Consider the following 55,885-nt stretch of genomic DNA (forward strand, 5'->3'; position numbering starts at 1 on the left):
CTCCGGTGCCAGCTCGGTGACGGGGTGAACGTCCACGTCCGCTTCGTTGATGAGATCCCCCGTACCGAAGGCGGCAAGTTCCGGTACCTCATCCAGAAACTCCCCATCTCGATCGGCGATCTCTGAGCGTTCAGTCGATGTAGGGGACGACCCTGCGCTTCAGCCGGGGATTGTTAAAGACAGAGGTGTACGCCCATTCCGCCAGAGTCCCGACCATATCCTTCCGGCAGACCTCCATATACATGCCGAGAACCGAACAGAACTTGGACTTGAAGAAGTTCAGGTCGGGCGTGTTCGCCCCGATGTTCTCCAGGTACGAGTAGCCTTCAGCCCGTGCACGCCGAACCAGGAGCCACTGGAGATACTCGTTCCCTGCGTGAACACTCTCGAACCGCGGCGTGCCCATCCAGAGCAGGAACCGCTTGTACTCCTGGGTGGCAACGGCCCCCGTGAGCGCACCTTCCCGGTCGTAGAGGTAGTATGCCGCGAGATGATCCGGGTACGCCCGGAAGAGGTCCTCAAAGTAACGCCTGCTGATCATCGGGATGTTCATATCCGGCTGGCTGAACCGCCCGGCAAGCGCCGTATAAAGATCCGAGATATCGGTGCTCCGCACGAGATCCATCCCGGCCTTCTCGGCTTTTCTGATCTTATTCCGGAGTTTGTAGTGGAAATCCCCCCAGATCGTCTCGAGCGGCCGCGTAAGATCGATCACGTAGGTGTAGTGGACCTTCGGCGTATACCCCCTCCAGATGAACTGCCTGACATCGGTGAGGCCGGGGACGAAGGTCAGAGAGAAGTAATGCGGCGATATCGCGTCGATCTCTGCAGAGAGATCCGTCGCAACGAGATCCATGATCGCCTCCTGTTTGCCCAGTTTCAACGCGGTAAAATCCTTCGCCGGGATAAGGCCCAGGTAGGGGATGACCGCCTGCATGGGCGGGGGCGAGAAGAGCGTCTTGACCCCGTGCACGCTCCTGAAGAAGAGCGGGGCGAGGCAGACGAGTTCTTCCCCCTTGTAGATGCCGTACGGGAGGAGCTGGTACCCCGTATGCCGGGCTGTGACCGTCATGTAGTCCCACCCGTGGAAAAGCAGCCCGTACGGACTTGCATCGACAAATGAATCCCACACGCCCCTGTCTTTAACAAGTTCGAGCACCATAGAGTCTGACTTCCAGCCGAACGGTCATGCCTGACCGGGGCTGACACAGGATACCTCAGGAGTTATATTTATATCTTTCCCGGCAACACCGGGGAGCGCGGGGCTGCACCGATTTAAGCGGATCCGGGAGATGCCGGACCCCGGCAGACCCCTCCCGATCACCTTATGTAGGGGACAAACCTCTTCTTGATCAGCGGCCTGTTGACGATGTTGCTGTACGCCCACTCCGCAACCCTGCCCACGCCGTCTTTTCTGCTCACCTCAAAGAAGATAGCAAGATCCGGGTTGTACTTCGCCTTATGCACGTTCAGGTTCGGGTTGTTCGCCCCGGTATTCTCGAACTCCAAGAAACCCTTCTCTTTCGCGTTCCGGATAAGGCACCACTGGAGATACTCGTTCGCCGACGTGCCGTCGATCTTCGGCCCGCCGACCCAGAGGATATAACGCCTGTATTCCAGGGTCGTGCCGACCCCTTTGAGGTCGCCGGCCCGGTCGTAGAGATGGTAGACATGGGCGTGATCCGGATACGCCCGGAAGATATCCTCGAAGTAGTCGCGGTTGATCATCGGGATGTTCATATCCGGGCGGCTGAACCGCCGGCGCACCGTCTCGTAGAACAGGGTGAGACCGTCGCCCTCCTCCAGGTGGTACCCCTCCTTCTCGAACCGCCGGAGGCTCGTGCGCAGCTTCGCGTTCACGTTCCCCCAGAGGGTCTCGATCGACGGTGCGAGGTCGATCGTATACGAGTAGTTGATCCCGGTCCGGTAGCCGTCCCAGATGAACCGGCGGATGTCGTGAAAGCCCGGGACGAACGTCATCGAGAGATAGTTCGGCGCAATATCGCGGAGGGCTTCCTTGAGCCCGTCGGCCACCGCCTGCAGCATCGACTCCTTTTTGCTCTGCTTCGCCGCTGCATAATTCCTGCCCATGACCACCCCGAGATACGGTATGACCGCCTGCATGGGCGGCGGCGAGAGCACAACGGTGACGCCGTTCATCCGCCTGCAGAAGAGGGGGCAGATTGCGAGCAGTTCTTCGCCCCGGTAGATGCCGTAAGGGAGAAACGTATACCCGGTATGCCGCTCTGTGATCGTTAAGAAGTCCCACTTATGAAAGAGGAGACCTGAAGGGCTCTCGTCGATGAAGGTATCCCAGATATCTCTGTCAGCGATGATCTCGACCGGCAAGCCGTTTTTCCTCCGCTCTGCCGGAGATCTCCGGCAGGTCTTTAACTCCTGCAATCGGCCATATAAAACTAACGGATCGCGGGCCCATGCCGGGGCATACAGCGCGACCGGGCGCACAAACACGATACCCATCCCGGTGTTTCCGGACATCAGGGATCCTGAACCGGGAGTATCGGGATACTATGCTGCACGGTACCGCGAACCCGAACCCTAAATCCTGCCGGTCGCCATCATCAACCGTTTCACAAAAGAACGGTATGCCCACTCGGATAACGTGCCGAGGGCATCCTTCTTCTCGACCTCAAAGTACATCGTAAGATCGGGGTTGAACTTCGACTTGAAGAGGGCCGGACCGGGGTTGTTCGCACCCATATTCTCGAACGTCCGGTAGCCTTCGGCGTGTGCACGCTCAATCAGGAGCCACTGGAGATACTCGTTCCCTGCATGAGGGTTCTCGATCCTCGGGGTCCCCAACCAGAACAGGAACCGCTTGTACTCCTGGGCGGCCACCACGGCCGCGACCTCGTCCTCTGCATCGTAGAGGATGTAGATCCCGATCTCCGGGTAGGCACGCACGAGATCCTCGAGGTAGTCGCGCTTGATCGCCGGTATGTCGAGCGACGGGTCACGGTAACGATCAGAGATGAACGCATAAAGCGTGGAGACATCGCCGGATCTCTCCAGCCGAAGACCCGCCTTCGACTCCTTCCTCAGTGTGGTGCGGAGCTTGGCGTTGAGGTTGTTCCAGATCTCCTCGATCGGCTGCGTAAGATCGATGGTGTAGGTATACCGGACCCGTGCATCGCACCGGTCCCAGAGGTAGTGTCGTATATCTTCGAATCCCGGGACGAAGGCTACCGAGAGGTAGTTCGGCGAAATCTCCAGGAGTTCCCCGCGGATCTCTTCTGCGATCAGCCTGAGAAGGGATTCTTTCTTGCTCCGCTTGAGCGACCCGAACTTCCCGCTCGTCACGCACCCGAGGTGGGGAATCACCGTGAGAGGCGGGGGTGAAAAAACGGCGTTGATACCGTGTATCCGCTTCCAGAAGAGCGGAAACACGCAGAGCGGCTCGTCGCCATTATAGATCGCGTATGGAAGAAGCGTGCTCTTCGTATGGTTTGCCGTCAGGTGCAGGTAGTCCCACTTATGAAAGAGGAGGCCCGAAGGGCTCTCTTCGATGAAGGTATCCCATGTATCTCTGTCCTCGACTCTGATCGCTGCCATTCCTTCCGTCACTCCGGTGTTGTCATGCAGTCTGAGGCCCCGCGACCTCTAATCACCTCCCGGATTCATATACCTTTCTTTGGTTCCGGCGGATCGCGCAACCGGTCGCCGCGGGGCCGGGCGCAGCCACCCAGCCCGGGCAGCGAGCCCGGACTCGCAGGCAGGAATCATTATATACCGGAGCACGTGAGGTAGGGGCATGGTCGCACTCCGCCTCCTTGCCATGGACGACGTTTCGTTCCGTTCGTGGGAGGGCAACGGTTCGGATGCATACGGCGACATCTGGGTGCTCATACCGGAGAATAGCCTCTTTCCTGAGTTCCTGAAACATTTTTCCCGCACATCCGGCCGGGATCTGACTTCGATACCATACTCCGAGAACTTCTTCTGAACGCACCCGGTCTCCAGGGAAGCCGGTCGTCTTCATCGCGCCGCTGATGCCATTCAGCCGTACCGGGAGCAAAACGTTTAATGCAGAGTATCGATATGAGCACCTCGATGGGTGTGCGGATGAATCATCGGGGATTGAAGCCTCTCCGGCTCGAGAATTCTGTGACGGCGAGGGCGCTTTGCATCCTCCCCGCATACTCTGCGTACCAAAAGACCTACGCCCTTCTCCAGGAGTCCCAGAGGTGGAACCGGGAAGAACTCGCGGCCCACCAGGCCCGGGCGCTCTTGTGCCTGCTCGACCACGCTTACGAGAATGTCCCTTACTACCGCCGGGTCTTTCAGGAGCAGAGCCTCGTCCCGGAGGACATCCAGACTCCCGACGACCTGGTGCTCCTCCCGTTCCTGACCCGGGAAGACCTCCAGACCAACCTCCCCGACTTAAAAGCCCAAAACTACCCGGAGTCCGCCTTCGAGTACGTCACCACCGGCGGCTCCACCGGTATCCCGGTCGGGTTCTACTACGAGAAAGGGGTCTCCCGCGCCCGGGAATGGGCGTTCATGAAGACCCAGTGGGACCGCGTCGGCTACCGGTTCACCGACCGTTGCGTCGTCCTCCGGGGCTACATCGTCGAGTCGGCAAAAGAAGGTGTCTACTGGAAGAAGACCCTCTGCGGCCGGTGGCTGCTGATGTCTTCCCATCACATGACCGAGGAGACGCTGCCCGCCTACATCGACCGGATCAAGAGGTTCAAACCCCGCTTCATCCAGGCGTATCCCTCGGTGGCGACGATCCTGGCAAGGTACATGCGGGAGCACGGGATCGAGCCGTTCCCGACCGTCAAGGCCGTCCTCTGCGGGTCGGAGAACCTCTACCCCTGGCAGCGCGACCTCCTCACCGAGGCCTTCGGCTGCCGCGTCTTCTCCTGGTACGGCAACTCCGAACAGACGGTGCTTGCCGGCGAGTGCGAGGAGAGCAGCCATTACCACATCTTCCCCGAATACGGGATCGTCGAACTGATCGGGCGAGATGGACAGCCCGTCCAGGGGCCGGGGGCGATGGGCGAGGTGGTCACGACCAACCTCACCAACTTCGTCTGCCCCCTCATCCGCTACCGCACCATGGACGTCGCGGTTCGCGGGCGAGACTCCTGCACCTGCGGCCGTGCCTACCCGATGCTCGAACGGGTCGAGGGGAGGCTCCAGGAATTCATCGTGACGAAGAACCGCCGGTTCATATCGATGACCGCGGTAAACATGCACTCCGACATCTTCGACAACGTCGCACAGTTCCAGTTTCACCAGGAGAAGGAAGGAGAGACTCTGCTACGGATCGTAAAAAAACCCGGATACGGCGACCGCGACACGGAACGCATCCTCCGGGAACTCGACAGAAAATTCGACGGCGACGTGGACGTGACCATCCGCTTCGTCGATGAGATCCCCCGCACCCGGCGCGGCAAATACCAGTTCCTGATACAGGAACTCCCGCTGGGCCAGTGGGGCATTTCGGTGTGAGAACCATGCAAAAACTCAGATTAACGGCAGTAGGAGACATATGGGTTCGGACGGCGAACCACCAGTACCCGTTTGGGCAGGTCGCCCATCTCCTCCAGGATAAAGACATCCTCTTCGGGAACCTGGAGACCACCCTCTCGGATACGGGCGAACCGGCAGAGAAACACCACGTGATCTTCACATGCCCGGATGCGGCCCGGTATCTGAAAGAGGCCGGGTTCGACGTCATGAGTGTCGCAAACAACCACTCAGGCGACCTCGGGGTCGAAGGTTTCAAGAACACCCTGAACGCACTCGAGCGACGGGGCATCGTCGCCATCGGCGGCTCGGTAACCGAAGAACGCCAGGAGCCGGTCATCCTCGAGAAGAACGGTGTCTCAATCGGGTTCGCGGGTTACACGATCGGCAAACTCGCAATCTCACGCGAAGTCTCGGTCAACCGGCTGGTCGAGGAGGATGTCCTCAAAGATATCGCATCCCTCAAGGGTCGGTGTGACCATATCGCCGTCTCGTTGCACTGGGGGACGGAGATGGCCTACTACCCATCTCCTGAGCAGATCGACCTCGCCCACCGGCTCATCGATGCAGGAGCCACCCTGATCCTTGGACACCACTCCCATACCATGCAGGCGATCGAACGCTACCACGGAGGGCTCATTGCCTACTCGCTCGGCATGTTCCAGTTCGAGCCGCGCTGGCCCCACAACATCTCGCGGGAGGCGATCATGCTCTCGGTCGATCTGCAGAAGAACGGTGTCGTCGGGTCGTATGAGGCGGTGCCGCTCATCATCGGCAACGATTTCATACCCTATCCCGCAGAGGGGGCGATGGGTGAGGAGATCCTGAACTTCCTTTCCGAGATCTCGCGACCGGTCGCCGAGGGCAGGCTCACCAGGACACGATGGTTCGAGGAGATCGCGCCAGTCTATATGAAGATGAACCTCGAGAGTTACCGTTACCGGATACGCCGCAAAGGTCTCTTCCCCCTCATGGAAATGGGAGCCTGGTTCTTCACGCCGTTCTGCCTGAAATGCTGTGCCGGCCTCGTACGGCGGCTTTTTCGCCCGGAACTGGCACGCAGGAGGCGCGCCCCGGGACAGAACGCCGGGGACTGAACAGGGGTACGTACGGGAGCACGCAGGAACCCGGTTTGGCCGGATGCCCTCTCCGGCCCTTTTTTCGCCGCATTCATCATGAAGGCCGGCCATTCCCCGGAAAATCCATCAGGTGCCCGGGGACCGGATCGCAAAACCCTCATTACAATTGATGACAAATATAAACGCGAGGAGTGTAACCAATTTGTCAGCGATTCCAAAGGAGGAGTATCTCTATAAGTGCACATCCGCCTGCGCGGGGTGCAGCTCTTCCCTATGTCTGCGTTACGTGCTCAAAGCCGCCGGATCTGACTCCGTCCTGGTCATACCCGCCTGCTGCACCAGCGTCATCCAGGGGATTTATCCCGGCACGGCGATGAACGTGCCCGTCTACAACGTGGCGTTCGCCGCATCCGCGGCCTGCGCCTCCGGCATGAGCGAGGCGTTTGCGGCCGCAGGAAAGGAGACCAACGTCATCGTCTATGCGGGCGACGGCGGAACGGTCGACATCGGAATTCAGGCGCTCTCCGGTGCCTTCGAGCGCGGCACCAATTTCCTGTACATCTGCTACGACAACGAGGCATACGGCAACACAGGCATGCAGCGGTCGGGTGCAACACCGCTCGGGGCGCGCACCACCACGACCCCCGGCGGCAAGCCCACGACCAAGAAAGACCTCGACCGGATCATCGAGGCGCACAACCCGCCCTACATGGCGACCGCCTGTAGCGCCTACCCCCTCGACCTCTACAAGAAGGTCAAGAAGGCGCTCTCGATCGAGGGGCCCAAGTTCATCCACATCCTCGCACCGTGCCCGCCGGGGTGGCGTTACCCCACGGAGAAGACGGTCGAGATGGGGAAACTCGCCGTGAAGACGGGGACGTGGATTCTCTACGAGCGCGAGTTCGGGAAACTCTCGATCAGCGGCCCGTCGAAGGCGGCGATGAAGCGGCCCGCGCCGCTCGAGGACTATATCAGGGGCCAGGGCCGGTTCAAGAACCTGAGTCCCGAGACCCTCGACCTGATGCGCCAGCAGGTGCAGCAGAACATCCAGCGGCTCTCCCGTGAGGAGGCAGGCGTATGCTGACGATAGCGACCGGCAACAGAGCGGTGGCCGACGCGGTGAAGGCCGCAAAACCGGGCGTCATCGCCGCATACCCGATCACCCCCCAGACCGAGATCGTCGAGCAGATCGCCGAATACGTCACCGGCGGCAACCTTGAAAGCCGCTATATCCCGGTGGAGAGCGAGCACTCGGCGATGGCGGCCTGCATCGGGGCGAGCGCCGGCGGCGTCCGGACGTTCACGGCGACGAGTTCCCACGGCCTCCTCTACATGCACGAGATGGTTCACTGGGCCGCGGGCGCGCGTCTCCCCATCGTCATGGCGAACGTCAACCGCGCCCTCGGGCCCGGGTGGAACACCTGGGCGGAGCATACCGACGCCTTCTCCCAGCGCGACACGGGTTGGCTGCAGGTCTTCGTGGGCACCGTCCAGGAGGCCTACGACGCCACCCTGATGGCGTTCAAGATCGCCGAGGACGAGAGGGTTCTCCTCCCGGTGATGGTCAACCTGGACGGGTTCGCATTGAGCCACATCACGCAGTCGCTCGATACGGTGGAGATCGGCGACTTCCTGCCGCCCTTCCACCTCCCGCACGCCATCGACACGGAAAACCCCCTTGGCTACGGGCCCATGACCGGGCCGGCCGACTACTTCCGGTTCCGGTGGGACATCGAGCGTTCGATGCGCGACTCCCGGGGCGTGATTACGGAGGTCGAGCGCGAGTTTGCCGAACGTTTCGGCCGCTCTTACGGCCCCACGGAGGACTACCGGTGCGAGGACGCCGATGTTGTTGTCGTCGCGATCGGAACCCTCGGCAAGGAGGCGGAGGTGGCGATCGACCGGCTCCGCGACGAAGGGATCAAGGCCGGCTCCATGCGCCTGCGCTGGTTCCGTCCCTTCCCGGACCTCGATCTTGCCGGCCGGGACGTGGTGGTCATCGACCGCGACTACTCCTTCGGCTTCGGCGGCGTGGTGGCGCATTCCCTCAAGTCGAAGACCGGGATCGAGCCCTACAGCGTGATCGCCGGCCTCGGCGGTCAGGAGGTCACCTACAACGATATCGCGGACTTCGTCAAGAACCGTCGTCCCGGCACCGAGACCTGGTTCGGGGTGAGCGATCATGTATGAGATACGGATCCATTCCCGGGGTGGGCAGGGCGGTGTCACTGCCGCGAAGCTCCTCGCCCTCGCGGCGTTCAGGGACGGAAAGCACGCGACCGCCTGCCCGTTTTACGGGGCGGAGCGGCGCGGGGCTCCGGTCGTCTCGTTCGTCAGGATTGACGACGAACCGATCAAGGTGTACAGCCAGATCCACGAACCGGATCTCGTGATCGTGCTTGACACGAGCATCATGGACGTGGTGAACGTTCTGGACGGCCTCAAGGCCGACGGCACGGTTCTCTTAAACAGCGCCCATCCGGTTGCCGGGTGCAACGGAACCTGCCGTCACGTCGACCTGACCGGGATCGCGCTCGCACAGAACCTGGTGGTTTCGGGAAGCCCGATCCTGAACACCCCGGTGCTCGGGGCGCTCGCGAAGATGGGCATCGTCACCCTCCCCTCGGTGGAGCAGGCGATCCGGGAGATGTTCTCTGACGAGCGGAACGTGAAGGTCGCCAGGGCGGCGTATGAGGAGCTGAAGATATGAGAGAGAGACTTGCGCTCAGCAGGCCGAAGGAGGCTGCGTCGGGAAAGACCGGGACGTGGCGGACGTTCCGGCCCGTGGTGGACAAGGAGACGTGCAACGCCTGCGGCCTCTGCGCCCAGTACTGCCCCGACGGAGTCATCGACGAGGAACTGAATATCGATCTCGACTACTGCAAGGGATGCGGCATCTGCGCGAACGAGTGCCCGAAAGAGGCGATCGCTATGGTGCGGGAGGAGCGCTGACCTCCTCGCGCGCCACATACTCCAGGTTGAACCGGTAAAAGTGCGCATAACCGCAGTTGCGGCACCGGGTCGTGAAGTGGTTGGATCCAATCGCGAGGTCGTGCGGCCCTGTAACCCCACAATTTTTGCATCGCCCTTCGGCCTCGAGGGTCCAGAGATCGTAGCGTCCGATCGGCGTGCAGGCCCCGGGCACCCTGCTGTTCTCGAACCGCGGGATGAATATCCGGGTCGCCCCGCAGGCAGAGCAGCTCACCTGCGCCTGCGCGGAGACCGCTTTTATGATCTGGTCGGCATCCTCGCCGCAGTGGTAGCAGCGGGTACGGTGCCGGGTGAAGATGAACCGCTCGCTCATGCATGATACTTGAGGAGCACAAGATAAAACCTCCGTTCCGGAGTATGGCCGCACGCACCCCGGGACGGCAGGTTGGTGCCGCCCCCGGGCCGGGTCACGACAGGAGGCAAACGTTAAATAGCACCCCCGCACCTCTGTTGCCGTCGAGGAGGTTATGAGATGGCAGCATTGAGAGTTGCACCCTATGTCTGTGCTTACTCGGATGAGAACGAAGAGAACCTGCACATCGAGATCGAGCTACCCGGGGTCGATAAGAAGGACATCACGTTCAAGATGCAGGAGACCAGTTTTTCCATCGATGCGACCCGGGGTGACGTCCGCTACGTCGGCACCTATGCGATCGGCTGTCCGGTCGACACCAGTGAAGCGAAGGCGACATTCCGAAACGGCCTGCTGGCGGTGGATGTCCCCTACCTGCAACCGGCCGCGGAGGAGACAAAACAGATCCCCATCGCGGAGTGAGGGGCGCACTTCCTTTTTTTTAACCGCCGGGAGCCCTTCACGCCGATAGCGGAAGATAGGCATTCGCACTCCCGGGCCGCTCCCCCACCGGTAGGAGTCACCTTTATTAGCCTGCATCCGCACGTCAGGGATATGAACCCGGCACGCGGATACGACCCGGAAGCGCCAGTGCAAAAGGAATCACCACCGAACCGGCTGGCGAGCGAACAGAGCCCCTACCTGCTCCAGCACGCCCGTAACCCTGTCGACTGGTACCCCTGGGGTGAGGAAGCGTTTTCCCGGGCGCGGGAGGAGGGAAAACCGATATTCCTCTCCATCGGCTACTCGGCCTGCCATTGGTGCCACGTCATGGAGGAGGAGTCGTTTGCCGACCTGCAGGTCGCGAAACTCCTAAACAATGTCTTCGTCTGCATCAAGGTGGATCGTGAGGAGCGTCCGGACGTCGACCAGGTCTACATGGCGGCTGCCCACGCACTGACCGGGGCCGGGGGCTGGCCGCTCACCATCATCATGACCGCCGATAAAAAACCCTTTTTTGCAGCGAGTTACATCCCGAAAGAGAGCCGCTACGGGATGACCGGCCTGCTGGATCTCATCCCCAGGATCAGCAAGGTCTGGCAGACCCAGCGGCAGGAACTCGAGAACGCTGGCGACCAGGTGATCCAGGCACTGCAGGGCGCGGCGAAAACCCCTCCCGAAGAGGGCGAACTCGGCGAGAAGGTTCTCGACGAGGCCTATAACACCTTCTTCCGGGTCTTCGACGGGGAGAACGGAGGGTTCGGGGATGCGCCCAAGTTCCCCGCCCCGCACAACCTCATATTCCTGCTCCGGTACGGGAACCGGACCGGGAAGGAACCGGCATACACGATGGTCGGGAAGACGCTGCATGCCATGCGGCGGGGCGGGATCTTCGACCAGGTCGGCCACGGGTTCCACCGCTACTCGACGGACGCGGAGTGGTTCGTCCCGCACTTCGAGAAGATGCTCTACGACCAGGCGCTCCTCGTCATGGCATACACGGAGGCCTACCTTGCAACGGGGAGAGAGGAGTTCGCGAGAACCGCCCGGGAGACGATCGCCTACGTCCTGCGCGACATGACCGACCCGGGCGGAGGCTTCTACTCGGCGGAGGACGCCGACAGCGAAGGAGAGGAGGGGAAGTTCTACCTCTGGACGAAGGACGAGATCCTCGGCGTTCTCGGGGAAGAGGACGGCGAGCGGTTTTCCCGGATATTCAACGTCACGGAACCCGGGAACTACCGGGAGCAGCCCGGCGGGGAGAGGACGGGCAAGAACATCCTCCGCCTGCGCCGCCCCCTCGCATCCTGGGCGCACGAGTTCGCAACACCGGAAGACGATCTGGCGTGGTTCGTGGAAGAGGGACGCCAGAAACTTCTTGCGGCCCGTGAGCGGCGCGTCCGCCCGGGCAAGGACGACAAGATCCTCACCGACTGGAACGCCCTCATGATCGCCGCCCTCGCAAAAGCGGCCCGCGCCTTCGACGAACCGGACTACCTGGCGGCGGCGGAGAGGGCGACTGCGTTCGTCCTCACCAAACTTCGCCGGCAGGACGGACGGCTCCTCCACCGCTACCGGGGCGGCGAGGCCGGCCTTGCGGCAACCCTCGACGACTACGCGTTCATGATCTGGGCGCTCATCGAGGTCTACGAAGCGTCGTTTGTCCCCGACCACCTCAAGACCGCCGTCGACCTCTCCCGGGATCTCATCGCGCACTACCGGGACTGCAACCAGGGAGGGTTTTTCTTCGTGCCGGACGACGCGGACGTCCCCGTCAGACAGAAACCGGTCTATGACGGGGCGATTCCTTCCGGCAACAGCGTGGCCATGTACGCCCTCTTCGTCCTCGGCCGGATGACGGCGAACCTCGAACTCGAGGAGACGGCAGAGCGTATACGGCGTGTCTTTGCCGGAACCGTCAGCCAGTCTCCGACCGCCTGCTCCTACTTCCTCACCGGCCTGGAGTTCATGCTGGGGCCGAACTTCGAGGTGATCATATCCGGCGTTCCGGAATCGGAGGATACGAGAGCGATGATCGGCGCTATCCGGTCGAACTACGCACCCGATGCCGTCGTCATCTTCCGTCCTTCCGACGAAGAGGAACCGGAGATCGTGGAGGTGGCCGGGTTTACCCGGGATATCGTGATGATGGAGGAGAAGGCCACGGCATATGTCTGCACCAACTACGCCTGCGACATCCCGACGACCGATCCCGACGAGATGGTGCACCTCGTGCGATCGACGGGACGGCCGTCGGAACCGATCGTCTGATGTAGGGGAGAGACCATGAACGGGCGAAACGGAGTCAATATCGAGCAGGTGAATGTCCTCAAGGAGGCGATGCAGAAAGAGCCGAGGATCGGGCGAAGAACCCTCTCCTGCATCACGAGCTGGAACGGCGGCGCCCACTCCACCACGATCGTCCGCAACTTCGTCGTCCCGGCCGACGAACCGACCGTCCTCGGCGGGAAGAACCAGGGCCCAAGCCCGACGGAGCTGGTGCTGACGGGACTTGCTGCCTGCATCGCGATCGGTATCGCCTACAGCGCGGCGGAAGACGGGATCGAGGTCGATTCGATCGAGATCGATGTTGCGGGCGACCTCGATCTCGGCGGATTCCTTGAAATCGGCGATCTTCGACCGGGACTGGCGGAGATCCGCCTGACCGTCCGGGTGGATGCCGATGCGCCGCAGGAGTTGATCGAGGAACTCGTGGACCACGGCTACCGGCGCTCGCCGGTCGCGGCCTCGCTCGAGGGGAAGGTGCCGGTCAGGGTCTGTATCGGGCGAGAGGAGACGGGAGCGGGCGGGACCCAGTGATGAACCGCAACGAACCGGCGGCGATGCCCATCATCACCCGGGTGGGACGGGGGACGTTCACCGTCTGAATACTACACGCAAAGGGGCTATCTTGCCACCCGGCTCCGGGAGAAGAGGGGCGTATGCAGGTTGAAACAACCTGCACCGCCATCACGCCCCCTACGGTGTCGGAGAGGCGGAAACAGTTCTCTCCTCTTCCTTGACCAGCGGATAATTTGCCGCGTTCCACCCGATCGTGCCGCCGAGCAGGTTTACGACGTTTCTGAACCCATGTTTTTCCAGGATGCTCGCCGCAAGGCTCCCCTTGTACCCGGCGTCACAGTGGACGACGATCCGCTTATCCTCCGGGATCTCCTCGATATGCTCCTCGAGGTGCCCGACATAGATGTGGTGCGACCCCTGGATGTAGCCGTCCTCTTCGCGGTGATTGATGTTCCTGACGTCGAGCACCCAGACCGCAGGGTCGTCCAGGTTCTCGGCGAGGTCGGGTGGGGACCAGGTGCCGGAGCGCTCGATGATCTCGCCCTGCTTGAACCAGGCCGCAAACCCGCCGGCAAGGTATCCGGCGATGTTGTCGTAGCCGAGCCGGACGAAGTGGCGCACCGCGTGATCCAGGTCCAGGTTGAAGTCGTCCACGAGGACGATCGGGTCCTCGTAGTTTAAGTAGTAGCCCATGTAGAGGGGCAGGCCGTTCCGCCAGATGCTGAGGACTCCGGGGATGTGACCGCCGGCAAAACTCGTCGGCGACCGGATGTCGACGATCTGCACCCTCTGATCCATGAGCGAGCGAATCTCCCTTGGCGAATACGCCCGAAGGTGCGGCAGGTTGTAGATCAGGGGCGGTCCTTCCCGGTTGAGCTTGCGCATCATCGTAAAGTACGGCGGTTCGTAGAGTCGCTCACTTACCTTGCGCTCGACGAACTCATCCTTCGAGAGGGAGAGCAGCCCGTTCGTCACCTTCTCAAAACCGATGGTCGTGTACTCCCGGTCGCTGATGTTCCCTCCGCAGACGGATCCCGCGCCGTGGGCGGGGCAGACGATCGTGCTGTCGGGGAGCGGGAGGATCTTCTGGTGCAGGCTCTCATACAGCATCTCTGAGGCCTCCCGCCGCATATCCTCGCCGGCGAGATCGGTTCTCCCCACATCCCCGGCAAAGAGTGCGTCACCGGTAAAGACCATCAGGGGATCGTCGGAGACCGACCGGTCGCGGAGCAGGAGCGATATGCTCTCTATGGTATGGCCGGGCGTCTCCAGGACTTCGAGTTCGAGCGGACCGACCGAGAACGTCTCCCCTTCACGGACGCCGGTGCCGAACCCGAACTCCTCCCGGGCACCGTGCAGGATCTCCGCCCCGGTCGGGCGGGCGAGATCCCGGGAACCGATGACATAATCCTCGTTTTTGTGCGTCTCAAAGATCCTCGTGATTTTCATACTCTCGCGTTCGGCGATGTTCGTGTAGACCTGGCAGTCGCGCCTTGGATCGATGACCGTCGCCTCCCCGCCCGCCCCGATGATGTATGAGTTGTGAGCGAGGAGATCGGACTTAATCTTCTCAAACAGCATCCGTATCCATCTCCCGGGTGGTGGAACCCGTTCCGATGAGCCGGGATACGGGACATTTATATAAAAGGTTTCCGGGAGATACGAAGAGATGAAGGCCGCTGTCCAGCCGGTGTGCGGGAGTGAAAAACTCTCACTCCTGCCGGACGGCCCTGACCTCGAGGATGCTGCCCACCGCTTTGAACGCATCCTCAAGCTCCTCGAAGTTCGGGATCCGGGACCCCCGGAGAATGCGCAGTCCGCTCCTGATGCTGTCGCCGCCGAGCATGCAGCCCACCACCATCTTCTCTGTGTTCCGGGACAACCGGACAATCTCGTTTGCGACGTGCGCCGGATCGACGACCGTGGTCGGCACGGCGATCACGAACGCGATGTCCCAGAAGTCCTGGTGGCGTATCAGCACGTCGAAGAGGGCGGCGAACCGGGTAGCGTCGGCGTCCCCGAGGATGTCCATGGGGTTTGCGTGGTTCCAGAACGGCGGGAGAAATGCGTTGAGTTCGCGGAGCACGTCGTCGGGGAGGTCGACCATATTGACCCCGTAGGCCTCGGCGTAGTCGGAGGCGAGGACAGCGAATCCTCCCGCACTGGTGACGGCGATCGCACGGTTCCGCTGCGGGTAGCCCTCGGAGGCCAGGAGTTCCGCGAGGTTGAACGCGTCCCGCAGGCTCCGGGCCGGAATCACCCCCGCCGCACGGAGGGCCGCGACGTAGACGTCGTAACTCCCGGCAAGCGATCCGGTGTGGGACGACGCCGCGGCCTTGCCCTTCCGGGACGAACCGGACTTCACCGCCACCACCGGCTTTCTTCTGGCGACTTCGCCGACGATCTCCATAAATTCGCGCCCGTCCTGGATCTCCTCGATGTAGAGGGTGACCGACCGGGTCATGGTGTCCTGCTCGGCGAACCGGAGAAAGTGCTCGAACCCGAGATCCGCCTGGTTGCCGACGCTGATGACGGTCGAGAACCCGAACTCTTCAGGGAGGCTCCAGTCGACGACGGTAGTGATGATCGCACCGCTCTGGGAGATGAAGGCGACATCTCCCGCTCTCGGCGAGACGGGATCGAACGTGGCGTTGATCCCCATGTGAGGCATCATGATCCCGAGACAGTTCGGGCCGATGATCCGGATCCCGTGTCTTCGGGCGATCGCCGTGACCTTCTCTTCGAGCGCTGTGCCTTCCCCGCCGATCTCGCGGAACCCGGCGGTGACGATGACCGCGAGACGGACACCTTTCTCCCCGCACTCCTCCATCACCTCCGGGACGATGCGGGCGGGCACGGCGACGATCGCCCAGTCGACCGGGCCCGGGATGTCCAGAACGGATGAGTAGGTCTTTCTCCCGAAGAGTTCCGTTCGGGACGGGTTGACCGGGTAGAGGCTGCCGGAGAACGAGAGCAGGTTCCGGAGCACCGAGTAACCCACCTTGTTCGGGCTTGCAGAAGCGCCGATCACGGCGATGGATTCCGGATAGAAGATGTCCGGAGGCGCCCGGACGCTGAGCCGGGCGGCCGTGCCTCCGGTGGTATCCCCGACGATGATCCGCGCATCGACGACGCTTACTCCCTTCTCGTAGACGATCACCGGGTTCAGGTCGAACTCCCGGATCCGGGGGTCTTCGATGAAGGTTTGCGCCATCGCGGCGATGACGCGGACGAGCGTCTCCTCGTCCTTCGGGGCCTCTCCCCGGTATCCCTGGATGAGCCGGTAACCCTCTATCTCGCGGATCATGGCGCGGATCTCGTCCTCGGTCACGGGCAGCACCCGGATGGAGACGTCCTCCAGGAGCTCCACGAGTTTCCCCCCGAGACCGAACGTGATCACCTTCCCAAACGACGGATCGGTCTTTCCACCGATCAGCACCTCGAGCCCCGCGGACATCTGTTTTTCGACGATGATGCCGGTGACCGTCGCTTCCGGGGCACGGGCAGCGGCGTTCTGTATTATTGTCCGGAACGCCTCTTCTGCCTCTCCAGGAGTCTCGATTTCGGTGATGACCCCGCCGACGTCGCTTTTATGGATGATTTCGGGGGAGATGACCTTCATGACGACGGGGTAGCCGATCCGCCCGGCGGCCGCCCGTGCATCGGAGGCGCTGGTGGCGAGGTGGTGAGGGGGCACCGGTATCCCGCACGATTCGAGCAGGCGGTACCCCTCAGATTCAGTTAACATCCTCTCCGGCATGTGCATTCCTCACGATACGCCGATCCTGTCGGGATGCATGACCGGCATCCCATTGCATGGGTAGGTCGGGTCTTCCATAATAAGTATCCGTCCCGGGAGAGCGAGACGGGGTTTCACCGGAGAATACGGCAGAAGAGGCACTTTGGCACGAGGGTGACTGCCAACCGGATCCGGTGCCGCAAACTCACCGGGATCCGCGACCAACTATTCTGATCAATTGCAAAATTGTTCCCACCCAATAAACTGAATTTAGAAAGACATAATAATAGGTGCTACGATAATCCCCGATCGTATGCACATCACACGATACACCGGATTGCTCACGACCGCAGTGCTTGCGGCCCTCGTTTTTGCCATGCTTGCCACCGGATGCACCGGCACCGGAACCGTCCAGGGCGGCGCCACCGAGACCGACACGGTCACCGATGGGTTCGGCCGGGCGGTCGCCGTCCCCTCGCCGCCCGAGAGCGTCGTCTGTTCGGGCTCAGGGTGCCTGCGCTACCTCGTCTACCTCCAGAACCAGGACCTCGCCGTCGGCGTCGACGACATCGAGAAAGATGGACGGGAGATTGAAGGCCGCCCTTACGCCCTTGCTTACGGGGCGCAGTTCAAAGACCTCCCCCTGATCGGCGAGTTCCGCGGCAAGGACGACCCGGAGAAGATCCTCGGAATCGGCCCCGCGGTCATCTTCAAGACCGGCTCCACCGGAACGGCATACGGCACCAGTGCCGCCGAGGCCGACAAACTTCAGGAGAAGACCGGGATCCCGGTCGTGGCCTTCCCTTACGGATCGCTCAGGAACGACGCCGAGCAGGCCGAGATGTATACCGGGCTCCGCACGATGGGCGAGGTTCTCGGGAAACAGGAGCGTGCTGAAGAGGTGATCGCCTACATCGAGGCGACGATCGCCGACCTTGAAGCCCGGACCGCCGACATCCCCGAGAGCGAACAGAAGACAGTCTACATCGGCGGCGTCTCCTCGGCGGGCGCTCACGGTATCATATCCACAGAGCCCGCTTACCCCCCCTTTGCCTGGGTCAACGCAAAGAACGCCGCGACCGGACTCGGCACGGCCCACGCCGACGTCGCGAAAGAGGCGCTCGTCGACTGGAACCCCGGGTACATCTTCATCGACGTTGGCACGATCCAGATGGAGAGCGACGGGGCGATCGGGGAACTGAAGTCCGATCCCGCACTCCAGGGCCTCTCCGCCGCGAAGGAAGGCCGCGTTTACGGTGTCCTCCCGTACAACTTCTACAGTACGAACTATGAGACAGTTCTCGCCGACGCCTACTTCATCGGCAAGACCCTCTACCCCGACCGGTTCGCCGACATCGACCCCGAAGAGAAAGCGGACGAGATCTACACCTTCTTCATCGGGAAACCGGTCTTTTCCGACCTGAACAGTCAGTACAGGAACCTTGGATTCGCAGAGATTCCGCTGTAACCAGGGGGCAGGGCGACGGGGGTGGGAGAGAATCGTGCATGCAGCAGGTAGGAACCCACTCCTTCTCCCTTCCCGACCGGAACCCAGGCATGGGATCACGCTCCGGGCATGCGAACAGGAGGAGTCTGCCAAACCCGGGAGAGCTGCCTCGATTCGGCCGATCACCGCTGCAGGTATTACGAATCCGAATTGAGTCACACTCGATAGAGGGTATTTCGATAACTATAATAAACAGTGTTACTATTACTGGTATTAGTATGCCCCCGTTCCGATACAGAAGGGCCCTCACGGCCGCGGTGTTTGCAGCCCTCGTTCTTGCCATGCTCGGTGCCGGGTGCACCGGCACCGGGACCGTCCAGGGCGGCACCGGCGAGACCGACACGATCACCGACGGGTTCGGCCGGACGGTTGCCGTCCCGTCGCCCCCGGAGAGCGTCGTCTGCTCGGGTTCCGGGTGCCTCCGCTACCTCGTCTACCTGCAGAGCCAGGAACTCGCCGTAGGCGTCGACGACCAGGAGAAGAAGAATCAACCCATGGAAGGCCGTCCGTACGCCCTCGCTTACGGGGCACAGTTCAAGGACCTCCCCCTGATCGGCGAGTTCCGCGGCAAGGACGACCCCGAGAAGATCCTCGGGATCGGCCCCGCAGTCATCTTCAAGACCGGCTCCACCGGAACGGCGTACAGCACCAGCGGCCCCGAGGCCGACAAACTCGAGGCAAGGACCGGGATCCCTGTCGTGGCGTTCCCCTACGGCTCGCTCAGAAACGACGCCGAGAAGGCCGAGATGTATGCCGGGCTCCGCACGATGGGCGAGGTCCTCAGAAAAAAGGACCGGGCCGAAGAGGTGATCGCCTACATCGAGGCGACGATCGCCGACCTCGAAGCCCGGACCGCCGACATCCCTGATGCCGAACAGAAGATGGTCTACATCGGCGGCGTCTCCTCGGCGGGCGCTCACGGTATCATATCCACAGAGCCCGCTTACCCCCCCTTTGCCTGGGTCAATGCAAAGAACGTCGCGACCGGACTCGGCACGGCCCACGCCGACGTCGCGAAAGAGGCGCTCGTCGACTGGGATCCTGAGTATATCTTCGTCGACCTCGGGACGACCCAGCTCGAGAACGACGGCGCAATCGGGGAACTGAAGACCGACCCCGCGCTCCAGGGGCTCTCCGCCGCGAAGGAAGGCCGCGTTTACGGTGTCCTCCCGTACAACTTCTACAGTGTGAACTACGAGACCATCCTTGCCGACGCCTACTTCATCGGCAAGACCCTCTACCCCGACCGGTTCGCCGACATCGATCCGGAGGAGAAAGCGAACGAGATCTACACCTTCTTCGTCGGAAAGCCGGTCTTTGACGAGCACAACAACGAGTACCGGAACCTCGGCTTTCAGGAGAACCCGCTCTGATGCCGGACTCTGATAGGAGATAACGAGATGCACTTCGAAGACGGGGCAATCCCCACCGACTACATGGGCTACGTGCGGCAAAAGCACCTCTGGATACTCGGGGGCGTGGTCATCCTCTTCCTCCTCCTGATCGTATCCATATCGGTCGGTGCGGTAAGCATCCCCCCGTACGAGGTCTTCCTCTCCATCGTGAACGGTATCGTCGACCGGATACACCTGCTGCTCAACCCCGGCACCGTCCTCAACCCCACCAGCACCGACCGGATCGTCTGGAACATCCGTCTCCCGCAGGCGCTCGCCGCGATCGTCGCCGGGATCGGGCTCTCGGTGGCCGGGGTCGCCATGCAGTCGATCCTCCGAAACCCGCTCGGCTCGCCGTTCACGCTCGGCATCTCGAACGCCGGCGCGTTCGGGGCGGCCGTCTCGGTGATCGTCCTCGGCACCGGCCAGATGCAGTCGACGATCGCCGACGCCGTCGTCCTCAACAATCCCTACGTAACGACGCTGGTGGCGTTCATCTTCTGTCTCCTTGCGACGGCCGTGATCCTGCTCATATCCCGGATACGCGGGGCTTCCCCCGAGGTGATGGTGCTCGCCGGCGTCGCCCTCTCCTCGCTCTTCACGGCGGGGACGATGTTTCTCCAGTACTTCGCCGACGACACGCAGCTCGCCGCCGTCGTCTTCTGGACGTTCGGCGACGTCGGCCGGGCCAGCTGGCAAGAACTCGGGATCATGGCCTTCGTGACGGTAGCGGCCTCGCTCTACTTCATCGCGAACCGCTGGAACTACAACGCGATCGACGCCGGCGACGAGACCGCGAAAGGCCTCGGCGTCAGCGTCGAGGCGATCCGGGATATCGGGATGGTCGTCGCGGCACTCGTCTCCGCCGTGATCGTCTCGTTCCTGGGGGTCATCGGCTTTGTGGGGCTTGTCTGCCCGCACATGGTGAGAAGGCTCATCGGCGACGACCAGCGCTTCCTGATCCCGGGCTCCTGCGTGATGGGCGGGATCCTCCTCCTCGCCTCGGACACGGTCGCCCGGGTCATCGTGGCCCCCTACATTCTCCCGGTCGCCGTTCTCACGGCATTCCTGGGCGCACCGGTCTTCATCTACCTGCTGTTACGGGGGTACCGGCGATGATCCTCGACGTCGACGGCGTGGCGTTCAATTACCGGAGCGCTTCGGTCATCCGGGATATCACGTTCGAACTCTCGCCCCACCAGGTTCTCGCGATCCTGGGCCCGAACGGTGTCGGGAAGACGACGCTTTTGAAGTGCATGAACGCGATCCTGCGGCCGAAGTCCGGATCCGTCCTCATCGAGGGGGCCGATCTCCTCACGGCAGACAGGATGGAGATCGCCCGGAAGGTCGGCTACGTTCCGCAACGATGCGAGGCAGGCCGGGTGACCGTCTTCGACGCCGTCCTCCTCGGCCGCCGGCCGCATATCGGGTGGGACATGACGGATAAGGATATCCGGATCGTCGAGGCGGCGATCCGGATGCTCCACCTCGAAGACCTGGCGTTGCGCTACATCGACGAGATGAGCGGCGGAGAACTGCAGAAAGTGAGTATCGCGAGAGCCCTCGTGCAGGAGCCCCGGGTGCTGCTCCTCGACGAGCCGACGAGCAGCCTCGATCTCAGAAACCAGCTCGAGATCCTCGGGATCGTCCGGCGCGTGACGACGGAACACGACGTTGCCGCGGTGATGACGATGCACGACCTGAACATGGCGCTCCGCTACGCCGACCGGTTCATTCTCTTAAAAGACGGCGTCATCCACGCTGCAGGGGGGCCTGACGTGGTGACGCCGGAGATCATCGAAGCGGTCTACGGTGTTCCGGTGACAGTCGAACGCTACAACGGGTTCCGCTTCGTCGTGCCCCTGGACCCGGAGACCGCCTGAGAGCCCGCGAAGCCTTCCGAGGGAACATATAAGTCCACCGTCGCCGATACGCCCGGCGGGGGGCATATAGTGCTCGAGACATTTGTTGGGATCACCGGGATGGTTCTTGGGGTGTTCGGAGCGCTCTTCATCGTCTACGGGGCGACGATCGCGATCGCCGAACTCCTGGCGCGCGAGATGCGCATCCGAAAGCTGAGTTACCGCGACATCCGATGGGTCTTCACGACGCGCATCCTGATCGGTCTGGAGTTCTTCGTTGCCGCAGACGTTATCAAGACCATCCTCGAACCGACGTTCCAGGACCTGATCATCCTCGGGTCGGTCGTCACGATCAGGACGGTCGTGAGTTACTTCCTCGGGAAAGAGGTGAGCGAACTCCCGGAGGCACGAAAAACGTAGCGATAGGCGGGCTCACGCGCTCTCCGGGTTCCGGCGCACCTTCAGGTGCTCGTGCGCCCCCTCGACGACCCGTCTTGAGTTCCCGAAGGTGATCGTCTGCAGCGCCTCGTTGTAGGAGAGCCACCGGTAGTCGATATGCTCGTCCGAGATCGTCACCTCCTCCTCCGGCGTCTCGATCAGGTAGTAGACGACCTCCTTGTAGACCGTATGTGCCTGACGCTGGAAGAAGTAGTGAACCTCCTCGCGGAACCCGGGAACGAACTCCGCGCGGGTGATCCCGGTCTCCTCCTCAAGTTCGCGAAGCACCGTCTCTTCCTCGCTCTCGCCGCGTATGCCGTGTCCCTTCACCAGATCCCAGTGACCGGCCCCATACTGCAGGATGAGATACTGGAGATCCGCATCCCGCCGGACGACAACCGCCCCGCATGATCGCTCTTTTGCCATAATTTTCTTCAATCCTGTGTCGTGAAATCCCCGGCCGCCGCGAGTTCACGCCCGATTATCCCGAAATCCTCTTCCAGGGCCTCCCGGTATCGTGGGTTGTAGAGCGCGGCGGCAGGGTGGAGGGTGGGGATGAGGCGGACCGGGTGGTCGAAGAGGAGGCCGGGGTAGACAGTACCCTGGATCTCCGTGATCCGGTTGAACTCGACCGGCAGGAACGAGAGGATATACCTGCTCGAGTGCCGGCCCAGCATCACGATCACCTTCGGCCTGATGATCCGGATCTGCTCCTCAAGATACGGGGTGCAGGCCCGGATCTCCTCCTCGCGCGGGTCGCGGTTCCCGGGCGGCCGATGCTTGACGATGTTTGCGATAAAGACGTCGTCACGGGTCAGATCGATCCCGGAAAGGAGGCCTTCGAGGAGTTTTCCCGCCCGGCCGACAAACGGTTTCCCGGTAAGGTCTTCCTGTTTTCCCGGCGCTTCGCCGATGAACATGAGATCGGCCCGGGGGTTCCCTTCTCCCGGCACCGCGTGGTGGGTATCCTTCCAGAGGGGGCATTTCCGGCATTCGCCGATGACGGCGGCAAGGTTCTCTATCGCCGCCTCTCTCCCCGCATCCTCTACCATGCCCACACTATTGAGGATAACTCGTATAACCTTCTTATGCATTTTGATTTGGGGCCGGACTTTTTCTTGCCCGCGACAGACCGGCCTGCGAGGAGGGGGGAGGGGGTGGCGGTCGTTCGGCTACGGATCTCACCAGACGGCGCGGCACTGTTTTCGTGCATATAGAGGCCGGTCTTTCGGGAAAAAAATACGGCACGGGCTCAACGTGTAGATGATTGTCACAGAAAAGGGATATAGAAGAACGTTGAGCTCTCCAGCGTGGATACCGGAACCGGTATCCCGATATGCGCGGGACCCCCCCATCCCCGGTTGGCGCCCCGAACGACGGACGGATGATCTGCATGAGGTTCCTTCAAAATGATAGAACCAGCAGGGTCGCACTCGTTCTCCTCCTAATAGCCGTCGGTGCTTTCGGCGCCCTTTTGCTCCTCGATCTTCTCACGATCGGTCCCGGGCATCCTCCCCCCGGGGCCCTGCAAAAATGGTATATCCCCCGGCCCGGGTATGGGTATGCGGAAAACGGGTCGGTCGTCGTGAACAGAACAATCGAGGGGGATATCGTCTTGTCAGGCGATATCGAAGAAGGATGCCCACCCCCGTTTCCGGATCTCTCCCCGTACTGCAGCCACGCTGTGTATCTCGACACCGGGTCGGGCGACCGGTATCTGGTCGTCAACTGGTACTTCGATGATGACGCAGATCTCGCGCGGGCGGAAGGGAACCTCTGCAGTTACCTTCGGTCGTCCGGGAACGTTGCCTCCGCCGGGTTGATCCTCCCGGGAGAAACGGGTAGATCGCCGGACGCACCGATCGTTAGCCCCATCACCGTGACGAAATACGAGAGCGAAACATCGTCCGGCTACTTCGGCGTCGTTGAAAAGCCGCTATCCCCGGAACACGACGATTATTTCATCGTTTACTACGGGGTCTATGGGCCGGCCGTTCTCCCCGATCACACCGCTGCACTGGAGGAACTTATGCTCCGGAGTTCCTCGCTCCGGGGCGCAAGATCGCTCGCGTCCTGTACGTGAGCGGCAGGGATGTGATCGAGCACGGCACCACCAGGCCGGAGAGCCGTCATACAAGCCGGGGAACGAACCGGAACTGTGACACACTACCATGCCGGCGCGGTCTCAATTCCCAGCCTGTTACGGTAGATTTCAGGTAAGGATTCTACCCGGCAGTCTCAACGTGTAGACGCGTGACACAGAAATCGTTTATAGAGGAACGCCGAGTCTCAATCATGACGTACAGCCTCCGGCAGCCGTCCCCGTCCGGTTCGGGTACTACCGGCGGGCGGAGACCGGCCAGAACCCCTCACGGGCACGACTCCATACCCGTGGAGAGAGCCGGATGAGACAGAAACCCGTTCTCCTTGTTGTGCTGCTGCTCCTGGCGCTCGGGGCCGGGTGTACCAGCACACCGGAAAACGCCACCCCCGCACCGGTCCTCCACTACGAGCAGGGAAACACCTCGATCCCCATCAACGTCTCCGAGATCCCGGTGAGAACGTTCGATGTCAACGCAACAGAGGTGATCGAGATCGTCCTCGCCGACCAGCGGGCCGGGATTCTGCTTGAGGGCGGGTGGAACATCACCTCGATCCGGACGGGCTTTGAAGAGGAGGACCCGAACCGGGAGCACATCGACGCAGAGTTCAGGAACGATGAACTTTCGCTGTCGTTCTTCATCGAAGTGGACGAACGGGAGGAACGTGCCACGAGGGGGCGCTGTAGCCCCATGGTCTGGGGGGGACGCCCCTGGCCCGATTCCAAAGGGCCCCGGCCTGAAGACTACTACCAGTCGAGACCACCGCTCACGGACCGGTTCTCTGTCGTTGATTGTCAGAACGAGCGGATAGTGATGGTCTACAACGAAACGACGATCTTCTACCTCTACCCGTCATACGGGGATGCGAATGTATGGGATCCTGATCGAAGCGAAACCGGCGCACCCCAACCATCTCATACGGGCAGAACGGCATAAAAGCGTAGGAAAACGCGATCAGAAGAACTGCGGATAAAACTACCGTAGGAGGAAAACAAGATGGACAGAAATACAGGAAGGCGCCCCCCCTGCTTCGGGCTATGTTACCGGCAGACGCAAGCCATACCTCTCCTTTCCCTTGTGCTGCTGCTCCTGGCGTTCGGGGCCGGGTGTACCGACTCCCCGGAGACGAACACAACGGAAAACGTTACCTCTCCCCCGGTCCTCCACTACGAGCGAGGGGATGTCTCGATCCCCATCAACGTCTCCGAGATTCCGGTGAGGGGTTTCGACGCCAACGCAACAGAGGTGATCGAGATCCTCCTCGCCGACCAGCGAGCCGGGGCCCTGCTTGAAAACGGGTGGAAGATCGCTTCAATCAGGACGAACTTTGAGGGGGTCTACTCGGTCGACCCGGCCAGGACGTATGTCGACGTTGAGTTCCGGGGCGATGAACAGTCACCGTCGTTCTTCATTGAAGTGGACGAACAGGAGGGGCACACGGGAAGAGGTTTCTGCAACGTCCCACGCTGGCGCGGGGGGCCGTTTGCAGGTCCACGTCCCGAGGACTACCACAAAGACGAGGCGGTGAGAGATGGCACAAACTGGTGGTATGTTTACGATCACCACAACGACAGGGTGGCAATGGTCTATAATGGAACGACGATCATCTACCTCTACCCATCGTACGGGACACAGTGGTACGAAACCGTAGGGAAAACAGGCGACACGCGCCATCTGGGGGCATTGTAATGTTCCGGAATGGACAGAGGGGCGCGACAATCATCTATCTCTACCCCTCATACGGGAGAGAGTGGTATGAAAGCGTGGAGGCGTCAGGATGAAGCGAATCTTCATTCTCTCCCTTGCGCTGCTGCTCCTGGCGTTCGGGGCCGGATGCATCGGCTCCCCGGAGATGAATGCAACGGAGAACGTCACCCCCGCCCCGGTCCTCCACTACGAGCAGGGGGATGTCTCGATCCCGATCAACACTTCCGAGATCCCGGTGAGAAGGTTTGATGTCAACGTCACGGAGGTGATCGAGATCGTTCTTGCCGACCAGCGGGCCGGGGCTCTGCTTGAGGGCGGGTGGAAGATCGCCTCGGTCCGGACAGGCTTTGATTACGACTTGAGGACGCATGTCGACGTAGAGTTCCGAAGCGACGAGCCGTCACCGTCGTTCTTCATTGAAGTGGACGAACAGGAGGGGCAGACCGGCTGGGGACGCTGCAACGTCCCACGCTGGCTTGGGGGGCCGTTTGCAGGCCCCTATCCTGAAGACTACCACCAGAACCGGACATTCTACCACACCTATGTCTTCGATCACCACAACGATCGGGTGACGATGGTCTACAACGATACGACGATCTTCTACCTCTACCCCTCATACGGGAGAGAGTGGTATGAAAGGGTGGAGGTGTCAGGATGAAGCAGGTCTTCATTCTCTCCCTTGTGCTGCTGCTTCTGGCGTTCGGGGCCGGTTGCATCGACTTTCCGGAGACGAACACCACGAAAACTGCCGCGTCGACCCCGATCCTTCACTACGAGCGGGGGAACATCTTAATCCCGATCAATACTTCCGAGATCCCGGTGAGAACGTTCGATGTCAACGCGACAGAGGTGATCGAGATCGTCCTTGCCGACCCGCGGGCCGGGATTCTGCTTGAGGGGGGCTGGAAGATCACTTCGATCCGGACGGGCTTTGAGGAGGAGGACCCGAACCGGGAGCACATCGATGTGGAGTTCCGGAGCGACGAACTGTCACTATCGTTCTTCATCGAAGTGGACGAACGGGAGAGGCAGACCGGCAGAGGGCGCTGCAGCGCCACGATCTGGAGGGGACACCCATGGACATCGGACCCCTTCCCTGAAGAGGAGGACTATCACCAGGCGGTAAATCCATACATGGGCCTGTTTGTGGTCGTCGATCATCACAACGAGAGGGTGATGATGGCCTATGACGATAAGACGATCTTCTACCTCTATCCCTCATACGGGGATGTGACTGAATGGGAGTGACCGAAGCAGAACCGGCGCCCCTCTCCCCTCTCTCATGGAACAGGGTGATGTGAAAGCGTAGGGGAGGGCGATCCGGGAAAATGCAGGTTGTCGGAACGATCATGAAACCACCATAGGAGGGAAGCAAAATGAACCAAAAAGCGGGAAGGCAGGCGCAAGCCGTACCTGCAACCGGCGGGAGCAATTACGTGAAGCAGATCGCCATTCTCTCCCTTGCGCTGCTGCTCCTGGGCGCGCTGTCTCTCCTGCACGGATCTGGCCCTGCGGCCAGTCGCACTACGCTCCTCCCACCAGATGGTGCTCAAACTCCGGCCGCTCGTAGTCGCACCTCTGGTGCTCTTGCTCCGCTCCTGCGGAGCATCGCACTCCACCCCCGCCCGTCGTTCGTCGCCACTCGCGCCTTACGGTGCTTCGGCTCCTGCTCGAAGACGCTTCCGCGTCTTCTCAAGCTCCTGCCGTTCCGGCAGTCGCACCCTTCGGCCAGTCGACCACTCGCACCTGCGGTGCTCGGGCTCCGCTCCTCACGGAGCGTCGCCAATTTAATACCCCCAGAGATGAACACTATATAGAATTTCCCGGCGACTTCACCGCCCGGTCTCGCCGGAGCGGCGCCTGACCCGGATTTCCGGCCGGGTTCCGGGCTGCAGGAAGAATGGAGCGATTTACACAATGAGCGATATGGATCACACCTGTTTTGACACGGCAAAGATCGATAAGTTACAGGAACTGCGCGAGCGCGGGGTGACGGTCTACCCCTACACCTTCGACCGCAGGGATACCGTCGAGGAGATCAAGGAGCGGTTCTCCACGATCGAGCACGATAAGAGCGAGGAGGAGGTCAGCACCGCGGGGCGGGTCTACGTCGTCCGCCAGCACGGCAAGACGATCTTCGCGGACGTCGGGGACTCGACCGGCAGGATCCAGCTGTATCTGCGCAAGAACGACCTCGGGGAGGAGCAGTTCGACCTCTTCAAGCAGTACGTCGACGCCGGCGACATCATCGGCGTCGTCGGCCACGTCTTCCGGACGAAGATGGGCGAGATCACGATCTGGGTCGACCGGTTCGAGCTCCTCACGAAATCGGTCTGCCCGCTCCCCGAGAAGTTCCACGGGCTCAAGAACGTCGAGACTCGCTACCGGCAGCGTTACCTCGACCTGATCATGAACGAGGAGAGCCGCGAGACCTTCCGGGCGCGGAGCAGGATCATCTCCCTCCTGCGGCAGTTCCTCTTCGAGCGCGACTACCTGGAGTTCGAGACGCCCACCCTGCAGCCGATCTACGGCGGTGCGAACGCCCGGCCGTTCACCACCCACCACAACGCCCTCGACCAGAAACTCTACCTCCGGATCGCGCCGGAACTCTACCTCAAGCGTCTGGTCGTCGGCGGGTTCGATAAGGTCTTCGAGATCGCGAAGAACTTCAGGAACGAAGATATCGACACCAACCACAACCCTGAGTTCACGATGGTGGAGGTCTACGAAGCCTACCACGACTACAACGACATGATGAACCTCACCGAGGAGATCCTCGGGCATCTCGCGGAGCGGGTGCTCGGGACGACCACCTGCTCGTTTGCCGGGCACGATCTCGACTTCTCCCGGCCCTGGCGCCGCCTCACGATGGAGGAGGCGGTGCGGGAGTACGCCGGGATTGACTTCCCGGCCATGAGCCTCGAAGAACTCCACGCCTTCGGCCTCGAGCACTGCGTCGAGGGCTGCGAGAGCGCCGCGACCCGGGGCGAGTACCTGGTGCTCTTCTTCGAGCACTTCGGCGAGAAGCACCTCATCCAGCCGACATTCATCTACGACTTCCCGATCGAGAACTCGCCGCTCGCAAAGAAGCACCGCTCAAAAGAAGGGCTGACGGAGCGGTTCGAGCTCTTCATCGCCGGGATGGAGATGGCGAACGGCTTCTCGGAGTTAAACGACCCCCTCGACCAGAAAGCCCGGCTCGAACAGCAGGACGCGAAACGCCGGAAGGGCGACCTCGAGGCGCAGATGATCGACTACGACTTCATCAACGCGCTCGGCTACGGGATGCCTCCGACGGGCGGCGTCGGGATCGGGATCGACCGGCTGGTGATGCTCCTCACCGGCAAGGACTCGATCAAGGAGGTCCTCCTCTTCCCGCAGATGAAGACCGCCGTCCCCGGGCAGAACGGGGACAAAGCGGAAGAAGGCGATGGGGAAGAGTGATCGCCCCTCAATTTTTGTCATGAACGGACGGAACAGGGCCGCCATCAAACCCGGGATGACGGTGGATATCGTGCTCAAACGCGACCAGCGGACGGGGAAGCGCACCCGGGGCGTCGTCGCCGAGATCCTGACGAACTCATCGTTTCATCCCCACGGGATCAAGGTCCGGCTCCGCGACGGGCAGGTCGGGCGGGTGCAGGAGATCGTCGAGTAAGGTCAGGCGGCTTTGCGGAGGGTGAACCGGACGGCCGCCCCCTCTTCCGGCCGCCCTTCCACCCGGTCGTCCGCCCATATCCTCCCGCCGTAGCGCGTAATAAGCATCCGGCAGATATAGAGGCCGAGCCCCAGACCGCTCTTTTCGCCTTCCCCGGCGCCGAAACGGGTGAAGAGGTATGGTTTCTTCTCGTCGGGGATACCCGGCCCGGTGTCCTCGACCGAGACCAACACGTCTCCGCCGTGCTCCTCGACCCGGATGGCGATCTCGACCGCGGGCCCGCCGAACTTCACCGCGTTGCCGATGAGGTTCGTGAAGACCTCGGAGAGGAGATCGTCGGCGAGCACCCGGGCGGTTGTCCCCGCGTAGGTGATCCGCACATCGGGAAAGTGCTCGATCTCCGCCCGGATAACGGGATCGAGAGCAACCGGGCCGAGGACGGCAGCCTCTTCCCGGATCTGCCTGATGGTGTTGACGTTTCTGATGATCTCGACACTCTTTTTGAGGCTTTTCTGCACCTTTTCAGTATAATTCCGCTGCTCGCCCTCGAGTTCTTCCGTGAGGAGGTCGGTATAGAGTGTGGCGGTGCTGATGGTATTTTTGATATCGTGCGTCATGATGTCCAGGTAAAGGTTCGCCCGCTCGGTCGACTCCTGCAGTTCCACCGTGCGCGCCTCGACCTGCTCTTCCAGGCGCCCGCTGTACTCACGGATCGTCTCCTCCGAATCCCGGAGGCGGCTTATGGCATCTTTGAGGTTCGCGACCATCGTGTTGATGCTCCGCTCGAGTTTCATCACCTCGCGTGTTGCCGAGAGCCGGACGGTGTGGTCGAGGTTTCCCTGCGCGATAACGTCGACGTCATCGATGATCTCCTCGAGGGGGCGCGTGAGGCGGCGCGCTACAAGGAAGATGACCGCGCTCGAGAGAACGATTGCAAGGATTGCAACGACGGCGCGGGAGTAGAGCAACTGGTCGAGCTGGCTCTGTATGAGTCCCGTATCATAGGTCAGTTCGACGACGACGCTCGGGTCGGACGGGTAATCCGGGTCTTTCAGGTCGATGAAGAGATACTGGATCCGCCTTCCGTGCTCATCCTGCACCGCGTAATCAGTTCTGCCGGGGATGATCGTCCCGGTGATGAGAGCCCGTGTTCGGGCATCGGCGGGATCGCCGCCCGCCTCGACGGGGTTGCCGAAGATATCGTATACGCGGATCGAATCGAGATACGGGTTCATGGCAACGAACTCCTGCGTGCTCTCCTGCGAGCGCAGACGGTTCCGCTCCTCCATGAACGCATCCGGCGCGAGCCCGAGTTCGAGAAGGTAGCGGTGATCCGGCGTGGGCATATACGCATACTTCCGGACCTGCCCGGTTGCGGGCTCGTACACCACGCGGTCGGGGGAGAACTCGTCTCCAAGACGCATCCGGGTGAGCTCGTCATAAAAACCCGGGACGTTCCTGAAATCGAGGCCTCGATCGGGAGGATAGGTGGTGTACTCGATAACCCCCGATGAGTTGATGATATACAGATCCATATCTCCCCCGAGCTCGTCTTTGAGCGCCGGGAGGTTCATCTGCGACGGATCCCCTCCCGCCCGCTCATACTCCTCAAGAAAGAGCAAAAACCCCCTCTGCAACCGCAGGTTGAGGGAATCGTCAAAGAGCTTGAGGCCGGTATCCACATCCACGATCGATTCTCTGACGCTCTTTTCGGTGACGTCCTGCAGTGTCCCGAGATCCGAGGTCATCCTCTCTTCCGCCAGGATGTAGTCGTGGACCGCGAGGAGGCCGATGGTGGTGATGACGATGAGAAGGATAGCTACGATAAGGAGAGATACAAACGGCCAGTCTCTCGGGTTGGGTATGCGATCGCTCTTCATAGGTCTCAGCCGTGCAGAGGGTGCATCGGAGCGGTAACCAGTAGACATCCCCTCCACTAAACCTTTCGCGATCGGGGTAGAACCTTCGGGCGGAGCAGAATGGTCAGGAGAGGGGGGCAGGCTGCGAACGAACGCTACTCTTTCTGCGCCTTCCAGAGAGTAAACCGGACGGCCGTCCCTTCCTCCGGGCGGCCCTCCACCCGGTCGTCCGCCCATATCCTCCCGCCGTAGCGCGTAATAAGCATCCGGCAGATATAGAGGCCGAGACCCAGGCCGGCAAGCGATCCGCTCCCCTTCTGGAAACGGCGGAAGAGTTCGCTCTTCACCGCATCGGGGATACCCGGCCCGGTATCCTCGACCGAGACCAGTATCTCCTTCCCGCGCTCTTCGACCCGGACGGCGATCTCGACCGCGGGCCCGCCGAACTTCGCCGCGTTGCCGATGAGGTTCGCAAAGACTTCGGAGAGCAGGTCGTCGGCGAGGACTGCAACCGGGCACCCCTCATACCGGATCCGGATCGCGGGATGGTTCGCCATCTCCGTGCGGATCACCCGGTCGAGATCCACCCGCGTCAACGCGTTCCCGCTCTCCAGGGCTTCCCGGAGGGTGGCGACGCACCCGATGATCGCGGAACTCTGTTCGAGCCGGGAGAGCATCTTCTCGGCCATCTCCCGCCGTTCCCCTTCGAGCGCATCGACGAGGAACCGGGTATACCCGATAGCGACGGTGTTTGCGTTGTTGATGTCGTGGACCATGATGTCCAGAAAAAGGGTTGCCGCCCGGTTCGACTCCTCGAGGTCGGCGGTCCGTTCCCGGACCAGGTCTTCAAGCCGGGTGCTGTAACCCCGTGCCGTCTCCTCCGAAGCGCGGAGGCGCCGGATGTTCTCCTTAAGAGCGTCGACCATGGCACCGATGCTCTCCTCGAGACGGGTGAACTCCGCTCCCGCGGATACCCGGATAGAGTGATCGAGATCCCCCCGGGCTATGGTGTTGACATCGTCGACGAGCTCCCGTACCGGGCGGGTGATCTGCCGCGCGACCGGAACCGCGATGCAGCAGGCAGCGAGACTTGCGAAGAGCGCGAAGAGAGCGTGAGTGAAAAGCATCTGTGTGAGCCGGGCGTCGAGAAGGGCGGTATTGTAGGTCAGTTCGACGACCCGGCTCGTATCCGAGGGGCAGTCCGACGTGGAGAGGTCGACAAGGATGTACCGGACGATCCGTCCAGCGGTCGGATCCGTTATTGTCCGGTCCCGTTTCTCCTCATATACCGCCCGGGCAACGAAATCGATGGCGGCGGGATCTGCCGGGCTCTCCGACTCGGTCGTGTTGACAGGTCTCCCGTAACAGTCGAAGACCCGGATATCTTCCAGAGCGGGGTTCAACTGCATCAGGTTGTCTTTAAGAGCCCGGTATTCCAGATCAAACCGGTCGGCTTCGACGGAACTGCAGATGAACCCGAGTTCGAAGAGGTAGCGATGATCCGGAGCGGGCATGTAGGCGTACTTCCGCAACCGCCCGCTCGCCGGCTCCGCCACGATCCGATCGGCCACGAAAGCGTCATCGAGCCGGATCTCCGTGATTTGGTTATAGAACGGCGGGATCTCGCGGAAATCAAGGCCAAGATCCGGGATATAGGTCGTGTACTCGATGACGCCCGATGCATTGATGACATAGACATCCATCTCCTCCCCGAGTTGCTCTTTGATGCGGGCGAGATCCATCTCCCCGGGATCCCCTCCCGCCCGCTCGTACTCGGCCAGCACCGGGATGAACGCCTCCTGCATCCGGTGGTCGAGCGTGCAGTCGAAGAGGTTCAGGCCCGCATCCACAATGTGTATCGATTGGATGACGCTCCTCTCCGTCTGTTCCCGGAACCGAACCTCCTCGGCGATCAGGGCTTCCTCGACCTGACGGTAGTCCATGACCGAGATCAGCCCGATCACCGGGAGCGTGATCAGGATCATGACGAGCACCAGGTGCGTGCTGAATCGAAGCGATTTCCTCCCTCCGGCCGCCGTCACGGGTCACCCTCCTCTCCGGCCTTGCGGAGCGTAAACCGGATGGCGGTGCCGCACTCCGGGCGGCCCTCCACCCGGTCGTCCGCCCATATCTTCCCGCCGTAGCGTTCGAGGAGCATCCGGGAGATGTAGAGACCAAGCCCCGTCCCCGCCGTGCCGTGGGTTCCCCGAACCAGCCGTTCGAAGAGCCGGACCTTTACCGCGTCCGGGATGCCCGGACCGGTATCCTCGACCGAGACCAGTATCTCCTCCCCGCTGTCTTCGACCCGGACGGCGATCTCAACCGCCGGGCCACCGTGCTTCGCCGCGTTGCCGATGAGGTTCGCAAAAACCTCGGAGAGGAGGTCGTCCGCGAGGACGGTGGCCGTGGTGCCTGCGTGGGTTACCGGGGCGGAAGAACGCTCGATCTCGGCCCTGATAACGGTGTCAAGGTCAATAGGGCAGAGCGAGGGCGCACCTCCCTGAACCCGCTGGATGGTGTTGACGTTCTTGACGATCTCAATGCTCTTCGTCAGCCCTTTTCTCGCCTTCCCGAGCAGTTCGGCCTCGGGCTCTCCCTTGAGTTCGGCGTGGAGAAGGTCGGCATAGAGGTTTGCGACATTGTTCGCGTTGTTGATGTCGTGCCCCATGATGTCCAGGTAGAGGGTCGCCATCCGGCTGGACTCCTCAAGGGCGGCCGTCCGTTCCCGAACCTGTTCTTCGAGAACATGGCTGTGCCGGACGATCTCCTCCTCCGACTTCCGGATCTTCTGGATAGTCTCCTTTAAGGATCCAACCATAGCCGAGACGCTCTTTGCAAGGTGTACGAACTCCGCATCCCCGCTCACCCGTATGGGGCGCTCCAGATCGCCGCGGGCGATGGCATCGACGTCCTCGACGAGGACACGGATCGGCCGCGTCAGGTGGTGCGCAGCGAGGGCAGAAAAACAGCCGATGCAGAAGAACGCAATGAGCAGGACGGTCGCGTGCCGGCCGAGCATCCCGGCGAGTTCCGCCTCCGCCCTCCTCACGGTATAGGTCAGTTCGACGACCAGGCTCATGTCCGATGCGTAACCGAGGTCCGCCATATCGACGAAGACGTAGCGCGTCAGTTCGACGGCAGTGGCGTTCTCCACCTCGATCATGCCCTTCTCCCGGTAAGCCTTGCGGACGATCTCCAGCCGCCGGCCGTCATCGGGATGCGCCTCGCCGACGAACATCTCCCCCAGGCAGTCGAAGATCCGGATCTCGGCAACGTCCGGGTTTTCGTCCACAAGTTCCCTGACGGCTTCCCGGTACTTCAGCGCCGTGCGGTACTCCCGGAACTCAGAATCCGCAAGGCCGAGTTCGAAGAGGTAGCGGTGATCCGGGGAGGGCATGTAGGCGTACTTCCGGAGTTCCCCGGACGGGATCCCGGAGACGACCCTGTCGGCAGCAAACGCGCCGCCGAGCCGGATGTCCGTGATCCGACCGTAAAAGTCCGGCATCTGCCTGAAGTCAAGGCCAAGATCGGGAGGGTGGGTGGTATAGACGATGACGCCGTCTTCATCGATGATATAGAGGTCCATCCTGCCCCCGAGTTCCTCCTTGACCCGCAAGAGATCCATCTCTCCCGGATCCCTTCCCGCTCGCTCGTACTCGGCGATAAACAGGGCGAACCCTTCCTCCATCTCCCGGCTCAATGTCCTGTCGAAGAGTTTCAACCCCGCGTCCACCAGGTTCACCGCGAGGACGATGCCGGACTCGGTCTGGTTCCGGGACGCTTCGGCATTCGCCTCCAGTTCCTGTCTGACCGCCGCTGAATCAACGAACGAGAGGAGGCAGACAACAGGGAACGTCGCGAGTAGAATTGCAAGCAAAAGATAGAGCATGAGCGGAAGCGACGGCCGCACGGGACTCTTCGCCGTCATTTACGTATACACTCCGCTCCTCATGCGATACCTCCGGGGGGCAGGTTTCTATTCCTCAAAGAGGGGTATATCTGCAACTATATAGTCTGAACGATTTTGACGCGGAAGAGAGAATCAGAACTGATCATTTTGCCGTGAAATTCCGGCGGGGAAGGAGTGTCGCGCTGCAGTCCGCGGTGCATGGATTGAAAGCCGATAGACCTCCAGAGGAACAGATCTCAAGCACCGGGAGGTGCGAGTTGCAACCTAAACCGGTGGGAAACAGAAAAAGAGAATGCTGGGGCCGGATCGCGGCCCCGGACGTATCGTGGGACGGTACGGTGATCTTACATCGGGGGCATGCCCATGCCACCCATGCCGCCCATGCCGCCCATGCCGCCGCCCATGGCAGCCATCTCCTCAGGAGAGGGGCCACCGGACTTGGATGCAGCAATGACGTCGTCGATCCGGAGGATCATGACTGCGGCCTCGGCGGCGCTTGCGATTGCCTGGGTCTTCACCCGTAGGGGCTCGACGACGCCGGTTTCGAGCATGTCGCCGGAGACGGCGTTGAAGACGTCAAGGCCCATGTACTTCGCGTTCGCCCCGCCCTTCTCGTGGGAGGCGCGCAGCGCAACGAGCATGTCGATCGGGTCGAGACCCGCGTTCTCGGCAAGCGTCCTCGGGATGATCTCGAGCGCGTTTGCGAACGCCTCAATGGCGAGCTGGGCGCGGCCGCCGACGGTTGCCGCGTACTCGCGGAGCCGGAGGGAGAGCTCGATCTCGGGCGCACCGCCGCCGGCGACGAACTTCTTGTCCTCGACGGCAACACTGACGACCCGGAGCGCGTCCTCGATGGCGCGGTCGAGTTCGTCGACGACGTGTTCGGTGCCGCCGCGGATGACGATCGAGACGGCCTTGGGGTTCTCGCACTCGGTGACGAAGGTCATCTCTTCGCCGGAGACCTTCCTCTCCTCGACGGTGCCTGCCTTACCGAGTTCCTCAGGGGCGATGGCGTCGATGGAACTGACGACTGGCGCACCGGTAGCGCGGGCGAGTTTCTCCATGTCGCTCTTCTTGACACGGCGGATGGCAAAGATGCCGGCCTTCGCAAGGTAGTGCTGGGCGATGTCATCGATGCCCTTCTGGCAGAAGAGGACGTTTGCACCGCTGGAAACGATCTTGTCGACGATGCCCTTGATCATCCGTTCCTCTTCATCGAGGAACATCTGGAGCTGGTCGGGGCTCGTGATGCTGATCTCGGCGTCGACCTCGGTCTTCTTGAACTCGACGGCGGCGTTCAGGAGCAGGATCTTCGCGTCCTTGACGGCACGGGGCATTGCCGGGTGCACGCGCTCCTTGTCGATGATCATGCCCTCGATGATCTCTGAGTCATCGGTGGACCCGCCGACCTTCTTCTCGACCTTCACGAACTCGGTGTCGACGTTGCCGTCGGCATCGGCGACCATCGTGATCGCCTTGACGACGAGCTCGGTGAGTTTCTCCTTTGCAGCCTCAGCGCCCTTGCCGGTCATGGCGGTGTCGGCAATCTTCCTGAGCATCACCATATCGTCGGGCTTGACGTCGACGGCGATCTCATCGAGGATGTCCTGCGCCTTCTCGGCGGCCATGCGGTAGCCGTGGGCGATGACCGTGGGGTGCACGTCCTGCTCGAGGAGATCCTCGGCACGCTTCAGGAGTTCGCCCGCGATCACCACGGCGGTCGTGGTACCGTCGCCGACCTCGTCGTCCTGGGTCTTAGCGATCTCGACCATCATCTTCGCGGCGGGGTGCTCGATATCCATCTCTTTCAAGATGGTCACACCGTCGTTTGTGATGACGACGTCGCCGATGGTGTCGACGAGCATCTTGTCCATGCCTTTGGGTCCAAGCGTTGTCCTTACAGCGCTTGCCACGGCTTTTGCGGCTGCGATATTGCCCGACTGTGCGTCACGACCGCGGGTACGCTGGCTACCCTCTTTTAGAATCAGGATTGGTTGTCCTCCAAGACTTGACATAGGTATCACCGTTGTTAAGCGATAGAAAGGTAGGTTTGTGGTTCTATATATAGTTTTTCACTCGTTTATCATATCTATGAGTTCCGAGCCATCTTCGAGGGAGTGGAGATGCTCTTCTCCGATAAGAAGCGTTTTGCCGATCTTTTTCTGCTTTTTGTAATCGGTGACAACGCACATCGCAAACGTCTTCGTGATCTGCGATATGTTGCCGATGAGCGAAGCGCGCTTCACGACCTTCTGGGACGTGCCGTACGCCGTCAGGATTGTGTGCTTATCAAAGAGTGCCAGCGCCTGGAACGGGGCCTGCCGCATCGCGTGGATCTCCATCCCCATGCGTTCGAGGTCGACCAGAACGTCACCGGACGTGGATTCGGCAGGCTTCTCGGGCTCGGGAGTGCAGTAACCGATGAGATCGATCGTCTCGACGAGCGGGGCGTTGAAGAACTCCTCGAGCCTGATGGCGACATCGAGCGTGGTGCCCATCCCGCCCTCGTACTTGCTGATCGTCCGGCGAGAGACCCCAAGGTGTGACGCAAGGTCTCCAAGTGACATCCGGGAGCGCTCCCGCACCTCCCGCAGGAGGTCGCCTTTTATCTTCACGTAGAGGCCGCCGGGGGAGGCGTAGACCATCGGCGAGAGCCCTTCCACGAAGTAGTCGTAGAGTGTCTCGGGGCTGAGGGCAAAGAGCCCGTAACGGATGTAGACGACACCGCGCTCGAGATCCGTATCGCGTGCCCGCTCCCCGACGATGAGGGGGGTGGCCTCCAGGTGCCTGGCGATCAGGTTGAGATCCCAGGCGATGTCGGCGCTCACGCTGTCGATATGAGAGGCGACTTTGATGATGACGAGGTTGCCGCCTTTCTTCGCGATAAGGTCGAAACTCCGCGGACGGATGTTGCACCGCTCCGAGACATCGAAGTCGCTAAGGAGCATGATGCTGATGATCATCTGGGGGAGGCGATCCTGCGACATAACCCGTAAGAATCGATATACCCGGAGAAGATATAAACTAGAGGGTTATGTGGATCGGGATCGACGATACGGACTCGCCTGGCGGGATGTGCACCACATATATAGGAGCGGTCCTGGCACGGCGGCTCGCGGAGGAGGGGCTGCGCATCGTCGGCGCCCGCCTGGTCAGGCTGAACCCAAACGTCATCCATAAAACCCGGGGGAACGCGGCGATCGCCATCGAGGCCGACGGCGATCCGGAGACGGGCTTCACGCTCGCCACCGTTTGCGTCGAGGAACTCGCGGAGTTTGACGACCCAAAGACCAACCCCGGTGTGGTGGTGGCGAGCGTCCGCCCGCCGCCGGACTTCTACTACGCGGCGCTCCGGGACTACTGCACCGTGGACGAGGCCGTCACGGTGCTCGAGGCGGCCGGAGCCCTGTACCGGGGTTACAAGAACCGGCGCGGGCTCATCGGCGCAACGGCGGCGATTTCAAGCGACCTTCTCGACCTGACCTACGAACTGCTCGCCTACCGGAAGCGCCCGGCGTGGGGGACACACCGGCAGGTGGATGCGGCGAGCCTCTTTCGCGCCGAGGAGGAGACCTACCCCCACACCTGGGACACGGTCGACCGGGAGAACGCCGTAGTGGTCGGGGTGCCCCACACCCCCGACCCCGTCCTCTTCGGCATCCGGGGGGAGAGCCCGGCATGGGTCCGGGAGGCGCGATCGTATGTCCGCTCGGAGGAGCCGGCCTGCGAACAGGTCTACACCACCAACCAGGGGACCGACGCTCACCTGATACCGGGATCGATCGCAACGCTCCGGGAGGGGCGGTCGTACCTGGTGCGGGGCACGGTCGCGGAGATCGCGGTCACCGGACCCGGCGGCCACGTCTCGTTTCTCCTCACCGACTGCGGGGCTGAGGTTCGCTGCATGGCCTACGAACCGACCAAGGGGTTCCGGGACGCCGTGAGGGCGCTCGTCCCGGGCGACGTGGTGGCCGCGGCCGGGAGTTACAAGGGAGGGAGCCTGAATCTTGAGAAACTCGGGGTTGCCCGCCTCGCCGACGCGATCCGGATCCGCCCGCCGGTCTGCCCGGCATGTGGAAAGAGGATGACAAGCGCCGGAACCGGTAAAGGCTACAAGTGCAGGGTTTGCAGCGAGCGCAGCCGCGAGCCCGAGGTCGAGCGGATCGAGCGGCACCTCGAGTCCAGGTGGTACGAGGTGCCCCCCACCGCCCGCCGGCACCTCGCACGGCCGCTGGTGCGCGGCGTCCCGGTGTGGGAAGAGAACGTGCTTCAATCCGGTTGGGAGTGCGATCCGCCCTCCGGCACGTCAATCAAATAAACTTTACAAAAAAAGATTTATAACATTTGTGCGTTAACTTACTCCCTGGTGATCCCGTGCCGACTATCTGCGGCGAAAGTATGCCTGCCCCGGCCTCCCCGCCCGCGACGGTGCCATCCCTGGCAGACGGGGTTCTGCGGCAGGCTGTACGACATCGCGGCCGAGTATGCACGGAGCGAAGACGAAGGTAGCCTTCCGGGCGCCTTTCCGTTTCCGGCCCGAAAGTCCGCTCTCGAGAGAGATGGTCCGGGTATACCGGACCCCGACACGGCGGGACGAGTGGGATCATCCCGTGTCGAATAACCAGTCATCCCCTGTCTGGCAGCGGGGGCCCAACTACCGGGCTCCCGCAACATCATGGCATTTTTACCAGGACATCCCGTTCGGCCGACGACCGCGGGAAAAGACGATCCATTATCGTGCATGAATGCCAATACCTCGTACAGAAGCTGGTGTAACAGTATCATGACCTTCAAGTACGGGGAAGCGGTTCAGCAGGCACGGGTGCACCCCGGGATGACGGTCGGCGAACTCGTCGACGAACTCGGGAAAGCCGGAGCCTACAACGGGGGATCGTTGTGGCAGGCGGTCAACATCTACGAACGGATGCTCCGCGACGAGAAAGCGCTGAAGTTCTTCGGGCTCTCGGGCGCCATGGTGCCCGGCGGGATGGGGGGCATCGTCACCGACCTCATAGAGAGAGGCCACATCGACGTGCTCGTCTCGACGGGGGCGAATCTCACCCACGACGTCATCGAGGCGATCGGGTGCCACCACTACCATGGAGCCTCCGACGTCTCCGACGCCGAACTCTGCGAGGAGGGGGTCAACCGGATCTACGACATCTTCCTCCCGAACGAGGCGTTCATCCGGTTCGAGGAGTTCCTGCAGGACGCCTACTCCTCCCTCCCCGAAGGCTCGACGGTCTCGATCTCCGATCTCCTCGGCCGGATAGGGAGCAGGCTTGATACCGGGATCCTCTCCGCGGCGGCAAAGGCCGGGGTGCCGGTCTACTGCCCGGCCATCCAGGACTCGATGATCGGGCTGCAGTACTGGCTCTTCTCCCAGACGCACAGGGTCACGGTCAGCGCGTTTGCCGACATGCCCGGGCTCCTTGACCGGTGCTTTGAGGCCGAGCGGGCCGGCACCATCCTCGTCGGCGGCGGGGTTCCAAAGAATTACATCCTGCAGAGCAAACTGATGACCGAGACCGGATTCGACTACGCGGTGCAGCTCACCGGTGACCGGCCCGACCTCGGCGGGCTCTCGGGGGCGACGCTCGACGAGGCCCGATCGTGGGGCAAACTCACCGGCGAGGCCACCGCCGCAACGGTCTATGGCGATGCGACCATCAACCTGCCGCTCCTGGTGGCCGCAACCCTCGAGAGGCTGGAACGATGACCGAACTCATCCTCTCCCTCGACGTGCTCGACCGGAAACAGGCGGTGAGCATCGCGGAGGCCTGTGCGCCCTTCATCGACGCGATCAAGGTCGGTTACCCCCTTGTCCTCGCAACAGGGCTCACCATCGCCAGCGACCTCGCCGATCTCGCCCTCCCGCTCATCGCCGACTTCAAGGTCGCGGACATCCCCAACACCAACCGCCTCATCTGCGAAGCGGTCTTCTCGGCCGGGTTCGACGCCGTGATCGCCCACGGGTTCGTGGGAGCCGATGCCGCGAGAACCTGTGTCGAGGTGGCGCACAAGCACAGCGGAGCGGCCTACATCGTCACCGAGATGAGCCACCCCGGGGCGACCGAGTTCTTCCACGGCGGTGTGGCCGAACGCCTGGCGGAACTCGCCGTCTCCTCCCGGGCCGACGGCATCATCGCTCCGGCCACCCGCCCCGAACGGATCACCCGGCTCCGGGAGATCGTCGGCAGCAAGGCGATCTACTCACCGGGCGTGGGGGCGCAGGGCGGCGATATCGATACGGTGGCCCGGCTGGTCGACGGGGTCATTGTAGGAAGGAGCATCTACGAGGCGGAGGACCCGGGCGCCGAAGCCGAACGCTTCTCCCGCATCCGCCGGTGATGAATTCTCCGTTCCGATCCCCTTCAGGGGAGATGACGACCCCTATGAGTGATCTGAGGCGGATGCGGGTTGTCCCGCATCTGAAGAGTTATATATTCTCCCGCAGATATGGGTATCATGAACTGGAGCCCTGAACAACTTAAACTGGCGGAAAAGTACCAGAGCCTCGATGAAATCCCCGCGGGAGAGCGGCGGTACAAGTGCCACACCTGCCACTTCGTCGTGGACGAAAACCCCTGCCCTCACTGCGGCGAGACGTCGCTTGAGATCATGTGCCCGCTCGACCACTGCGACTGCCACCACGAAATCGTCGAGAGCATCGAGTACTGTCCGCTCTGCGGCAAGGCCGTCTGCCCGGAGTGCGGGAGCCACGATGTTATGCAGATCAGCAGGGTCACCGGCTACCTCCAGGACGTTGCAGGCTGGAACGCCGGCAAACAGCAGGAACTGAAAGACCGAACCCGTTATTCCGTCGTATGAGATATTTCGTCAGGGACGAGACTCTTTTTCTCCGCGGGAGGTTCAGGGCGGCGAGCACCGGCGTCAACGGCGGTATCGCCGACGTCACAACGGTCTTAAACCACACGGTGCCCCGCGACTTCGAGGCCGAACCGCTACGCCATCTCGACCTTCTTGCCGCCCGGCACGGCATCTTCCGGGACTACTTCGGCCTTATGACCGCTGTAGGGATGCACCATCTCTGCGTGCTCCAGTACGACTTCGTCACGGTCTTCATCACCGCCGGGGTGACCAACCCGACAGCGTCCCCCACCACCCCGCACACCATCAACATCATCGTCTACAGCCGGGAGGGGATGGTTGATTCGGCGCTCCTTGAGACGATCGTCACCGCAACAGGGGCAAAGGCCCAGGCGCTCCATGACCTCGGCTACGATTTTCCAGGGACCACGACGGACGCGGTCGTCGTCGCGTGCGATCGTGACGCTCCTCGTGTACATTCTTACGCCGGGACCCTGACCGAGGTCGGCAGCAGGGTTCACGCGGCGGTTCTCCGCGGTCTCCCGGAGGCCCTCGCGCGGCAGCAGGGCAAGGTCCGGCGGAGCGAGCCGTCGTTCTTCATCTATAGCCGCTACGGCGGAGACCACTGGGTGGAGTGGCAGAAGGAGGACTGTCCCTACTACCCCTGCCACTTTCCGGGACAGCGGTGCGATTACTGCTACTGCCCCTGCTACCCCTGTGCAGACGAAGAACTCGGCGAATGGGTCGATAGTTCGAACGGCGGCAGGATCTGGGGGTGCGCCGGCTGTACGCTCCTGCACGTCCCGGTGATTGCAGATTACATGAAAAGAAACCCGGAGGCCGCTCTCACTGAGCTCAAGCGTCTCCGGGAACGATTATAATTGAGGGTTACGCCTCGGCGACGCCGAGAGCGGAGAGCATCTCTTCGAGAGGGATGCCGTGCGCCTGGGCGGCTTCCCGGATCGTCTCGTTGTTTGCGATGGCGCAGCCAAGGCAACCCATTCCGAACCGGAAGAGTACCTGTGCCGATTCGGGCTTCTCTCGGAGGAGTTCCGCGATTGTACTTTCCGCAGTCAATGCCATACAGCTGATGTTGTCCTTGCCCCTATATATACATTCAAGTGTCCAGTCCGATCTTCTGCGATTCACCCACAGACGCGGCTGACCCCACCGCGCCCGTAACCCCCGTCTTCCCGCCCGGCGGCGGGAACGGAAATCTCCCGGATATTGGAATGGTAGCCTTTCCCGCACCCTTTCCAAAAAAGGCCGCATCGCAGGGCATCCTGAGCAGGCTCCGAACTTACTTTCACACCGCGGGCCGTGTTCTTAATATCCTGATGAGATGAAGTACAGACTGGAGATGTAAGTATGAACCTATCAGAGGTAACAGAGAGAATCTCCCGGAAACTTGAAACAAAAGGCGCACAGCCCGATCGGCAGAAGATCGAATCACGCCTCCACCGTCTCGTCGAGGAGTTCGGCGTCAATGTCAACGAGGCCGAACGAACCGTGACGGCCGATCTCGCCCGCGAGCACAACGTCACCGGCGTCGGGAACACCTCCACCGAGCTCCGCCCGATAAACGAGATCGTCCCCAACGACTGGGTGACGATCGAGGGAAAGATCGTTGCCCTGACCCCGCCCCTCTCACCCTCGATCGCGCAGACGGGGATCATCGCCGATTCGAGCGGCGCCATGCGTTTTGTCACCTGGGCCCGGGGGAACCCCCCCGCGATGGAGTACGGCCAGTGGTACCGGCTCGAGTCCGCGGTCGTCGACGAGTACAAGGGTGCGCCGAACCTGAAGATCCACTCGGGCACCACCATCTCGCAGATGGAGAAAGATGCTCCGCTCCTCCCCTCGATAACACCGATCGCCGAGCTGAAGCCCGGTGTCGGGAGCGTGCGGGCCAAGTTCATCCAGGAATGGGATGCCTCGCACGACCGGATGCTCCAGACGGGGCTCCTCGGCGACGAGACCGGCACCATCAAGTTCGTCATCTGGAAGGAAGAGGGAGCAGGTTCCTCCGGAACCGGCCAGGCGGCTCCAAAGGAACCGCTTGGGAAGGATAAACTGGAACTCGATGCCGTCTACAACATCTTCTACGCCACCGTAGACGAGTACAACGGCAGGCTCTCCCTCGCCCTGAACACCGCGATGTACATCGCCGACGAGGGCGATATCGAGGTCGGGCGAACCGAGACCGAGATCCAGGGGGCTCTTGTCCACGTCGCTCCCGGCTCGGGCCTGATCAAGCGCTGCCCGGTCGAGGGCTGCAACCGGACGCTCTCCCGGCAGAACTACTGCCCGGTACACGAGATCCAGCCTGAGTTCCGCTATGACCTCCGCTTAAAAGCGGTGCTGGACGACGGCATACGTGCCCGGAACGTCCTGATGCAGCGCGAGATCGTCGAGGCCCTCACGGGGATCGCCCTTGAAGAGGCGATTGAAATTGCCGAGACGAACCCGCTCGGCATGGACGAGATCTTCTACCGCGTTAGGAACACGGTGCTCGGACGCTACTATACCTGTAGCGGGAGCGAGTTCGGCGGCAGGATGCTCGTCAACTCCTGCACCCCGATCGTGTTCAGTCCCGAAGAACTGGCCAGTCTGCTGAACCGTGCCGGGGGTGAGCCGGCATGAAACCGCAGGGAACGTTCGAGCGCGAACCGGCACGCAGGGTCTTCGCATCCGAGCTTCGCGAGACCCGCTACCAGTTCAAGGACGGTGACGATGAGAAGAGCCCGACCTACGTCATCCTCCCGAGCGGGATCCGGAGCAACCGGATCTTCATCGTCGGGACGCTCACGGAGAAGGAGCGGCGGGGCGACCAGAACATCTTCTACCGCGGGAGGGTGGCCGACCCGACGGGGACCTTCTTCATCATGGCGGGCTCCTACCAGCCCGAGGCGATGCAGCAGCTTGCCCGGATAGAGCCGCCCGCGTTCGTCGCCGTCGTCGGGAAACCGAACCTCTACACGACCCAGGACGGGAACTGCCTGGTCTCGGTCCGCGTGGAGTCGATCGCGGTCGTGGACCGCGAGACCCGCGACCTCTGGGTGCTCGACACCGCCCGCGAGACCCTCGACAGGCTCGAAGCGTTCGGCACCACCGACGACTCAAAGAAGGCCCAGGAGGAGTACGGGACGCAGCCGGATCTCTATAAAAAGATCGTCTACGACGCTCTCTCCCAGGTGCAGCTGTAGAGGCTCTACCTCCGAAACTCTTTTTTCGGCGGGCGATACCGATTCGCGAACTTCGCGTTTTTCAAAACCCTTCGGGTTTCTCAAGCTCCGGATGTCCCATCCGTCGCTCCTCGCGCGAGACTTCGTTCACGCCCCTACCGTCAACTCACACGAAGTCAGGTGTCAAAATTAGTGAAGCACTGAGACCTCTCTCAGGTTTTACAGATAACCCTGACCCTCTCCGACTCATCGTATTGGATGCACTCGTCCAGCGCTTCCGCACCGACAGCAGCCTCAGCGGCACTGATGGTAACCTTCGCTATCTTGACAAAAACCTCCGGATACCGCTCGTAGAATCGCTCGGTGACAACCCGGCGCCTCCTGCTGACCTGCGTTGTTATAGCATACGTCTCATTCTCCTGGATACCCGACTCGCGCGCTCTCGCGAGCAATTCCTTGTGCAGCTTTTCCGCCTGACGCAGTTCTTCACGCAGATCCCGGATATACCCCTGCAGAGCATAGGCCTCTTCAAGGAGCGCATCGTCGGGGATGTCGTCGGGTGGGGCAGGGGCCTGATCCGGGACACCTGAATGCGTCGGCGGCAGAACCGCACCTGACGCTGCCGGTTCATGGGGATCATTACCGGGAAATACCGTTGAACCTCCAGCGTCAGGGGTCTGGCTTGCACCGGACTCATCGTCCGGATGCTGCCGGCTCCGGTAACCACGGACTGTAAAGATGATGATCTCACCGAACTGCTGCAGTTTCGCATCGCCTACACCAGGAATGGCCGCAAACTCTTCAAGGGTCTCAGGGTACCGGCGGGCGATCTCCTTCAGGGCTCTATCGTGGAACACCATGTAGGGAGGGATATCCAGATCCTCTGCAAGCCTCTTCCGGACGCTTCGTAATTCCTCAAAAAGGGAGGAATCAAAGGGTCTCTCACCCCGGTCTGTCTTCCCCCTGTTGCGGGTTTTCGAACTCCCCGGCCTGCTGAACCGGACACACTCATCTCCAGACAGGATAGCCTGACTGCGCTCGTTCAGGGTGACGACCGGGTACTGATCGGAACTCTGATCCAGGTAGCCGTTCGCTACGAGTTGACGTATGAACGAGCGCCATTCCTCGCCTGAGTACTCACTCCCCGAGTTGTATACTGACAGGTTCTGATGACCTCTCGCCAGTACGTTTTTGCTCCGGGAGCCGGCAAGAACACCCGCAACGTGCGTTATGCCGAAACTTCCCGGCAATTGAGAGATGCAGTCCACAATCTTCGCGGCAATCTCCCGACCGTCGATGAACTCATCCGGCAGCATGCAGACATCGCAGGCCTGGCACGGCACCCCGGTGAAGATCTCGCCAAAAGACCTGAGCAGATGTTGCCTGCGGCATTGAGTGGTCTCACAGAACGCAACCATATCGTCGAGCTTGCGCACGGCCCGCGGGTAATACCCCGGCTCCGGGTGGTTCAAGCAATCTTTCTCGATAGAATACAGGCATCGTTTCCGGTCACCACGACTATAGAACAGGATGCAGTCGCTCTCTTCACCATCCCGGCCTGCACGCCCGGTCTCCTGCGCATACGCTTCCAGGTTCCTCGGCATATCGTAGTGGATAACAAACCGCACGTCGGGCTTGTCGATACCCATCCCGAAAGCATTGGTCGCGCAGACCACGTCGATCTCGTCTCTGATAAACAGTTCCTGCACCCTACTACGGAAATTACCCGGCAGATCCGCATGGTAAGGCTGAGCGCGGATACCATCTTCCTGTAACTTCTGTGCGACCTCTTCCGTGCGCTTCTTGCTTGAGAAGTAGATGATCCCCGACCGGTTCGGGTTGTCCCTCAGGTAATCGAGGAGTTGAGGATACGCACCCTTTTTGCCGGCAACAATGTACTGCAGATTTTTCCGGTTGAAACTTCCGACATATACGGCCGGGTTTATGAGGTTGAGCTGCTTCTGGATGTCCCGCTGGACCTCCGGAACCGCAGTTGCCGTCAGGGCAATCATTGGGACGCTCGGAAACATCTCTTTCAAGATGCGCAACTGGCGGTAATCCGGCCTGAAGTCATGGCCCCACTCGGAGATACAGTGAGCCTCATCGACTGCCAGGAGCGTCACGTTCAACTCGCGCAGGGTGGTCAGGAACCGTGTCTGCACTACCTTCTCCGGCGACACGTAGAGCAGGCGGAGCCGCCCTGCTTCAAGGTCTGCGAGGGTTCTGGCCATCGCATCGTAGGGGAGTGAACTGTTCAGGGTTGCTGCAGGAATGCCCTGCGTCACCAGCGAGTCGACCTGATCCTTCATCAGAGAGATCAGGGGTGAGATCACGACCGCCAGCCCTCCGGTTACGAGAGGAGGGATCTGATAACAGAGCGATTTACCCCCTCCGGTTGCAATGACGGCAAGAACATCCCTCTTCTCAAGAATATTGTTGATGATCTCTTCCTGGTAGGGTAGAAAAGTAGAATATCCATAATATCGTTCAAGAACTGCGTGAGGAGACTCCATCTAAATAAGGAGTTCCATCTACGTTTTTATGGCTCTTTTGGATTCATCCCTGAAGTCGATTGCATGCGATCCAGCGGTGAATGTTCATCCTGCGGAATGATTCTGCATGATTGGCCGGTGAAGATGACATCTCCGCGTTATGACACGGGATGCGAACATAATCTATGACCCGGAAATGCAGAGTTCTGGGTGAGAATGTTCATTACAGTATATCCCCTTACCGCGTAAACACCCGGGTCGTCTTCATGATAGGCGCGATGCTGGGGATGATAGCGATCCTCGCTCTCACCCGGATCGAGTCGTGGATAACGGAGAGATATAGCGATCAAGAGTAGCCAAAAAGAAGGAATTTCGGGAGGGATCACTCCCCCGGCCCCTGTCGGGCGCCCTTCCACTCTCCCTTCAGTTCTGGGTAGTCTGCGAGGATCTTGCTGACCGTGCTCCTGCTGACGTCGAACATCCGACAGATCTGGCTAATACTCGTCCCGGCCTGCCGTACCGTGAGGAGAGCCTCGACCTGCCCTTCATTGAGCGCTCTCGGCCTCCCGATGGGGCGCCCGTTGTCCTTCTTCGCCTTCTTCGAGACGGCCGGAGTGGTTTTCCGGGCACTCTCGCGGTACTGCTCCATGTACTCGACGAAGTTGCCGATGGCCGCTCTCCTCTGCTCCGGCTCATCCCGGAACCCGAAGAAATCGTTATTCACGCAGTAGACGGCGTAGTGCTCGTTTAAGGTTTTGAGTGCGGCAAGCCCGGCATCCGGGTCCCTCGCGAGGCCTGCAAGATCGTAGATGATGATATCGGGACAATTATTGGCGCCGCAATACTCCAGCATCTCCGTAAATCCCTTCCGTTTCTCCGGAGGGGTTGCATTTGCCCGGTGATCGTGGAAGATTTCAACAATCTGGAACCGATACTTGCAAAAATCCTCGATTTCCTTCTTTTGTGCTGCGAAATCCCCCTTCTTTCTCGTATTCAAGTATGCCACAGCATCTCTTTTCATCCGATTATGATGTCGTACAATCGTATATATTGTTTTTGAAAACACACACGTCGTGCCGTTTTGCGCCACAACCGGAGAGCCCGGGCACGTTGCAGGCGGTGTGTTAAAAGGTCAGCGGGAATACTTTTCGGGAGGCGGGCGCTGCCGGGTCAAAAAAGAGGTGGATATTATTCCTGCGGTCTTTCCGATTCCCACCGGTCCAGAACGTCTTTCCCCTCGATGAAGACGAGCCCGTGCTTTCTCGCATACTCCATCGCACCCTCCTTCGTGAGGGCGAACCCCGTCTCGTCGTCCAGCATCTCGCAGATCGTGACCGCCGGGGTGACGTTGGCCATGGTCGCAAGCGCGATCGAGAGTTCGGTCTGCCCCCGCCGCTCGTCGAGCAGCCGGTCGGCGGCCCGGAGGAGTGCCATGTGCCCCGGGGTCCGGAAATGCGCCGCAAAATCATGTCCGCCACCGTTGAGCGATTTTTCCACCTCGTCCGCGATGGCGGTGACCGTCAATGCCCGGTCACGGTCGGTGACCCCGGTATAGGTCTCGCGGTGGTTCACCCAGAGGGAGAACGAGGAGTGGTTCTTCGGGTCGTACGGGACTTCCCCGTCCCTCTCGACGAGACTGCAAGCACGCAGGACTTCATGTGCAAACGGCAGCCCGAGCCTCTTCGCTGCCTCGGGGTGTACCGCCGTGCAGATCAGCCCACCGCCGTCTTTGCGCATCTGCCGGATGTGGGCGGGTGTGACGGCATCCGAGCGGATCGCGAAATCGGTCTCGCGCTCGCGGTTGTCAAAGTCGTATAACAGGACGAATTCGCCCCTGGCAAGGGCCTTTATGGCTGCATCAATCATGGGTTATCTCCACCTCGATCGTATCGTTATCGTTCAGGTTCAGGGCTTTGCGGAGTTCGCACCCGGCGATGACCTCGATGGTATCCTCCGGGTAATGGGTACGGGAGGGGACGACTATCGCGCACCTGTGCCCCCTTATCCGGCAGGGGATCACCCTGGCGGCGCCGAACGTCCGGTCGTCGGCAGTGAATCCGGGAATATCGATCCAGCCGACGTGATCGATCTGCTTGCGAACCTCGATGCTCGGCGCATCGAGCCGGATGTTCAGGGTTCCGGGAAAGGGCTCAAAGCCGAGACAACCGCCGAACTGCTCCTTGTAATGGGGGATGCTCATGTAGTAGCGGCCTTCCCCGAGCCCGCTGATCACGGTTCCGGTCAGGGTGTACCGCCTCTGATCCGGGTTGAAGATCCGGACGTAATCCGCGTACTCCTGCTTTAGCGCCTGCTCGCCCTCCCGGGTGACGGCGACATACTGGCCGTCGGGCTTCATCGTTCGGACGATGAACTGCTGGCGCTCAAGCGCGATCAACCTCCGCGACGTGGTCTGGGGGCTGATACCCAGAACGCTACCGAGCGACTGAGACGAGAGCCATATCGGGCCCCGGCACCCGCCGAGCAGGGCGATCGTCTTCAATGACTGCAGGTCTTCCGCTTCAACCATCATATCAGAATTGAGATGCATACTATATACGAGTTGCGCAACGACCCCGACCCCGGATCTTCGTGAAATGTCGAAGTGGGATACGCTAATTATTTAAGTCGCGGGTGCTGACAGTACCTGCATGAAATCCGGAGTGCGGCATCAACTTGCCGAGAAAATGGCAGGAGAGATCACACTCTCGGACTCACCGGGTCAGGCCCTCAAGAAGTGGCGGCAGAGTTTCAACATCCCCCAGGGATTGCTTGCCGAACGATTGGAGGTCTCTCCCTCAGTTATCAGCGACTACGAAAGCGGACGGCGAAAGAGTCCGGGAACTGCCATCGTTGGAAAGATCGTCGATACGATCCTCTCGATTGACGAGGACAACGGCGGCCGGTTCATCAACAAATTTGCGAAAATCCTGTACAGCGAATTCGACGAAGACGTCATCTACGACATCCACGAGTACGCGTCTCCTGTGGCCCTCTCCGAGTTTGCGGAGGCCATCGGTGCCGTCACGCTCTGCGGGCCGACGGATCAGACCATCTATGGGTACACGGTGATCAACAGCCTCAATGCGATCCTCCATCTCTCATCAAGCGAGTTCAACCGCATCTACGGCTGGAGCACGGAACGTGCCCTCATCTTCACCGAGGTCTCGACCGGAAAGTCCCCCATGGTGGCGATCCGGGTCACGCCCTTTAAACCGCGTTGCGTGGTGCTGCAGGGCATCGGCCCGGAAGAGGTGCATCCGTTGATCCCGGGTCTCGCGGAACGCGACCGGATCAGCGTGCTCTGCACACGGATGGACGTCGAGACGATCATCGGTTCACTACGAGGAAAACTATGGTAGGCATCTATTCATACGGCGTCTACATCCCGCGATACCGGATAAAAGTCCCGGAAATCGCGCGGGTCTGGGGCGGCAATGCAAACGACGTCATGAGAGGGCTCGGGGTCTTTGAGAAGTCCGTCCCCGATCTCGATGAGGATACCGCAACGATCGCCGTCGAGGCGGCACGCGCCGCCCTCCGGCGGAGAACCGTCGACACCGAAGCTATCGGTGCCATCTACGTGGGGAGCGAGTCGCACCCCTACGCGGTCAAGCCCACGGCCTGCACGGTCGGCGAGGCGATCGGGGCGACCCCGAACATGACCGCCGCCGACTACGAGTTCGCGTGCAAGGCGGGGACGGCAGGCATCCAGACCTGCATGGGCATGGTCAAGAGCGGGATGATCCCGTTCGGGATCGCCATCGGTGCGGACGTGGCGCAGGGCGCTCCCGGCGACGCGCTCGAGTACACGGCCGCGGCCGGCGGTGCGGCGTTCGTCATCGGCAGCGAGGACGTCATCGCCGAGATCAACCACACCTGTTCGTTCACCACCGACACGCCCGACTTCTGGCGGCGCGAAGGGCAGAACTACCCCCGCCACGGCGGGCGGTTCACCGGCGATCCCGGCTACTTCAAGCACGTTCAGGGTGCAGCGCGGCTGATGTTTGAGCAGGCGGGGACGAACCCGAAGGACTACGACTACGCCATCTTCCACCAGCCCAACGCGAAGTTCCCGCAGCGGGTAGCAAAGACGCTCGGGTTCACGGCTGAGCAGATCCAGCCCGGCCTCGTCGTCCCGAGGCTCGGGAACACCTACTCGGGGGCGTCGATGATCGGGCTTGCGGCTACGCTCGATGCAGCGAAACCAGGCGACCGCATCTTCGTCACCTCGTTCGGGTCGGGAGCCGGGAGCGACGCCTTCGACATCACGGTGACCGACGCCATCGAGTCCGCAGGATTCGACCGGACGGCGGCGCCGAGCGTGGAGAACCTCCTCACGAACCCGACCTACCTCGACTATGCACTGTATGCCAAACACAAGGGAAAGATCGTGATGCAGAAATGAGAGACGTAGCAGTAATCGGAGTCGGCTGCACGGAGTTCGGGGAGCACTGGGGAATCTCGTTCCGCGACCTCTTCGTCAAGGCCGGGGCGCTGGCGCTCGAAGATGCCGGCGTCACCGGCGAGAAGATCGACGCTCTCTACGTCGGGAACATGAGTGCCGGCCGGTTCGTCGAGCAGGAGCACATCGGCGCCCTGATCGCGGATTACGCCGGGCTGGCGACGAACAACACCCCCTCGACCCGTGTGGAGGCGGCCTGCGCTTCCGGCGGGCTTGCCTTCCGGCAGGCGGTGACCTCGGTCGCGAGCGGCATGGAGGATATCGTCGTCGCGGCGGGCGTCGAGAAGATGACCGACGTCGGAACCGGGGCGAGTGTGGACATGCTCGCGAGCGCCGCGGACCGCGAGTGGGAAGGGTTCGCCGGAGCGACCTTCCCCGGCCTCTACGCCATGATTGCAAACGACTACATGCACCGCTACCCCCTCACCCGGGAGCAACTCGCACAGGTCGCGGTGAAGAACCACGAGAACGGCGCAAAGAACCCGATCGCACAGTTCCGAAACCGAATCACGGTCGAGACGGTCTTAAATTCGTCGCTCGTGGCCGACCCGCTGCGGCTCTTCGACTGCTCGCCGATCACCGACGGTGCGGCGGCGGTCGTGGTGGTGCCGCTCGAGCGTGCCCGTGAGTTCACCGATTCCCCGGTACGGGTGCTTGCAAGCGCCCAGGCGAGCGACACCATCTCGCTCCACGACCGGCGGGACATCTCGACCCTGGACGCCACCGTGGCGGCAGGCAAGCGGGCGTTCGCCCAGGCGGGGCTCACCCACAAGGATATCGACATGGTGGAGGTTCACGACTGCTTCACGATCGCGGAGATCTGCGCAATCGAGGACCTCGGGTTCTGCAAGAAGGGTGAAGCGGGAAGACTCACCGCGGACGGGGCGACCGCTCTCGGCGGGGAGATCCCGGTGAACACGAGCGGCGGCCTGAAGGCCTGCGGCCACCCGGTCGGTGCGACCGGGATCAAGCAGATCTACGAGATCGTCAGCCAGCTCCGCGGCGAGGCCGCCGGCCGGCAGGTGGACGCGGAGATCGGTATGGCGCATAACGTCGGCGGCACCGGCGCGACGGTCGTCGTGCACATTCTGGGGGCCTAACTATGTCGGTTTCACGGTTCTGGAGAAAGATCCCGCAGCGCTACAACCTCGTCGGGACGAAGTGCACGACCTGCGGGCGGCACTTCTTCCCGCCCCGGTCACTCTGCCCCGACTGCCGGCGGAGCGGCAACATCGTCGACCACCAGTTCACCGGCGAAGGATCGATCGTCACCTACACGGTGATCCGGTCGGCAAGCGACCAGTTCGAGCACACCACCCCCTATGCCCTCGCGGTCGTGGAGCTCGACGAGGGGCCGAGGCTCACCACCCAGGTCGCATGTCCCATCGAGGATATTGCGATCGGGATGCGGGTCAAAAGTGTCTTCCGCCGGATAGCGGCGGACGGCGAGAGCGGCACCATCCACTACGGCACGAAGTTCGTGCCGGTGGAGTAAACACTTTTTCGGGCTGCCCGGAGAGCAGCCCCGGACGGTGTCTTGCGCGTTTGCGCGAGACGCCATCCCTATACCTCCACTTCTATCGCTCTAACCTGCGGAGTCTGCAGGGTTGCCGGAGTCTCTTTCGCGATCTTCACGACATCGCGTGAGACCCAGGAGCTATCCCCTACGACAACCTCGCGCGAAGTTCGGTGGATGGTTACTGGTGACCCCCACTACACGATACACCAGAGAGGGGAGCAACCTGACTGAGGGAAAAACCCGGTACACTGGACCGTGGGAGATATCGCGCCTGGGGGTGGGGCTGGCGGGGAGAGGGGAGCATCCCCCCCCTCCCCTGCCCCCTCCCCCCCGCAAGGCGATATCCCCACGGAAGCCGTGTCAGATCTAGCCATAGGAGATCAGCAGGCCCAAGGAATGGGAACTCAGGTGTCTCAGGTGCGAGGGGACCATCCCCCATCGCAGTCTCACCCCCCCACAATGTGATGCTCGGTGAGCAGTGGGAGATATGCCCAGCCAAAAAAGAAGAAGCATATTTGATTACTGAAAATGCAAGAGCTGCAATCCAAGGGATCCCCTTACTTCTCCACCACGATATCATACACCGCGTGCCACCTCCCCGGCGAGTAGGTCCTGACCTGCCGCTCGGCGACCTCGCCATCGGTAACCTCCCTGATCAGGGGGAGGTACTCCCCCTCCTGCTCCTGGAGCGCGTAGAGGTGGATCGTCCCGCCGTCCCGGCAGAGGGCGGCCGCCGCCGGGAGGAACTCCGGCGCGGCGAGGGGGAGGTTCATGACGACCCGGTCGAACGGGGGAAAGCCGAGCCGGGGGAGGTGTGCGGCGTCGGCGAGCACCGGGATGACGTTTCCGGCGCGGTTGAGCGCGATGTTCTCGATCAGGAGGTGGACCGCGGTGGGGTTGAGGTCGGCGGCGACGACGAGACCCGCCTTCCCGGCGAGGGTGATCGCGAACGGCCCGACGCCGGCGAACATATCGAGCACCCGCTCCCCCTCCTCCATCGCCCCGAGAACCCGCTGCCGCTCGGTCGAGAGCCGGGCGGAGAAGTAGGCGAGGGAGAGGTCAACGTCGAAGGAGTGGCCGTACTCCGTCACCCGGGTGCGGGTGGTGGGAACCCCCGCAAGGACGGAGAACCGGCGGGTGCGGTACTCCCCCTCGACCGCGGTTTCGGGGAAGAGGACGGTCTCAAGCGACGGCCGGGAGGCGAGCAACCGCTCTGCTCCCGCGGGATCGTTCTCCTGCATGATGGCGATCCCGCCCACGAGCTCGTGGCGGGGAAGTTCGATGCGTTCCGGCACCGTCTCGAACTCGCACCGGACGGCGCCGGGGATCTCCTCCGTCACCGGGAATAGGATCGCGTCACCCTCCGGTCGCGGATGGAACCGGCGGTCGAGGAACCCCTCCTCAAGCAGCCGGCGCCGCCTCCCTTCAGCCTCTCGTCTCGGCACCGCAAGGCACCACTGTTCTTCTCCCATATCGACCACCAGCCATCTTTAGATATGAACTCTCATACTTATTCATGGATGAGTATATCAAGAGGCTGAAAGACGGGTCTCTCAAACTCTACGCTCTCGAGAAAGAGCTCCCCCCCGAGGAGGCCGTCCGGGTGCGCCGGGCGTTCGTCGAGGGTGAGACCGGCACCGCCCTCCCGAAAGTGGGGTCGTTTTCCATCGTGATCGACCGGGTCGTGAAGCGCAACATCGAGAACATGATCGGCACCGTCCAGGTGCCGCTCGGCGTTGCAGGCCCGCTCCGGGTGAAGGGCGAGTATGCCGACGGATCCTACTACCTCCCCCTCGCGACGACCGAGGGGGCGCTCGTCGCCTCGGTGAACCGCGGCTGCTCACTCATCACCCGGGCGGGGGGGGCGGACGTGCGGATCATGCGGGACGGGATGACCCGGGCACCGGTCTTTGCCGCCCGCGACGTCGGCCACGCCCGTGATGTGGCGGTCTGGGTGGAGAGCCACGCCGCGGAGATCCGGGAGGTTGCAGAGAGCACCACGAAGCACGGCGAGTTCCGTGAAGCCGTCACCTACGTTGCCGGGACAAGTGTCTTCGTT

The 55,885-nt window shown here is 61.7% G+C and carries 54 protein-coding genes (2 of these 54 cut by a window edge); 35 read left to right on the top strand and 19 right to left on the bottom strand.

Going from position 1 to position 55,885, the window contains the following annotated elements; translation table 11 throughout:
* A protein-coding gene (locus FGW20_RS09110; protein WP_301677776.1) for a phenylacetate--CoA ligase family protein crosses the window boundary here: on the top strand, positions 1-126 show its 3' portion. It extends 1,269 nt beyond the left edge of the window; 126 of the gene's 1,395 nt are visible here — the last part of the coding sequence; the start codon falls outside the window, past its left edge; the stop codon is at positions 124-126.
* 4 nt (positions 127-130) lie between these two features.
* On the opposite strand, the gene FGW20_RS09115 is transcribed toward FGW20_RS09110, so the two are convergent.
* From FGW20_RS09115 to FGW20_RS09125, 3 genes are all read right to left on the bottom strand, one after another.
* On the bottom strand, positions 131-1,072 hold the full coding sequence (locus FGW20_RS09115) for a GNAT family N-acetyltransferase (RefSeq protein WP_367617938.1): 942 nt from the start codon (positions 1,070-1,072) through the stop codon (positions 131-133).
* A gap of 248 nt (positions 1,073-1,320) precedes the next feature.
* On the bottom strand, positions 1,321-2,499 hold the full coding sequence (locus FGW20_RS09120; RefSeq protein ID WP_301677778.1) for a GNAT family N-acetyltransferase: 1,179 nt from the start codon (positions 2,497-2,499) through the stop codon (positions 1,321-1,323).
* Positions 2,500-2,559: 60 nt separating this feature from the next.
* Positions 2,560-3,573, bottom strand: coding sequence for a GNAT family N-acetyltransferase (locus FGW20_RS09125; RefSeq protein ID WP_301677779.1), 1,014 nt, complete (start codon positions 3,571-3,573; stop codon positions 2,560-2,562).
* A 199-nt stretch (positions 3,574-3,772) separates the two neighbouring features.
* Between FGW20_RS09125 and FGW20_RS09130 the strand changes: the two genes are divergently transcribed.
* From FGW20_RS09130 to FGW20_RS09160, 7 genes are all read left to right on the top strand, one after another.
* Complete coding sequence (locus FGW20_RS09130) at positions 3,773-3,964, top strand: hypothetical protein (RefSeq protein WP_301677780.1); 192 nt, start codon at positions 3,773-3,775, stop codon at positions 3,962-3,964.
* Between the two features lie 80 nt (positions 3,965-4,044).
* Positions 4,045-5,478, top strand: coding sequence for a phenylacetate--CoA ligase family protein (locus FGW20_RS09135; RefSeq protein WP_301677781.1), 1,434 nt, complete (start codon positions 4,045-4,047; stop codon positions 5,476-5,478).
* A 5-nt stretch (positions 5,479-5,483) separates the two neighbouring features.
* Positions 5,484-6,593 (top strand): CapA family protein, encoded by a 1,110-nt coding sequence (locus tag FGW20_RS09140; protein WP_301677782.1) that lies wholly within the window; start codon positions 5,484-5,486, stop codon positions 6,591-6,593.
* A gap of 151 nt (positions 6,594-6,744) precedes the next feature.
* Positions 6,745-7,659 (top strand): thiamine pyrophosphate-dependent enzyme, encoded by a 915-nt coding sequence (locus FGW20_RS09145; protein ID WP_301677783.1) that lies wholly within the window; start codon positions 6,745-6,747, stop codon positions 7,657-7,659.
* Complete coding sequence (locus tag FGW20_RS09150; RefSeq protein ID WP_301677784.1) at positions 7,653-8,765, top strand: transketolase C-terminal domain-containing protein; 1,113 nt, start codon at positions 7,653-7,655, stop codon at positions 8,763-8,765. The genes FGW20_RS09145 and FGW20_RS09150 overlap by 7 nt, the downstream gene beginning before the upstream one ends.
* A complete protein-coding gene (locus tag FGW20_RS09155) occupies positions 8,758-9,285 on the top strand; it encodes a 2-oxoacid:acceptor oxidoreductase family protein (RefSeq protein WP_301677785.1) in 528 nt (175 codons plus the stop codon). Before FGW20_RS09150 ends, FGW20_RS09155 begins: the two co-directional genes overlap by 8 nt.
* Positions 9,282-9,527 carry a 4Fe-4S binding protein gene (locus tag FGW20_RS09160; RefSeq protein ID WP_301677786.1) on the top strand — a complete coding sequence of 82 codons (246 nt, stop codon included), beginning with the start codon at positions 9,282-9,284 and terminating at the stop codon, positions 9,525-9,527. Before FGW20_RS09155 ends, FGW20_RS09160 begins: the two co-directional genes overlap by 4 nt.
* Here the strand turns inward: FGW20_RS09160 and FGW20_RS09165 are convergent.
* A complete protein-coding gene (locus FGW20_RS09165) occupies positions 9,505-9,879 on the bottom strand; it encodes a hypothetical protein (protein WP_301677787.1) in 375 nt (124 codons plus the stop codon). The two genes, FGW20_RS09160 and FGW20_RS09165, sit on opposite strands and share 23 nt — an antisense overlap.
* Positions 9,880-10,038: 159 nt before the next feature.
* Here FGW20_RS09165 and FGW20_RS09170 point away from each other — a divergent pair, with 159 nt between their 5' ends.
* The 3 genes from FGW20_RS09170 (at position 10,039) to FGW20_RS09180 (ending at position 13,179) form a co-directional block, all read left to right on the top strand.
* Positions 10,039-10,341: an Hsp20/alpha crystallin family protein gene (locus tag FGW20_RS09170; RefSeq protein ID WP_301677788.1), complete on the top strand. Its 303-nt coding sequence runs from the start codon at positions 10,039-10,041 to the stop codon at positions 10,339-10,341.
* A gap of 132 nt (positions 10,342-10,473) precedes the next feature.
* On the top strand, positions 10,474-12,630 hold the full coding sequence (locus FGW20_RS09175) for a thioredoxin domain-containing protein (RefSeq protein WP_301677789.1): 2,157 nt from the start codon (positions 10,474-10,476) through the stop codon (positions 12,628-12,630).
* Positions 12,631-12,645: 15 nt separating this feature from the next.
* Positions 12,646-13,179 carry an OsmC family protein gene (locus tag FGW20_RS09180; protein WP_301677790.1) on the top strand — a complete coding sequence of 178 codons (534 nt, stop codon included), beginning with the start codon at positions 12,646-12,648 and terminating at the stop codon, positions 13,177-13,179.
* A 159-nt stretch (positions 13,180-13,338) separates the two neighbouring features.
* On the opposite strand, the gene FGW20_RS09185 is transcribed toward FGW20_RS09180, so the two are convergent.
* Together FGW20_RS09185 and FGW20_RS09190 are read right to left on the bottom strand one after the other, a co-directional pair.
* Positions 13,339-14,742 (bottom strand): MBL fold metallo-hydrolase, encoded by a 1,404-nt coding sequence (locus tag FGW20_RS09185; RefSeq protein WP_301677791.1) that lies wholly within the window; start codon positions 14,740-14,742, stop codon positions 13,339-13,341.
* A 130-nt stretch (positions 14,743-14,872) separates the two neighbouring features.
* Positions 14,873-16,921, bottom strand: coding sequence for an acetate--CoA ligase family protein (locus FGW20_RS09190; protein ID WP_301677792.1), 2,049 nt, complete (start codon positions 16,919-16,921; stop codon positions 14,873-14,875).
* 292 nt (positions 16,922-17,213) lie between these two features.
* Here FGW20_RS09190 and FGW20_RS09195 point away from each other — a divergent pair, with 292 nt between their 5' ends.
* The 5 genes from FGW20_RS09195 (at position 17,214) to FGW20_RS09215 (ending at position 22,083) form a co-directional block, all read left to right on the top strand.
* The gene (locus tag FGW20_RS09195) at positions 17,214-18,368 is read left to right on the top strand and encodes an iron ABC transporter substrate-binding protein (RefSeq protein WP_301677793.1); all 1,155 of its coding nucleotides are present in this window, start codon (positions 17,214-17,216) and stop codon (positions 18,366-18,368) included.
* Between the two features lie 257 nt (positions 18,369-18,625).
* A complete protein-coding gene (locus FGW20_RS09200) occupies positions 18,626-19,780 on the top strand; it encodes an iron ABC transporter substrate-binding protein (RefSeq protein WP_301677794.1) in 1,155 nt (384 codons plus the stop codon).
* A 27-nt stretch (positions 19,781-19,807) separates the two neighbouring features.
* On the top strand, positions 19,808-20,920 hold the full coding sequence (locus tag FGW20_RS09205) for a FecCD family ABC transporter permease (RefSeq protein ID WP_301677795.1): 1,113 nt from the start codon (positions 19,808-19,810) through the stop codon (positions 20,918-20,920).
* Positions 20,917-21,684 carry an ABC transporter ATP-binding protein gene (locus FGW20_RS09210; RefSeq protein WP_301677796.1) on the top strand — a complete coding sequence of 256 codons (768 nt, stop codon included), beginning with the start codon at positions 20,917-20,919 and terminating at the stop codon, positions 21,682-21,684. The genes FGW20_RS09205 and FGW20_RS09210 overlap by 4 nt, the downstream gene beginning before the upstream one ends.
* A gap of 69 nt (positions 21,685-21,753) precedes the next feature.
* Positions 21,754-22,083 (top strand): DUF1622 domain-containing protein, encoded by a 330-nt coding sequence (locus tag FGW20_RS09215; protein ID WP_301677797.1) that lies wholly within the window; start codon positions 21,754-21,756, stop codon positions 22,081-22,083.
* 12 nt (positions 22,084-22,095) lie between these two features.
* Here FGW20_RS09215 and FGW20_RS09220 read toward each other — a convergent pair whose 3' ends face one another.
* Together FGW20_RS09220 and udg are read right to left on the bottom strand one after the other, a co-directional pair.
* The gene (locus tag FGW20_RS09220; protein ID WP_301677798.1) at positions 22,096-22,527 is read right to left on the bottom strand and encodes a bis(5'-nucleosyl)-tetraphosphatase; all 432 of its coding nucleotides are present in this window, start codon (positions 22,525-22,527) and stop codon (positions 22,096-22,098) included.
* An 8-nt stretch (positions 22,528-22,535) separates the two neighbouring features.
* Entirely contained in the window at positions 22,536-23,153 is a 618-nt protein-coding gene (gene udg, locus FGW20_RS09225; RefSeq protein ID WP_301677799.1) for a type-4 uracil-DNA glycosylase, read from the bottom strand.
* A gap of 341 nt (positions 23,154-23,494) precedes the next feature.
* Here udg and FGW20_RS09230 point away from each other — a divergent pair, with 341 nt between their 5' ends.
* From FGW20_RS09230 to FGW20_RS09260, 7 genes are all read left to right on the top strand, one after another.
* A complete protein-coding gene (locus FGW20_RS09230; RefSeq protein WP_301677800.1) occupies positions 23,495-24,184 on the top strand; it encodes a hypothetical protein in 690 nt (229 codons plus the stop codon).
* A gap of 322 nt (positions 24,185-24,506) precedes the next feature.
* A complete protein-coding gene (locus tag FGW20_RS09235) occupies positions 24,507-25,139 on the top strand; it encodes a hypothetical protein (protein ID WP_301677801.1) in 633 nt (210 codons plus the stop codon).
* 60 nt (positions 25,140-25,199) lie between these two features.
* Entirely contained in the window at positions 25,200-25,892 is a 693-nt protein-coding gene (locus FGW20_RS09240; protein ID WP_301677802.1) for a hypothetical protein, read from the top strand.
* A gap of 88 nt (positions 25,893-25,980) precedes the next feature.
* Positions 25,981-26,568: a hypothetical protein gene (locus FGW20_RS09245; RefSeq protein WP_011845170.1), complete on the top strand. Its 588-nt coding sequence runs from the start codon at positions 25,981-25,983 to the stop codon at positions 26,566-26,568.
* Positions 26,565-27,158 carry a hypothetical protein gene (locus tag FGW20_RS09250; RefSeq protein WP_011845171.1) on the top strand — a complete coding sequence of 198 codons (594 nt, stop codon included), beginning with the start codon at positions 26,565-26,567 and terminating at the stop codon, positions 27,156-27,158. Before FGW20_RS09245 ends, FGW20_RS09250 begins: the two co-directional genes overlap by 4 nt.
* Before the next feature lie 669 nt (positions 27,159-27,827).
* Complete coding sequence (gene lysS, locus FGW20_RS09255; protein WP_301677803.1) at positions 27,828-29,354, top strand: lysine--tRNA ligase; 1,527 nt, start codon at positions 27,828-27,830, stop codon at positions 29,352-29,354.
* A gap of 19 nt (positions 29,355-29,373) precedes the next feature.
* A complete protein-coding gene (locus FGW20_RS09260) occupies positions 29,374-29,568 on the top strand; it encodes a YwbE family protein (protein ID WP_048063861.1) in 195 nt (64 codons plus the stop codon).
* A gap of 2 nt (positions 29,569-29,570) precedes the next feature.
* On the opposite strand, the gene FGW20_RS09265 is transcribed toward FGW20_RS09260, so the two are convergent.
* From FGW20_RS09265 to FGW20_RS09285, 5 genes are all read right to left on the bottom strand, one after another.
* Complete coding sequence (locus tag FGW20_RS09265) at positions 29,571-31,448, bottom strand: HAMP domain-containing sensor histidine kinase (RefSeq protein WP_301677804.1); 1,878 nt, start codon at positions 31,446-31,448, stop codon at positions 29,571-29,573.
* Positions 31,449-31,582: 134 nt separating this feature from the next.
* A complete protein-coding gene (locus FGW20_RS09270; RefSeq protein WP_301677805.1) occupies positions 31,583-33,469 on the bottom strand; it encodes a sensor histidine kinase in 1,887 nt (628 codons plus the stop codon).
* Positions 33,466-35,355: a sensor histidine kinase gene (locus FGW20_RS09275; RefSeq protein ID WP_301677806.1), complete on the bottom strand. Its 1,890-nt coding sequence runs from the start codon at positions 35,353-35,355 to the stop codon at positions 33,466-33,468. Before FGW20_RS09275 ends, FGW20_RS09270 begins: the two co-directional genes overlap by 4 nt.
* Positions 35,356-35,681: 326 nt before the next feature.
* Positions 35,682-37,352 (bottom strand): thermosome subunit alpha, encoded by a 1,671-nt coding sequence (thsA, locus tag FGW20_RS09280; RefSeq protein WP_301677807.1) that lies wholly within the window; start codon positions 37,350-37,352, stop codon positions 35,682-35,684.
* A 57-nt stretch (positions 37,353-37,409) separates the two neighbouring features.
* Entirely contained in the window at positions 37,410-38,324 is a 915-nt protein-coding gene (locus tag FGW20_RS09285; protein WP_301677808.1) for a transcriptional regulator, read from the bottom strand.
* A gap of 47 nt (positions 38,325-38,371) precedes the next feature.
* Here FGW20_RS09285 and FGW20_RS09290 point away from each other — a divergent pair, with 47 nt between their 5' ends.
* The 5 genes from FGW20_RS09290 (at position 38,372) to FGW20_RS09310 (ending at position 43,049) form a co-directional block, all read left to right on the top strand.
* Positions 38,372-39,655 carry a tRNA(Ile)(2)-agmatinylcytidine synthase gene (locus FGW20_RS09290; RefSeq protein ID WP_301677809.1) on the top strand — a complete coding sequence of 428 codons (1,284 nt, stop codon included), beginning with the start codon at positions 38,372-38,374 and terminating at the stop codon, positions 39,653-39,655.
* Positions 39,656-40,120: 465 nt separating this feature from the next.
* On the top strand, positions 40,121-41,056 hold the full coding sequence (locus FGW20_RS09295; protein WP_301677810.1) for a deoxyhypusine synthase: 936 nt from the start codon (positions 40,121-40,123) through the stop codon (positions 41,054-41,056).
* Positions 41,053-41,688, top strand: a complete 636-nt coding sequence (gene pyrF, locus FGW20_RS09300) for an orotidine-5'-phosphate decarboxylase (RefSeq protein ID WP_301677811.1) — start codon at positions 41,053-41,055, stop codon at positions 41,686-41,688. Before FGW20_RS09295 ends, pyrF begins: the two co-directional genes overlap by 4 nt.
* A 117-nt stretch (positions 41,689-41,805) precedes the next feature.
* A complete protein-coding gene (gene nrdD / locus FGW20_RS09305) occupies positions 41,806-42,168 on the top strand; it encodes an anaerobic ribonucleoside-triphosphate reductase (protein WP_301677812.1) in 363 nt (120 codons plus the stop codon).
* Positions 42,165-43,049 (top strand): adenosylcobinamide amidohydrolase, encoded by an 885-nt coding sequence (locus FGW20_RS09310; RefSeq protein WP_301677813.1) that lies wholly within the window; start codon positions 42,165-42,167, stop codon positions 43,047-43,049. Before nrdD ends, FGW20_RS09310 begins: the two co-directional genes overlap by 4 nt.
* Positions 43,050-43,056: 7 nt before the next feature.
* Here the strand turns inward: FGW20_RS09310 and FGW20_RS09315 are convergent, their stop codons facing one another.
* Positions 43,057-43,251: a DUF1858 domain-containing protein gene (locus FGW20_RS09315; RefSeq protein ID WP_301677814.1), complete on the bottom strand. Its 195-nt coding sequence runs from the start codon at positions 43,249-43,251 to the stop codon at positions 43,057-43,059.
* Positions 43,252-43,536: 285 nt separating this feature from the next.
* Between FGW20_RS09315 and FGW20_RS09320 the strand changes: the two genes are divergently transcribed.
* The gene (locus FGW20_RS09320) at positions 43,537-44,811 is read left to right on the top strand and encodes a nucleotide-binding protein (protein ID WP_301677815.1); all 1,275 of its coding nucleotides are present in this window, start codon (positions 43,537-43,539) and stop codon (positions 44,809-44,811) included.
* Entirely contained in the window at positions 44,808-45,374 is a 567-nt protein-coding gene (locus FGW20_RS09325) for an RPA family protein (protein ID WP_301677816.1), read from the top strand. The genes FGW20_RS09320 and FGW20_RS09325 overlap by 4 nt, the downstream gene beginning before the upstream one ends.
* A gap of 191 nt (positions 45,375-45,565) precedes the next feature.
* Here FGW20_RS09325 and recQ read toward each other — a convergent pair whose 3' ends face one another.
* The 4 genes from recQ to FGW20_RS09345 all read right to left on the bottom strand — a co-directional run bounded on the left by recQ (position 45,566) and on the right by FGW20_RS09345 (position 50,372).
* Complete coding sequence (recQ, locus tag FGW20_RS09330; protein WP_301677817.1) at positions 45,566-47,866, bottom strand: DNA helicase RecQ; 2,301 nt, start codon at positions 47,864-47,866, stop codon at positions 45,566-45,568.
* A gap of 361 nt (positions 47,867-48,227) precedes the next feature.
* Entirely contained in the window at positions 48,228-48,866 is a 639-nt protein-coding gene (locus tag FGW20_RS09335) for a recombinase family protein (RefSeq protein WP_301677818.1), read from the bottom strand.
* A gap of 167 nt (positions 48,867-49,033) precedes the next feature.
* Positions 49,034-49,711, bottom strand: a complete 678-nt coding sequence (ribB, locus tag FGW20_RS09340; RefSeq protein WP_301677819.1) for a 3,4-dihydroxy-2-butanone-4-phosphate synthase — start codon at positions 49,709-49,711, stop codon at positions 49,034-49,036.
* The gene (locus FGW20_RS09345; protein WP_301677831.1) at positions 49,704-50,372 is read right to left on the bottom strand and encodes a DUF120 domain-containing protein; all 669 of its coding nucleotides are present in this window, start codon (positions 50,370-50,372) and stop codon (positions 49,704-49,706) included. The genes ribB and FGW20_RS09345 overlap by 8 nt, the downstream gene beginning before the upstream one ends.
* Before the next feature lie 121 nt (positions 50,373-50,493).
* Here FGW20_RS09345 and FGW20_RS09350 point away from each other — a divergent pair, with 121 nt between their 5' ends.
* From FGW20_RS09350 to FGW20_RS09365, 4 genes are read left to right on the top strand one after another with little or no spacing between them, the layout of a single operon-like run.
* Positions 50,494-51,204, top strand: coding sequence for a helix-turn-helix domain-containing protein (locus FGW20_RS09350; protein ID WP_301677820.1), 711 nt, complete (start codon positions 50,494-50,496; stop codon positions 51,202-51,204).
* Entirely contained in the window at positions 51,198-52,250 is a 1,053-nt protein-coding gene (locus tag FGW20_RS09355; RefSeq protein WP_301677821.1) for a hydroxymethylglutaryl-CoA synthase, read from the top strand. The genes FGW20_RS09350 and FGW20_RS09355 overlap by 7 nt, the downstream gene beginning before the upstream one ends.
* On the top strand, positions 52,247-53,407 hold the full coding sequence (locus FGW20_RS09360; protein WP_301677822.1) for an acetyl-CoA acetyltransferase: 1,161 nt from the start codon (positions 52,247-52,249) through the stop codon (positions 53,405-53,407). Before FGW20_RS09355 ends, FGW20_RS09360 begins: the two co-directional genes overlap by 4 nt.
* 2 nt (positions 53,408-53,409) lie before the next feature.
* Positions 53,410-53,802 (top strand): Zn-ribbon domain-containing OB-fold protein, encoded by a 393-nt coding sequence (locus FGW20_RS09365; protein WP_301677823.1) that lies wholly within the window; start codon positions 53,410-53,412, stop codon positions 53,800-53,802.
* A 581-nt stretch (positions 53,803-54,383) separates the two neighbouring features.
* On the opposite strand, the gene FGW20_RS09370 is transcribed toward FGW20_RS09365, so the two are convergent.
* Positions 54,384-55,298: a class I SAM-dependent methyltransferase gene (locus tag FGW20_RS09370; RefSeq protein WP_301677824.1), complete on the bottom strand. Its 915-nt coding sequence runs from the start codon at positions 55,296-55,298 to the stop codon at positions 54,384-54,386.
* A 44-nt stretch (positions 55,299-55,342) separates the two neighbouring features.
* Between FGW20_RS09370 and hmgA the strand changes: the two genes are divergently transcribed.
* On the top strand, positions 55,343-55,885 hold the beginning of the coding sequence (hmgA, locus tag FGW20_RS09375) for a hydroxymethylglutaryl-CoA reductase (NADPH) (protein ID WP_301677825.1). It continues 666 nt past the right edge of the window; the window shows 543 of its 1,209 coding nt (coding positions 1-543); its start codon is at positions 55,343-55,345; its stop codon lies off the right edge, out of view.

This window comes from Methanoculleus methanifontis (genome assembly GCF_030464365.1).
GTDB classification, from domain to species: domain Archaea; phylum Halobacteriota; class Methanomicrobia; order Methanomicrobiales; family Methanoculleaceae; genus Methanoculleus; species Methanoculleus methanifontis.

Excerpts from the sequence above, each read along its gene's own strand:
- FGW20_RS09115 (WP_367617938.1), bottom strand. The coding sequence starts at position 1,072 with ATGACGGTCACAGCCCGGCATACGGGGTACCAGCTCCTCCCGTACGGC.
- FGW20_RS09120 (WP_301677778.1), bottom strand. The coding sequence starts at position 2,499 with ATGTCCGGAAACACCGGGATGGGTATCGTGTTTGTGCGCCCGGTCGCG.
- FGW20_RS09125 (WP_301677779.1), bottom strand. The coding sequence starts at position 3,573 with ATGGCAGCGATCAGAGTCGAGGACAGAGATACATGGGATACCTTCATC.
- FGW20_RS09130 (WP_301677780.1), top strand. The coding sequence starts at position 3,773 with ATGGTCGCACTCCGCCTCCTTGCCATGGACGACGTTTCGTTCCGTTCG.
- FGW20_RS09135 (WP_301677781.1), top strand. The coding sequence starts at position 4,045 with ATGCAGAGTATCGATATGAGCACCTCGATGGGTGTGCGGATGAATCAT.
- FGW20_RS09140 (WP_301677782.1), top strand. The coding sequence starts at position 5,484 with ATGCAAAAACTCAGATTAACGGCAGTAGGAGACATATGGGTTCGGACG.
- FGW20_RS09145 (WP_301677783.1), top strand. The coding sequence starts at position 6,745 with ATGACAAATATAAACGCGAGGAGTGTAACCAATTTGTCAGCGATTCCA.
- FGW20_RS09150 (WP_301677784.1), top strand. The coding sequence starts at position 7,653 with ATGCTGACGATAGCGACCGGCAACAGAGCGGTGGCCGACGCGGTGAAG.
- FGW20_RS09155 (WP_301677785.1), top strand. The coding sequence starts at position 8,758 with ATGTATGAGATACGGATCCATTCCCGGGGTGGGCAGGGCGGTGTCACT.
- FGW20_RS09160 (WP_301677786.1), top strand. The coding sequence starts at position 9,282 with ATGAGAGAGAGACTTGCGCTCAGCAGGCCGAAGGAGGCTGCGTCGGGA.
- FGW20_RS09165 (WP_301677787.1), bottom strand. The coding sequence starts at position 9,879 with ATGAGCGAGCGGTTCATCTTCACCCGGCACCGTACCCGCTGCTACCAC.
- FGW20_RS09170 (WP_301677788.1), top strand. The coding sequence starts at position 10,039 with ATGGCAGCATTGAGAGTTGCACCCTATGTCTGTGCTTACTCGGATGAG.
- FGW20_RS09175 (WP_301677789.1), top strand. The coding sequence starts at position 10,474 with ATGAACCCGGCACGCGGATACGACCCGGAAGCGCCAGTGCAAAAGGAA.
- FGW20_RS09180 (WP_301677790.1), top strand. The coding sequence starts at position 12,646 with ATGAACGGGCGAAACGGAGTCAATATCGAGCAGGTGAATGTCCTCAAG.
- FGW20_RS09185 (WP_301677791.1), bottom strand. The coding sequence starts at position 14,742 with ATGCTGTTTGAGAAGATTAAGTCCGATCTCCTCGCTCACAACTCATAC.
- FGW20_RS09190 (WP_301677792.1), bottom strand. The coding sequence starts at position 16,921 with ATGCCGGAGAGGATGTTAACTGAATCTGAGGGGTACCGCCTGCTCGAA.
- FGW20_RS09195 (WP_301677793.1), top strand. The coding sequence starts at position 17,214 with ATGCACATCACACGATACACCGGATTGCTCACGACCGCAGTGCTTGCG.
- FGW20_RS09200 (WP_301677794.1), top strand. The coding sequence starts at position 18,626 with ATGCCCCCGTTCCGATACAGAAGGGCCCTCACGGCCGCGGTGTTTGCA.
- FGW20_RS09205 (WP_301677795.1), top strand. The coding sequence starts at position 19,808 with ATGCACTTCGAAGACGGGGCAATCCCCACCGACTACATGGGCTACGTG.
- FGW20_RS09210 (WP_301677796.1), top strand. The coding sequence starts at position 20,917 with ATGATCCTCGACGTCGACGGCGTGGCGTTCAATTACCGGAGCGCTTCG.
- FGW20_RS09220 (WP_301677798.1), bottom strand. The coding sequence starts at position 22,527 with ATGGCAAAAGAGCGATCATGCGGGGCGGTTGTCGTCCGGCGGGATGCG.
- udg (WP_301677799.1), bottom strand. The coding sequence starts at position 23,153 with ATGGTAGAGGATGCGGGGAGAGAGGCGGCGATAGAGAACCTTGCCGCC.
- FGW20_RS09230 (WP_301677800.1), top strand. The coding sequence starts at position 23,495 with ATGAGGTTCCTTCAAAATGATAGAACCAGCAGGGTCGCACTCGTTCTC.
- FGW20_RS09235 (WP_301677801.1), top strand. The coding sequence starts at position 24,507 with ATGAGACAGAAACCCGTTCTCCTTGTTGTGCTGCTGCTCCTGGCGCTC.
- FGW20_RS09240 (WP_301677802.1), top strand. The coding sequence starts at position 25,200 with ATGGACAGAAATACAGGAAGGCGCCCCCCCTGCTTCGGGCTATGTTAC.
- FGW20_RS09245 (WP_011845170.1), top strand. The coding sequence starts at position 25,981 with ATGAAGCGAATCTTCATTCTCTCCCTTGCGCTGCTGCTCCTGGCGTTC.
- FGW20_RS09250 (WP_011845171.1), top strand. The coding sequence starts at position 26,565 with ATGAAGCAGGTCTTCATTCTCTCCCTTGTGCTGCTGCTTCTGGCGTTC.
- lysS (WP_301677803.1), top strand. The coding sequence starts at position 27,828 with ATGAGCGATATGGATCACACCTGTTTTGACACGGCAAAGATCGATAAG.
- FGW20_RS09260 (WP_048063861.1), top strand. The coding sequence starts at position 29,374 with ATGAACGGACGGAACAGGGCCGCCATCAAACCCGGGATGACGGTGGAT.
- FGW20_RS09265 (WP_301677804.1), bottom strand. The coding sequence starts at position 31,448 with ATGAAGAGCGATCGCATACCCAACCCGAGAGACTGGCCGTTTGTATCT.
- FGW20_RS09275 (WP_301677806.1), bottom strand. The coding sequence starts at position 35,355 with ATGACGGCGAAGAGTCCCGTGCGGCCGTCGCTTCCGCTCATGCTCTAT.
- thsA (WP_301677807.1), bottom strand. The coding sequence starts at position 37,352 with ATGTCAAGTCTTGGAGGACAACCAATCCTGATTCTAAAAGAGGGTAGC.
- FGW20_RS09285 (WP_301677808.1), bottom strand. The coding sequence starts at position 38,324 with ATGTCGCAGGATCGCCTCCCCCAGATGATCATCAGCATCATGCTCCTT.
- FGW20_RS09290 (WP_301677809.1), top strand. The coding sequence starts at position 38,372 with ATGTGGATCGGGATCGACGATACGGACTCGCCTGGCGGGATGTGCACC.
- FGW20_RS09295 (WP_301677810.1), top strand. The coding sequence starts at position 40,121 with ATGACCTTCAAGTACGGGGAAGCGGTTCAGCAGGCACGGGTGCACCCC.
- pyrF (WP_301677811.1), top strand. The coding sequence starts at position 41,053 with ATGACCGAACTCATCCTCTCCCTCGACGTGCTCGACCGGAAACAGGCG.
- nrdD (WP_301677812.1), top strand. The coding sequence starts at position 41,806 with ATGAACTGGAGCCCTGAACAACTTAAACTGGCGGAAAAGTACCAGAGC.
- FGW20_RS09310 (WP_301677813.1), top strand. The coding sequence starts at position 42,165 with ATGAGATATTTCGTCAGGGACGAGACTCTTTTTCTCCGCGGGAGGTTC.
- FGW20_RS09315 (WP_301677814.1), bottom strand. The coding sequence starts at position 43,251 with ATGGCATTGACTGCGGAAAGTACAATCGCGGAACTCCTCCGAGAGAAG.
- FGW20_RS09320 (WP_301677815.1), top strand. The coding sequence starts at position 43,537 with ATGAACCTATCAGAGGTAACAGAGAGAATCTCCCGGAAACTTGAAACA.
- FGW20_RS09325 (WP_301677816.1), top strand. The coding sequence starts at position 44,808 with ATGAAACCGCAGGGAACGTTCGAGCGCGAACCGGCACGCAGGGTCTTC.
- recQ (WP_301677817.1), bottom strand. The coding sequence starts at position 47,866 with ATGGAGTCTCCTCACGCAGTTCTTGAACGATATTATGGATATTCTACT.
- FGW20_RS09335 (WP_301677818.1), bottom strand. The coding sequence starts at position 48,866 with ATGAAAAGAGATGCTGTGGCATACTTGAATACGAGAAAGAAGGGGGAT.
- ribB (WP_301677819.1), bottom strand. The coding sequence starts at position 49,711 with ATGATTGATGCAGCCATAAAGGCCCTTGCCAGGGGCGAATTCGTCCTG.
- FGW20_RS09345 (WP_301677831.1), bottom strand. The coding sequence starts at position 50,372 with ATGGTTGAAGCGGAAGACCTGCAGTCATTGAAGACGATCGCCCTGCTC.
- FGW20_RS09350 (WP_301677820.1), top strand. The coding sequence starts at position 50,494 with ATGAAATCCGGAGTGCGGCATCAACTTGCCGAGAAAATGGCAGGAGAG.
- FGW20_RS09355 (WP_301677821.1), top strand. The coding sequence starts at position 51,198 with ATGGTAGGCATCTATTCATACGGCGTCTACATCCCGCGATACCGGATA.
- FGW20_RS09360 (WP_301677822.1), top strand. The coding sequence starts at position 52,247 with ATGAGAGACGTAGCAGTAATCGGAGTCGGCTGCACGGAGTTCGGGGAG.
- FGW20_RS09365 (WP_301677823.1), top strand. The coding sequence starts at position 53,410 with ATGTCGGTTTCACGGTTCTGGAGAAAGATCCCGCAGCGCTACAACCTC.
- FGW20_RS09370 (WP_301677824.1), bottom strand. The coding sequence starts at position 55,298 with ATGGGAGAAGAACAGTGGTGCCTTGCGGTGCCGAGACGAGAGGCTGAA.